Raw genomic sequence first — 50,442 nt, forward strand, 5'->3', positions numbered from 1 at the left:
CATGGGCCGCGCGCATGTGGAGCGCGAGGGCGTGTCGGTGGCGCACGCGGCGTCGTTCCTGCTGGTCGGGACGATGAACCCGGAGGAGGGCGAGCTGCGCCCGCAGCTTCTCGACCGGTTCGGGCTGACCGTGGAGGTGCGCGCGGCCCGCGACGTCGACACCCGCACCGAGGTGATCCGGCGGCGACTGGCGTTCGAGGCCGACCCGGCGGGGTTCGCCGCGGGCTGGGCGGCGGCCGACACCGACCTGGCTGCGCGGATCGCCGCGGCGCGGGCGGCGCTGCCGGGGGTGGCCCTGCCGGACACCGAGCTGCGCCGGATCGCGGCGGTGTGCGCGGCGTTCGACGTGGACGGGATGCGCGCGGACCTGGTGCTCGCCAGGGCCGCGATCGCGCACGCCGCCTGGCGCGGGGCCGACGCGGTGGCCGAGGAGGACGTGGCGGTGGCCGCCCGGCTGGCGCTGCCGCACCGGCGCAGGCGCGACCCGTTCGACGAGCCGGGCATCGAGCAGGACCAGCTCGACCAGGCGCTGCGCGACGCCGCCGAGCAGACCGGCGAACCCGAGCAGACCGACCCGGACACCGACCCCGATCCTGACCCCGGCCCGGACGGCCCCGGCGGCGGTGCGCCCGACCCCGGCGACGGCCCGACCGACTCCTCGGACCGGTCCGACAGCCCGCCCCCCGATGGTCCGGCCCCCGAAGGCCAGGACACCCAGCCGAAGGGCAAGGGCGGCGGCACGCAGGCCCCCACCACCCCGGACCCGGCGTTCACCGCCCGGCTGCTCCAGGTCGACGGCGTCGGAGAGGGCGCTCCCGGGCGCCGGTCCCGCTCCCGGGCGGGCTCCGGGCGGGCGCTGCGCGCGGCCACGTCGCAGGGCAGCGGCATCCACCTGGTCGGCACCATGACCGCGGCGGCGCCGATGCAGCTTGTGCGCGGGCGCAGCGGCCCCGGCCTGGTCGTGCGGCCCGACGACGTGCGGCGGGCGGTGCGCGAGGGGCGCGAGTCGAACCTGGTGCTGTTCGTGGTCGACGCCTCGGGGTCGATGGCGGCGCGCAAGCGGATGTCGGCGGTGACCGGCGCGGTGATCTCCCTGCTGCGCGACGCCTACCAGCGCCGCGACAAGGTGGGCCTGGTGACCTTCCGCGGTCCCGGGGCCGAGGTGGCGCTGCCGCCGACGTCGTCGGTGGAGGCGGCGGTGGCCCGGCTGCGGGCGCTGCGCACGGGCGGGCGGACCCCGCTGGCCGACGGGCTGCTGCGGGCCCGGGAACTGCTGCGGGTGGAGCGGCTGCGCGACCCGCGCCGCCGGGCGCTGCTGGTGGTCGTCACCGACGGGCGGGCGACCGTCGCGGCCCGGCCGGGCGGCGACGCGGTGGCCGACGCCGTGCGGGCTGCCGGGCTGGTGGCCGCCGACGGCGTGGCCAGTGTGGTCGTCGACTGCGAGTCCGGGCCGGTGCGGCTGGGGCTGGCCGGTCGGGTGAGCGCCGCGCTCGGCGGTACCGGGCTGCGCCTGGAGGAACTGTCCGCCGATGCCGTGGCCGGGGTCGTCCGCGCCGCGCGCGCCGCGTAGAGGGGGTCGGACGATGCCGCAGGGCAAGCCGTCGGTGGTGCCGCAGGACGGGCTGACCACGCGCCAGCGCCGCAACCGGCCGCTGGTCGTGGTGCACACCGGGGAGATGAAGGGCAAGTCCACCGCCGCGTTCGGCCTGGCGCTGCGCGGCTGGAACCAGGGCTGGGACATCGGGGTGTTCCAGTTCGTGAAGTCGGCGAAGTGGAAGGTCGGCGAGGAGAACGCGTTCCTGGCGCTGGGGCGGCTGCACGCCGAGACCGGCGAGGGCGGCCCGGTGCAGTGGCACAAGATGGGCGCCGGGTGGTCGTGGTCGCGCAAGCAGGGCGACTCCGACGACCACGCCGCCGCCGCCCGCGAGGGCTGGGCGGAGATCGCCCGGCGGCTGGCCGCGCAGACCCACGACCTGTACGTGCTCGACGAGTTCACCTACCCGCTCAAGTGGGGCTGGATCGACGTGGACGAGGTCGTGGCCACCCTGCGCGACCGGCCGGGGCACCAGCACGTGGTGATCACCGGCCGGGACGCCCCGGAGGCGCTCGTCGAACACGCCGACCTGGTCACGCACATGACGAAGGTCAAGCACCCGATGGACGCGGGCACCAAGGGCCAGCGGGGCATCGAGTGGTAGCCCGCCTGGTCGTGGCCGCCCCCGGGTCCGGCAGCGGCAAGACGACCATCGCGACCGGCCTGGTGGCGGCCCTGCGGCGGCGCGGGCACCGGGTGGCGCCGTTCAAGGTGGGCCCGGACTACATCGACCCCGGCTACCACACCGTCGCCGCCGGTCGCCCCGGCCGCAACCTCGACCCGGTCCTGGTCGGCGAGCACCGGGTGGCCCCGCTGCTGCGGCACGGCGCGGCGGGTGCGGACATCGCGGTCGTCGAGGGCGTGATGGGCCTGTTCGACGGGCGCATCGGCCACCACGTCGAGGCGGGCGGGTTCGGCTCGACCGCGCACGTGGCCGGGCTGGTGTCCGCGCCGGTGCTGCTGGTCGTGGACTGCCGGGGGCAGAGCACGAGCATCGCCGCGCTGCTGCACGGGTTCCGCTCCTACCGGCCGGGCGTGCGGATCGCGGGCGTGGTGCTCAACCAGGTCGGCTCCGACCGGCACGAGGAGGTGCTGCGCGAGGCGTGCCTGGACGTGGGCCTGCCGGTGCTGGGCGCGGTCCGCCGCGCGGGCGAGGTCGACGTCCCGTCCCGGCACCTGGGCCTGGTGCCCGCCGTGGAGCGCGGCGCCGAGGCGGTGCGCGCGGTGGCCGCCATGGGCGACCTGGTGGAGTCCTCGGTGGACCTCGACGCGGTGGTCCGGCTGGCCCGCTCGGCCCCCGACCTCGACGGCCCGGCGTGGGACGCGGCGGCGGAGCTGGCGGAGGTCGCCGGACCGGCCGCGGCGGCGCACCCCCCGGTGATCGCGGTCGCGGGTGGACCGGCGTTCACCTTCGGCTACGCCGAGCACGTGGAGTTGCTGCGCGCGGCGGGCGCCGAGGTCGCCGTGGTCGACCCGCTGCACGACACCGCACTGCCCCCGGGCACCGCCGCGCTGGTGCTGCCCGGCGGTTTCCCCGAGGCGCACGCGGAAGCCCTGTCCGCCAACGAACCCCTGCGCCACGCCGTGGCCGACCTGGCCGCAGGCGGCGCCCCGGTGCACGCCGAGTGCGGCGGCCTGCTCTACCTGGTGTCCAAGCTGGACGGTCACCCGATGTGCGGGGTGCTGCCCGCGGAGGCGGAGATGACCGCGCGGCTGACCCTGGGCTACCGCGAGGCCGTCGCCACCGCCGACACCGCGCTGCACGCGGTCGGCACCCGCGTCACCGGTCACGAGTTCCACCGCACCCGCGTCCTGCCCGCCCACGGCGACCCGCCCACCTGGACCTGGCGCGACGCCACCGGCGCACCGCACCGCGAGGGCCACGCCCGGAAGGGCGTGCACGCGTCCTACCTGCACACCCACCCGGCCGGGAACCCCGGGGCGATCCACCGCTTCGTCACGGCAGCCGGGCGAGCTCCGCGGTGAGCAGCTCCCGGGTGTCCGCTTCGCTGAGCGCCTTGTCGGCCACCTCGTGCCACTCGCGGATGAGCGCGGCCACGTCGGCCTTCTTGGTGATGATCCGCGCGTCGACCGGGGTCTCCTGGTAGCCGAGGTTCGGCCTGCCGTCGCGGAAGCAGAGCACGGTGAAGTCGTTGGGCAGCACCGGGATGTCGGCGTCGAACGCCAGCACCCGCAGGTGCAGGCCGGGGTGGCGGTCCACCAGGTGCACGAGGTGCCGCAACTGCGCCGCCGCGACCGGGGCGGGCTTGGACCGCACCAGCCGCACGAGCGCGCCCTCGCCGAGCAGCACCCGGTGGTGCGGCGCGGGGGTGCGGTCGTAGAGCCCGGCGCGCTCGGCCCGCGCGGCGACCCGCGCGTCGACGTCGCCGAGGCCATCGGTGGCGAACAGGTCGCGCATGTAGGCCTCGGCGTGCAGCAGGCCGGGGAAGCGGTCGCCGGTGACGGCGAGGATCTCGTCCGCCTCCTGCTCCTCGCCGCGCAGCCTGCGGAAGTGGTTCGACTTCTCGTCGGCGAGCCGGGGCCGCCGGTGGTGGGTGGCGTCCAGCTCCTTGGCGAGCGCGATCATCCGATCCGCCTGGGGCCCGTGGGCCTGCAGCAGGTCGACCGCCCGGCTCAGGTCCTCCGGGTTGACCCTGGTCTCCCCGACCTCGAGTTTGTTGATCTTGCTCTGCTTGCAGTTGAGCCGGTCCGCGAGCTGGGTCTGGGTCAGCCCCTCGGACTCGCGGAGAGTCCGGAGATATCGACCGAGTTGCCCCACCGTGTCGTATCCCACTTTTGTGCTCGCTCCATGTCGCTCGAATTGATTAACCGAGGCGAGCGTAGTGACTTCGCGAAGTGAATGCGGCGCCGCGAACCTCGTCCGAGTGAGCGCGATTAGTCGACTTCTTTCCGCCCCAGGTAGGCCACCAGGGCAGGCAGCGCGGAACCGCGCACGACCAGCACCCCGGCGCGGGGCGCCTTGGAATCGCGGAAAGCGACCCCGCCGGGCGCCCGCGGGTTGACCTCGACGCAGTCGAACTGCCGCCCGCAGCGGCGCGACCGCACCCACCCCGACTCGATCGCCGACTCGACCCCTCTGCCCATGACTCCCCCTCAGAAGCCCGACCCGAGCCCCCATCGTGACAGGCGGTTAATCGCCTTCACAACTGTCAGTTAGTGGACATTCACCGATAGTGATCATCTTTACCGCGCGGGGTGGGCGTGTGATCCCATATGGGGACCTGCGGCGCGCGGCTCGGCCGGGAGCCGCGCGCAGACCCGCGAGGAGTGTTCGTGGACCCGCTCGACCGGCTGCGCGAGCTGCTCGGCCCGTGCGTCGCCGTGGACGACGCCACCCGGGCGCTGTACTCGTCGGACGCCTCCAACTACCGGGTGCCGCCCGCCGCCGTGGTGCGGGTGGCCTCCGCCGGGCACGCGGCGGAGGTGCTGGGGCGCTGCCACGAGCTGGGGCTGCCGGTCACCGCGCGCGGGGCGGGCACGTCGGTGGCGGGCAACGCCATCGGCCCCGGGGTGGTGCTCGACCTCACCGCGCTGACCGCGATCACCGACGTCGACCCGGCCGCGCGGACCGCGACCGCGCAGGCGGGGGTGGTGCAGGCGGCGTTGCAGGCCGCGGTGCGCCCGCACGGGCTGCTGTTCGGCCCGGACCCCTCCACCGCCGACCGCTGCACCCTCGGCGGCATGATCGGCAACAACGCCTGCGGCGCGCACGCGGTGGCCTGGGGCAACACCCGTGACAACGTCGTGTCCGCCCGGCTGCTGCGCGCCGACGGCAGCCCGGTCACCGCCGGGCGCACCGGCACCTCCGACCCCGACCTCGACGCCCGGCTGCGCGCGGTCATCGGCGCCGACCTGGCCGTGGTGCGCACCGAGTACGGCCGCTTCCCCCGGCAGGCCTCCGGGTACCCGCTCGACGCGCTGCTGCCGGAGCGGCGCTTCGACGTGGTCGGCTCGCTGGTCGGCTCCGAGGGCACGCTGGCCGTGGTCCTCGACGCCACGGTGGCGCTGGCCGAGGCGCCCGCGGCCCGGGCGCTGGCGGTCCTGGGCTACCCGGACATGCCCGGCGCCGCCGACGCGACGCCCGCGCTGGTCGCGCTGGGCCCGCTGGCGGTGGAGGGCATGGACCGGCGACTGGTCGACGTGGTCACCGCCCGGCGCGGGCGCGCGGGCGTGCCGGACCTGCCGCGCGGCGCGGGGTGGCTGCTGGTGGAGACCGGCGGCGCGACCCCGGCCGAGGCGCGGCACCGGGCGTCGGAGGTCCTGGCGGTGGCGGGCGCGGTGGACGGGCGGGTGCTGACCGGGGCGGGTGAAATTGCCGCGCTGTGGCGCATCCGCTCCGACGGCGTCGGCCTCGCCGGGCGCACCCCGGGCGGGGCGGACGCCTGGCCCGGCTGGGAGGACACCGCCGTGCCGCCCGAGCGGCTGGGCGCCTACCTGCGCGACCTCGACGCCCTGCTGGCGCAGCACCACTACGACGGCCTGCTCTACGGCCACTTCGGCGACGGGTGCGTGCACGGCCGCTTCGACTTCGACCTGCGCTCCCCCGGCGGCGCGGCCCGCACCCGCGCGTTCCTGCTGGACGCCGCCGACCTGGTCGCCGCCCACGGCGGGTCGCTGTCCGGGGAGCACGGCGACGGCCGGGCGCGCGGGGAGCTGCTGTCGCGGGTGTACTCCGCCGAGGCCTTGGCCGTCGCGGCGCGGGTCAAGGCGGTGTGGGACCCCGACGGCGGGCTCAACCCCGGTGTCCTGGTCGACCCGGCCCCGGTCGACGCGGACCTGCGCGTCGGACCGGAGCTGCCGGTGGTGCCCGGGGGCGGTTTCGCCCTCCCGCACGACTCCGGCGACCTCACCCGGGCGGTGCACCGCTGCGTCGGCGTGGGCCGCTGCCGGGCGGACCTGACCGCGACCGGTGGCGCCATGTGCCCGTCGTTCCTGGCCACCGGCGCCGAGCAGCACTCCACCCGGGGCCGCGCCCGCCTGCTGCAGGAGATGGTCCGCGGCGAGCTGGTGCGCGGCTGGGCGGACCCGGCCGTGCACGAGGCGCTGGACCTGTGCCTGTCCTGCAAGGCCTGCGCCCGCGACTGCCCGGCGGGGGTGGACATGGCCACCTACAAGGCCGAGGTCCTGCACCACCGCTACCGGCGCAGGCTGCGCCCGATCACCCACTACACCCTGGGCTGGCTCCCGCGCGCCGCCGCCGTGGCGGGCAGGCTGCCCCGCCTGGCCAACGCCGTCCTGGACAACCCACTGGTCAAGCGCCTCGCCGGGATCGACCGCCGCCGGGGCCTGCCCCGCTTCGCCCGGCACCGGTTCCGCCGCCTCGCCGCCGGTCGCCCCGAGGTGTCGGGTCGGCGCGTGCTGCTGTGGGTCGACACGTTCACCGAGGCGTTCGCCCCGGAGGTCGGCGTCGCCGCGGTCCGGGTGCTGGAGGCGGCCGGGTACGCGGTGGAGCTGACCACCCGCCAGGTCTGCTGCGGCCTCACCTGGATCACCACCGGCCAGCTCGACGGCGCCCGCCGCCAACTCCGCTACACCCTCGACGCCCTGGGGACCGCCATCGCCGACGGCATCCCCATCGTCGGCCTGGAGCCCTCCTGCACCGCCGTCCTGCGCGGTGACGCCGTCGACCTGCTGCCCGACGACCCCCGGGCACACCGGGTCAAGGCCCTCACCACCACCCTCGCCGAGCTGCTGACCGCCACCCCCGGCTGGACCCCACCCGATCTGTCCGATGTGGACATAGTGGCCCAACCCCACTGCCACCACCGGGCCACCCTGGGCTGGGACACCGACGCCGCCCTGCTGCGCCGGGCGGGCGCGGAAGTGGAGGCGGTCGGCGGCTGCTGCGGCCTGGCCGGGAACTTCGGCGTCGAACGCGGCCACTACGAGGTGTCGGTGGCCGTCGCCGAGACCGCCCTCCTGCCCGCCCTGCGCGCCCGCCCCCGCCCGGTCCTCGCCGACGGCTTCTCCTGCCGCACCCAGGTCAGCGACCTGACCGGAGCCCACTCCCGGCACCTGGCGCAACTGCTCGCCGATCACCTCCCGACCCCGGGAGGGGATCGGCGCGGCGGAACTCGCTCGGACTCATGCCCCGGGTCCGCTTGAACGCCGCGCTGAACGCGAACGCGTCGGAGTAGCCCACCGCGCGGGCGACCTCGGCGACGGTCGTCGCCTCGCGCTCGACCAGCAGGTCCGCCGCGAGCGCCATGCGCCAGCGGGTGAGGTAGGTCAGCGGCGGTTCGCCCACCAGGTCGGCGAACCGCTTGGCCAGGGTGGAGCGCGACACCCCGGCCCGGTCGGCCAGTGCCGCGACCGTCCACGGCGCCGCCGGTTCGGCGTGCAGCAGGCGCAGCGCGCCGCCGACCACGGGGTCCCGCTGGGCGGCGTACCAGGCGGGCGGTTCACCGCCGGGGCGGTCGAAGTACTCGCGCACCGAGCAGACCAGCAGCCAGTCCAGCAACCGGTCGAGGACCACCTGCTGGCCCGGGGTGTCGACGGCGACCTCGGCGGCGAGGTGGTCCAGCACGGCGTCGGACCCGCCGCCGGGGGCCACGCGCAGCACGACCGGCAGCGCGTCCAGCAGCCTGCGGCTGATCTCGCCGCGCACCGGGTAGGCGCCGACGATCAGCGTCGTCGCGCCCGCCCCGGGGTCGCCGCCGCTGTCGTCCTTCCAGCCGCGCCGGTACCGGGTCCCGCCCTCCTCGGGCGTCGTGCAGTGCTCGCCGCAGGCGACCGGCTCGGCCGTGGTGCCGACCTCGTCGACGAAGGTGAACGGCGCCGGACCCCGCACGATGACCGTCTCCCCCGCGCCCAACCGCTCGGGCGGGCGGCCCTCCGGCACGATCCAGCCCGCCCCGCCGAGGACGGTGCACAGCGTCAGCGGCGCACCGTCGACGAAGTGCAGCGACCAGGGCGGTGACAGGGTCGTGCAGGCGAACAGCGAGCCCTGGGCCCGCATCCCGCGGAAGAGGTCTCCGAACGCGTCCACCCTCCCGAGGTTAGACGATCACAAAGGCGATTCGGCTTTTCACCCATGGATTCGTCCAAGGGGGTGCCGTTGAATCGCTGTCATGCGCAACGACACCACTCTTGTCCTCGCTGCCACCGGCAAGTCCGGCAGGCGGGTCGCCGCCCGCCTGCGACTGCGCGGCACGCCGGTGCGCGCCGCCTCCCGGTCCAGCTCGACCCGCTTCGACTGGGCCGACCCCGACGGCTGGGACGCGGTGCTGGAGGGCGTTACCGCCGCCTACGTGGTGGCTCCGACGGTGCCCGGGCCGGTGCACGAGTTCGTGGCGCGGGCCGAGGCCGCGGGCGTGCGGCGGCTGGTCCTGCTCTCCGGGCGCGGCGCCGACACCTGGGGCGACTCCGCGTTCGGGCTGGACATGCGCTCGGCCGAGGACGCCGTGCGCGGTTCGGCGCTGGACTGGACCGTGCTGCGGCCGTCGAACTTCGACCAGAACTTCGACGAGGACCTCTTCCACGCCCCGCTGGTGGCGGGCGAGCTGGCGCTCCCGGCCGGTGCGGTCCCCGAGCCGTTCATCGACCTGGAGGACGTCGCCGACGTCGCGGCCACGGTGCTGACCGAGCCCGACGGGCACGCGGGCAAGGTCTACGAGCTGTCCGGGCCGCGCGCGCTGACCTTCGCCGAGGCCACCGAGCTGATCTCCCGGGCGGCCGGGACACCCGTCACCTACAAGCAGGTCTCCCCCGCCGAGTACACCGCGGCGCTGGTCGAGCAGGGCTGGGGCGAGGCCGACGCCCACCACGTCGCCGAGATGTTCGTGCTGATGGAGAGCGGGGTGATCGCCGAGACGGCGGACGGGGTCACCGACGTGCTGGGGCGCGCGCCCCGGACCTTCGAGGACTACGCCGTGCGGGCCGCGGCAGCGGGCGCCTGGCAGCGCTGACCTCCCACCAACCCACCAGCGGTCCGGGCTTTTCACCCCGAGAAGCACTGAACCCCCGTCCTCGCGCCGAGGACGGGGGTTCAGTGGTGCGAACGGTCTAGCGGGCGCGGGTGAGCCCGCGGTGCAGCAGCGCAGCGAAGCCGATCCCGATGCCCGCCCACAGCACCGCCGAGGTGCCCAGCGAGGCGATCCGGAACTCCCACAGCGTGGCGCCGGGGAAGCCGTCGGGGACCTCCTGGAAGTCCGGAAGCAGCTTGGCCGCCACCGTCACCAGCACCAGGTAGCCCAGCCCGGCGACCAGGACCGCGGTCCACCCGCCGAGCCGGTCGGTCAGCCTGCGGCCCACGACCACGGCGACCAGCGCGAGCACCAGCGAGATGCCGACCATGCCGAAGAACAGGGCGGTGCGCTCGCCGATGGTCTCGCCCCGGCCGACCGCGGGCGGGTTCGCCGGGTAGGTCAGGAACGGGACCAGCACGACCGCGGTGTAGCCGATGCCCAGCACCGCCACGGCGGTGCCGCGCGGGCTCGCGGTGCCCAGCCGCCCGTAGGCGAAGGCGAACGCCAGCCCGAACAGGCCGCCGAGGCCCAGCCCGTAGACGACGGTGCCGATGGCGAGGCCGCCGGTGGACTGGAACGACCGGGAGACGACCTCCTCCTCCGCGTCCTCCTCGCCGTGGCTGTGCCCCGCCGCGGCGCCGTCGTCGTGCGAGTGCTCGGCGGCGGCGCCCTGCTCCTCCAGGGAGATGGCGGTGTCCACCGACGGTTCGCCGAACGCCTCGGCGAACCCGAAGGCAAGGACACCGCCGAGCAGGCCCGCGAGCAGGCCCCACACGAGCAGCGAGCGGACGTTCAGCGCGGCCGAGGTGGCCACGGGGTCGGTCCTGGTGTCGCTCAGTGGCACGGGAAGCCCAGCAGGTGGCGGGCGTCGTGGACGAGCTCGTGCACGTAGGTGCCGTCGAACACGGCGAGCGCGCCCTGCTCGGCGCCGACGAAGTAGAGCGCGATCAGCGAGATGATCCCGACGAAGAGCGCGTACGGCAGGATCTGCCGCACCGGGATGCTGACGGGAACGGGGACGGGGGTGGCGACGGCATGCGTCGTCATGGGGTGCCTCCTCAGGCTGCACGCGGCCCGACGGGTCCAGGGGTGTCGACGGCGGAGGGTCTGACTGCGGAGCGGTTGCCCGGTCCATCACAGTGGCGCGGCCGTGCCGGGATCACACCGGCTTCCTCATACCATCTCGGTCAGTCCCGAAACCTATGGGAGCGCCGCTTGCAGTGTCAACGCGCCCGCGTCCGCGGTGGGCAACATCATCCGTCCAGCTCAAGGGGTGTCGGTGGGTAATCGACTGACCCTGGTCAGCCACGGCCCCACCGCGGCCACCCGGGTGGCGGCGTTCCCGGTCGACGAGCCGCTGTCGGACCCGGGGCCGGTGTCCGCCGCCGGGTTGGGCCGGGTGGCGGTGGCGCTGCGTGGGCCGGAGACCCGGTGCGCGCAGACCGCCACCGCGCTCGGGCTGGCGGCCTCGGTGGACGACCGGTTGCGGGACCTGGACTTCGGCGCCTGGCGGGGGCGCACCCTCGACGACGTGGCGGCGGCCGAGCCCGCCGCGGTGACCCGGTGGCTGACCGACCCGGCCGCGGCCCCGCACGGCGGCGAGTCGCTGGCCGACCTGGTGGCCAGGGTGGGCGGTTGGCTCGACGAGCGACCCGCCGACCCGGCGCCGGTGGTGGCGGTGACGCACCCGTCGGTGGTGCGCGCGGCGCTGGTGCACGCCCTCGGCGCCGACCCGGCCGCGTACTGGCGCATCGACGTGGTGCCGCTGTCGCGGACGGTGCTGCGCGGCGGCCCCGGCCGGTGGGCGCTGCGCTGGCTGAGCCCGGCGGGACAACAGCGCGACGAGTGACTTTTTGTGCTTCCTTTCCAGAATTCCGAAAAATACCCACCGAAAGGAGAAGTGGCCCGGCGAATGGCAACCACTCGGCATTGAGGTGACATTCCGCGCCCGATCTTGCGCGGCGGCGGGAAGTCCGCGATCCTCTTCCCACCGATCACGCCCACGACGGGCGTCAACGCGTGCCGCCTGGACCTCCGCGGGCGCTGACCGGGCCGCCACCGCCCGATGCGTACCGGGCGCGGGGGTCGGTTTCGCCGAGACGGGTGGGAGGCCGTGCTGGACACGGGTGTGGGTGACATGGGCGGACCGGGCGCCGAGCCCGGCGCCGCCGCGAACCACGACGCGGCGGACAACGACCCGGGGGCCCACGATCCGCAGCGGCGACCGGCCGACGACTCGGAGGGCGGTTCCCCGGTCGGCGAGCCGGAACCGGAGAGCCCGCACCTGGCCCGCGACGCGCTCTTCCGCGGCCTGGTCGACCGGGCCGTGGCCGCGGAGATGTCGCACGAGCGGATGCGCCACCTGCTCGGCGCGGTGCTGTCGGTGGCCAGCGACCTGTCCTTGCCCGACGTACTGCGCCGCATCGTGGCGGTGGGCTGCGAACTGGTCGGCGCCCGCTACGGCGCGCTCGGCGTGCTCGGGCCCGACGGCGAACTGACCGAGCTGCTGTACTCGGGCGTCCCCGACGACGTGCGCGCCGCCATCGGCACCATGCCCACCGGCCGGGGCGTGCTGGGCGTGGTGAGCAGGCAGACCGGCCCGCTGCGGATCGACGAGCTGCGCGGCCACCCGGCCGCCGTGGGCTTCCCGCCCGGCCACCCGGAGATGCGTTCCTTCCTCGGCGTGCCGATCCGGTTGCGCGAACAGGTCTACGGCAACCTGTACCTGGCCGAGAAGACCGACGGGCGGGCGTTCACCGACGAGGACGAGGACGTGGTGGTCGCGCTGGCCGCCGCGGCGGGCATGGCCGTGACCAACGCCCGGCACTACGAGCTGAGCCAGCGCCGGGAGCGCTGGCTGGTGGCCACCACCGAGGTCACCGCCGTGCTGCGCACCGGCGGGGGCGGCGAGGACGAGGGGCTGGCGCTGCTGGTGCGCCGGGCCAGGGAGATCGCGGCCGCGGCGGTGGCGATCGTGGCCGTGCCGGACGGCCCCGGGCACATGGTGCTGCGCGCGGTGGACGGTCGACTGCGCGAGGAGCTGGCAGGCACCAGGATTGTCACCGTCGACAGCCTCACCGGCGACGTGTTCAGCACCGGCAGGCCGCGGTCGGTCGCCGAGGTCGCCGAGGCGACGCTGAGCCGGTCGGCGGAGACGTTCCGGTCGCTGCCACCGGAGATCAGCGAACTGGGACCGGCGGTACTGGTGCCGCTCACCGGCGGGCGCACCCCGGTCGGGGTGCTGATCGTGGCCCGCGACCGCGGCGCCCCGCCGTTCGACGAGTCCGACCTGGGGATGGTGCTCGACTACGGCACGCACGCCGCGCTGGCGATGGGCTTCGCCGAGGCGCAGCGGGACAAGCAGCGGCTGGCGCTGTTCGAGGAGCGCGACCGGATCGCCCGCGACCTGCACGACCTGGTGATCCAGCGGCTCTTCGCGCTGGGCCTGGGGTTGCAGGGGCTGCGCCGCGACCCGGCCGCGGCCAACACCCCGGAGCAGATCACCGGGTTCATCGCCGAGATCGACCAGACCATCCGCGAACTGCGGCGCAGCATCTTCTCCCTGCAGCAGCCCGCGAACGGCCCGTACAGCCTGCGCTCGGACATCCTGCGGGTGATCTCCGACGCGACCGTGTCGCTGGGCTACGAGCCGACCGTGCGGCTGGAGGGGCCGCTGGACTCGGTGGTGCCCGCGGACATCGCGCTGGACCTGATCGCCACCCTGCGCGAGTCGCTGTCCAATGTGGTCCGGCACGCGGACGCGGCGGCGGTGCAGGTGACGGTGGCGGTGGACCGCCGGGCGACCCGGCTGGAACTGCTGGTGCACGACGACGGCCGCGGGGTGCCCGAGGGGGTCGCGCACCGCAGCGGGCTGGCGAACATGGACCAGCGCGCGCGGCGCTGGTCCGGGTGGTGCGTGGTCGAACCGGCCGACGCCGGGGGGACGAGAGTGGACTGGTCGGTACCGCTGGGGTGGACGTCCACCGCGGCGGCGCGAGGGGCGGAGGGGCACGCATGACGATCTCGGTGTTCGTGCTGGACGACCACGAGGTGGTCCGGCGCGGGTTGCGCCAACTGCTGGAGGTGGAGCCGGACATCGACGTGGTCGGCGAGGCCGCCACCGCCGCGCAAGCGCTGGCGCGCATCCCGGCGGTGCGACCGAGGGTGGCCATCCTGGACGTGCGGCTGCCCGACGGCGAGGGCGTCACGGTGTGCCGGGAGGTCCGGTCCCTGGTGGACCCACCGCCCGCCTGCCTGATGCTGACGTCGTTCTCCGACGACGAGGCGCTGTTCGGCGCGATCATGGCGGGCGCGGCCGGGTACATGCTCAAGCAGGTCAGCGGCAACGACCTGGTCTCCGCTGTGCGCACGCTCGCGGCGGGGGGCTCGCTGCTGGACGCGGGGGTGACGGCGACTGTGCTGGATCGGCTGCGGGGTGGTCGGGTCGAAGACCCCCGGTACACGACGTTGAGCCCGCAGGAGCGGAAGATCCTGGACCTGATCGCCGAGGGGATGACGAACCGGCAGATCGCCGGGGCGCTGTACCTGGCGGAGAAGACTGTGAAGAACTACGTGTCGACGTTGTTGCACAAGTTGGGGTTCGATCGGCGGACTGAGGCGGCTGTTTACGCGACTCGGTTGCAGAACACTCGGCGGGGGCAGGGGTGAGTTGCAGCGTTCGCTGGGGCGCTTGACGTGGCTGTGCGGCAGGCCGTGCCGCGTTTAAAAGCCCGGGATTTTTGTGGGCGTGCCCGGGTGGGTGGATCTGCTCGGGCGGGGCCCCTACAGCGATCATGCGCCCAGTGTGACCGAGTGGGGCGAAAAGATGCCCCACAGCCCAAGCAGGCTTGCACATGATCGCTACCCCCACCCAAGCACATCCACCCACCCGGGCATTGGCGTAGCCGGGCCGGCGGTTGCGAGGGCGGCTGGTTTTCGCTGCGCTCGGTGGGTTCGGCGTGGCTGGCCGCCCGGCCGCCGGTTGGCGGCTGCGCCGGGAGTTCGACGTGGCTGGCCGATAGGCCTGCGGTTGGCGGGGTGGTCGGCGGCTGCGCCCGGCGGGGTTCGGGTGGCTGGCTGCCGGGCTGGCGGTTCGCGGAGGCGGGCCGCTGCGCCGGTGGGTCTGGGGTGGTGGGTGGCTTGGGGGCCTGGGTGGGTGCGGAAGTTTCCGGATGGCGGGCTGGTGGGGGTGCTGGTCACCGATGTGGCCGGGGTGAGTCGATCCGGTGGTTCCGGGGTGGGTTCCTGTCATCGTGCGCGTGGATTCGATCGGGTGACGGGGGTGGCGTTGCGTGGTTCGGGGTGCCACCCGATCAGGTGGGTGTTTCACCGAGAACCCCGCCCCGACCGGCGGTAACGTCGGGTCGGTCGCGCGCTATACCGCTGACGGAGGTCGGTGTGGGCGGAAGGAAGGGGTGCGGTGGTGAACACCCTGGTCCCGTTGCCCGCGCCGTGCCCGCCCGGTCGGGTGCCCGAGGTGTGCCTGGTGGTGGGGGACGCGGGGGCGGCGGTGCGGATCGCGCCGCTCGTGGGGGCCATGGCGGCCGAGGAGCGGGTGCGGCCGGTGGTGCTGGTCTGCGGGGATGGGGCGGGGGCGGCGACGGCGGCGCTGGCGGAGTTCCGGGTGGGGACCGACGTGACCGTGGCGCTGGCCGCCGACGGGCAGCACACCACCCCTGCTGCCGCTCAGTTGCTCGCGGGGCTCGATCGGGCCTTCGCCGACCGGTTGCCGGACGCGGTGGTGGTGCAGGGGGACTCGGCTACGGCGTTCAGCGCGGCGATGGCCGCCTTCTGGCGGCGGGTGCCGGTGGTGCACCTGGATGCGGGGGTGCGGTCGTACGACCTGACCGCGCCGTTCCCGCAGGAGGGGCACCGGCGGTTGATCGCCCAGGTTTCCTCGCTGCACCTGGCGGCGACGCCGGAGGCGACGGCGAACCTGGCGCGGGAGTCGCACACCGGGCCCAAGGTGGTGACCGTGGGCAGCACCGCCGTCGACGCGGCGCTCGACGCCGTCGAGCGGCGGGTGGCGCACGCCGATCCCCGGGTGCGGCAGTTGGCCGACGCGGTGGCCGCCGGGTACAGCCGGTTGGTGCCGGTGGTGCTGGAGGCGGCGAACTGGTCCGCCTCGGCGGTGGACGCGGTGCTGCACGGGATCTGCGACCTGGTGCTGGCCACCCCGGACCTGGAGGTCGTGCTGCCCGCGACCGGTGAGCTGCGGGCGCGCGCGGAGGACGCGCTGGGCAGGCTGGTGCGGGTCACGATCACCGACCCGCTGCCGCAGCCGTGCCTGCTCGGGCTGCTGTCGACGGCCGCCGCCGTGGTGACCGACTCGGCGACCCTGGCCGAGCAGTCGCCCAGCTTCGGGGTGTCGGCGCTGGTGGTGGGCGGGGAGTCCGGCACCTGGACCGAGCCGGACCGCCCCGGCTACCCGTGGGCGGCGGGCGCCGACCGCGCCGTGGTCGCCCGGATCACCGAGAAGCTGGTGCTCAGCCGCCGCCCGGCCATCCCGGAGCAGCGGACGGCGGGCGGCAACCCGTTCGGGGACGGGTTGGCCGCGGCGCGCAGCGCGCAGGCCGTGCAGTGGCTGCTCGGCCTGCGCGAACGACCAGGGGAGTTCGTCCCCACCCGCCCTTGACTGGATTCCCGATGCCGACCCATCCTGATGCGTCCTGCCCCGCCGAGCCGCTGACCGTCCCCACCGGAGGCCGCATGACCGCGAACGCGCGCCCGGACTCCGCGCCCGCCGCCGCACCGGCGCTGCCGCCGCCCAAGCGGTGGACGGCGGCGTTGGCGTTCGCCGCGCTGGCGGTGAACGTCGGGTTCTTCGGGCCGATCCAGATCCTGCTGGCCCGACAGGCCGAACTGGTCTCCGCCGAGTCGAAGGCGTCGGTGCTGGCGCTGGTGGCGGGGGTGGGGGCGCTGTGCTCGATGGTGGCGAACCCGCTGTGGGGGGCGCTGTCGGACCGCACGACCGGGCGCTGGGGCAAGCGGCTGCCGTGGGTGCTCGGCGGGGCGGTCGGCGGGGCGATCGGGCTGGTGCTGCTGGCCACCGCGGAGTCGGTCGGCGGGATGGTCCTCGGTTGGTCGGTCGTGCAGGTGGCGCTGAACGCCGAGTTCGCCGCGCTCGCCGCGGCCATCCCCGACCAGGTGCCGGTGGCCCGGCGGGGCGCGGCGGGCGGCTGGTTCGGGCTGGCGCAGACCACGGGCGTGCTCATCGGCACCGGCCTGGCGGTGAGCGGCGGCGCGGCGACCGGCGGTGTGCTCGGCGGGTACCTGGCGTGCGCGGTGTTCGTGGTGCTGGCGACGGTGCCGTTCGTGCTGCTGCGCCGCGACGTGCGGCTGACGCGGGCCGAGCGGCCCCCGTGGGACGCCGCCGCGTTCGCCCGCGGCTTCTGGCCGCGCGGGTTCGGCGCCGACTTCGGCTGGGCGTGGCTGACCCGGTTCCTGATGAACCTGGGCAACGCCCTGGCCCTGCTCTACCTGCTGTACTACCTCAAGGACGAGGTCGGCCTGGCCGACGCCGAGGGCGGGGTGCTGGTCCTGACCTCGGTGTACGCGGTGGCCCTGCTCTCCACGGTGGTCGTCGGCGGCGTGTGGTCCGACCGCACCGGCAGGCGGCGGATCTTCGTCATGGGCTCCGGGGTGATCATGGCGGTGGCCTCGGCGATGATGGTCGCCTGGCCGACCTGGCCCGGCGCGGTGCTGGCCGCCGGGGTCCTCGGCATCGGCTTCGGCACCTACACCTCGGTCGACTTCGCCCTGGTCACCCAGGTGCTGCCCGCCGCGGCCGACCGGGGCAAGGACCTCGGGGTGATCAACATCGCCAACACCCTGCCGCAGGTGCTCTCCCCGGTGGTGGCCGCGCCGATCGTGGCGCACCTGGGCGGCTACCCGATGCTCTACCTGGTGGCGGCAGCGGTGGGGTTGCTGGGCGCGACCCTGGTCTACAGGATCAGGGGTGTCCGCTAGACCGGCAGGAGGCCATCGATGACCGAGCCGTTCCCCGCGTTCCCGGCCGACTTCCTCTGGGGTGTCGCCTCGGCGGCGTACCAGGTGGAGGGAGCGGTCGACGAGGACGGCCGCGGCCGCTCGGTCTGGGACACCTTCTGCGCCGAACCCGGTCGGGTCGAGGGCGGTGACACCGGCGCGGTCGCGGCCGACCACTACCACCGCTTCCCCGAGGACGTCGCCCTGCTGCGGGACCTCGGGGTGGGCGCGTACCGGTTCTCCATCGCCTGGCCGCGGGTCGTGCCGGACGGCGCGGGCGCGGTCAACCCGGCGGGGCTGGACTTCTACGACCGCCTGGTCGACGAGCTGTGCGCGGCGGGCATCGCCCCGGCGGCCACCCTGTTCCACTGGGACACCCCGCAGGCCCTGGAGGACGCGGGCGGCTGGCTGTCGCGCGACACCGCGGCCCGCTTCGCCGAGTACGCCGCCGTGGTGGGTGAGCGGCTGCACGACCGGGTGCGGATGTGGATGCCGCTGAACGAACCCGTTGTCGTGACCATGTTCGGCTACGCGCTGGGGCAGCACGCGCCGGGTCGGGAGCTGGGTTTCGAGGCACTGCCCGCCGCGCACCACCAGTTGCTCGGCCACGGCCTGGCGGTGCAGGCGCTGCGGGCCGCGGGCTGTTCGAACATCGGCATCGCCAGCAACCACAGCCCGGTGTGGGCGGCCTCGGATGCCGAGGAGGACGTCTCCGCCGCCGACGCCTACAGCACCCTGGTCAACTGGTTGTTCGCCGACCCGGTGCTGCGCGGTCGGTACCCGGCCCCGGAGCTGGCGGCGCTGATGCCGGGTCCGGTGGTCGAAGACCTCGAGGTCATCTCGACGCCGCTGGACTGGTTCGGCATCAACTACTACCAGCCCGCGCTGGTGGGCGCGGCGACCGGCGGCAGCACGCCGGTGGTCGAAGGCGCGATGCTGCCGCCCGGACTGCCGTTCGAACCCCGGCCCGTCGAGGGGTACCCGAGGACCGACTTCGGTTGGCCGGTCGTCCCCGACGGCCTCCGCGAGACGGTCGCGATGTTCACCGACCGCTACGGCGAGGCGCTGCCGCCTCTCTACATCACCGAATCCGGCTGCTCCTACCACGACCCGGACCCGGTCGACGGCCGCGTGCCCGACCCGGACCGCGTCGCCTACCACGACGGGCACCTGCGCGCGCTGGCCCGGGCGATGGCCGACGGCGCGGACGTGCGCGGCTACTTCGCCTGGGCCGCCACCGACAACTTCGAGTGGGCGGCCGGGTACCGCGAGCGCTTCGGACTGGTCCACGTGGACTACGCGACGCAGACCCGCACCCCGAAGGACTCCTACCACTGGTACCGCGACGTGATCGGCCGGGCGCGCTGAACCGCTCAGGCCTCGACCGGCAGCGAGTCGGGGATGCGCACGACCTGGGCGGCGTAGGCCAGGCCCGCGCCGAAGCCGATCAGCAGGGCCAGGCCGCCGGGCTTGACCTCGCCCTCGGCCAGGAGGCGGTCCAGGGCCAGCGGGATGGAGGCGGCGGAGGTGTTGCCCGCGTCCACCACGTCCCTGGCGATCACCGCGTCCGGGGCGTCGATCTTGCGGGCCAGGGCCTCGACGATGCGCAGGTTGGCCTGGTGCGGCACGATCGCGTCGAGGCGTCGGGGGTCGACGCCCGCGAGTTCGCAGGCCCGCAGCGCCACCGGGTGGATGTGGTTGGTGGCCCAGCGGAACACCGCCTGCCCCTGCATCCGCAGGGTCGAGGCGCCCTCCGGGACGTCGATCAGGTCCGACTGGCTGCCGTCGCTGCCCCAGACGACGGGGCCGATGTCCGGGTCGTCGGAGGCGGCGACCACCGCCGCGCCCGCGCCGTCGCCGAAGATGATGGAGGTGCCCAGGTCGGCCTCGTCGACCAGGTCGGTCATCTTCTCCGTGCCGACCACCAGCACCCGCCGCGCCGAGCCCGCGCGGATCGCGCTCGCGGCGACGGCCAGGGCGTAGCAGAAGCCCGCGCAGGCGGCGTTGAGGTCGTACCCGGCGGCCCCGTTCGCGCCGATGCCCTCCGCGACCCCGGCGGCCACCCCGACCAGCGGCGAATCCGCCGAGCAGCTCGCCACCACGACCAGGTCCACCCCCGCTGCGTCCACTTCGGACCGCTCCAGCGCCCGCATGGCCGCGGCGACGGCCATCGATTCCCTGGTCTCGGTGGTGGCGAAGCGGCGGGAGACGATGCCGGTCCGCTCCCGGACCCAGTCGCCGGTGCGGCCGAACCGCTCGGCGATCTCCGCGCTGCCGATCGCGGTCGCGGGCCGGAAGCCGCCGAACCCGAGGATGCGCGCACCGGGTGAGCCGGTCGATTGCAGGAGCTGGCGGGGTGCGGTGAGAGTCACCCCGCCACTGTGCGGAATTACCATTCGGTACGACCAACCGTGAGGCTTAAGACACACCTAAAGTGTCAGCTCCGGAGACCTACTCAAAAGTCGGTTCACAATTCCCTGCCGATCGGGCACCCCCCGAAAGTGGGAATTGAATGATAACCCCGTTCCTTTTCGCATTGGACCACAAGGGCGCACCGGGCGTTGCCGGGAGGTTGCCCCCGGGGGTGCGGTGCGGTGGTCTTCGGTGAACACGGCGGGGGTTCCGCGCCGCGCGTGCTCACCCGGCGCACCGGTCCGGGACGATGTGGGCCGTGGAGAACTCGAGTCCCCGGCGGGGGCGTGCGGTCGGATGGGTCCGGGGGCTGTTCGGGCGCGCGGACGGGCCCGCGGAGCCGGGCGGCCTGGTCCGGCGGCTGGGCCTGGGGGACGCGGTGGTGCTCGGGCTCGGGTCGATGATCGGCGCCGGGGTGTTCAGCGTGTTCGGGCCCGCCGCCGCGGCGGCGGGGCGGTGGCTGGTCCTCGGGCTGCTGCTCGCCGCGCTCGTGGCGTTCTGCAACGCGATGGCCTCCGCGCAGCTCGCCGCCGCCAACCCCACCTCCGGCGGCGCCTACGCGCACGGCCGCCGGTGGCTCGGCCCGGGGTGGGGGTTCGCCGCCGGGTGGGGGTTCGTGGTGGGCAAGACGGCGTCCTGCGCGGCCATGGCGCTGACCTTCGCCACCTACGCCCTCCCCGGGCCGTGGTGGGCGCAGCGCGGGTTGGCGGTGCTCGCGGTCCTCGCGCTGGCGGCGCTCAACCTCCGCGGCATCACCCGCACCGCCGCGCTGACCCGGGTGCTCGTCTGCCTCAGCCTGGCGGCGTTGGCCGTCATCGTGGTCGGGATGCGCATCGGGCCGGGTGTCGAGGCCACCGGCGGCGTCGACACCAGTGCGTACGGAGTTCTCCAATCGGCCGGTTTGCTGTTCTTCGCGTTCGCCGGTTATGCGCGGGTGGCGACATTGGGCGAAGAGGTGGTCGAACCGCAGAAGACCATTCCGCGCGCCATCACCATCGCCCTCGGGATCACCGTGGTGATCTACCTGGTGGTCGGTGTCAGCGCCCTGGCGGCGGTGGGGGCCGAGCGGCTGGCGGGCAGCGGTGCCCCGCTGGCCACCGCGACCGCGGGGGTGGCCGGGCTCGACGTCGTGGTGCGGGTCGGGGCCGCCGTGGCGAGCCTGGGGGCACTGCTCGCCCTGGTGGCCGGGGTGGGGCGCACGACCATGGCGATGGCCAGGGAGCGGGACCTGCCGCCGTGGCTGGCCGCCGTGCACCCGCGCCACCGGGTGCCGCACCACGCGGAGGTCGCCGTCGCCGTGGTGGTGAGCGCGCTGGTCCTGGTCGCGGACCTGCGGCAGGTGATCGGGTTCTCGTCGTTCGGCGTGCTCGTCTACTACGCGATCGCCAACCTGGCCGCGCTGCGCCAACCCGAGGCCGAACGGCGGTGGCCCCGAGCGCTGTTCGTGCTCGGGGCCACCGCGTGCGCCGTGCTGGTCGTCACCCTGCCGGTGGGCGCCGTGCTCACCGGGGTGGGCGTCTACGCCGTCGGGTTCGGGGTCAGACGTTTCGCCGGTACTGGCCGCCGACCTCGAAGAACGCCGTCGTGATCTGACCGAGGGTGCAGACCCTGGCCGCGTCCATCAGCACCTCGAAGACGTTGCCGTCGGTGCCCGCGACCGCGCGCAGCCGGGCCAGCGCCTCCTCCGCCTCCTCGCGGTGCTCGGCCTGGTAGGCGCGGACGCGGTCCACCTGGGACTTCTTCTCCGCCTCCGTGGCGCGGGCCAGCTCGATCTCCACCACCTCGTCCTCCTCCCCCTTGGCGGGCAGGAAGGTGTTGACGCCGACCAAGGGCAGCGAGCCGTCGTGCTTGCGGTGCTCGTAGAGCATCGACTCGTCCTGGATGCGACCGCGCTGGTAGCCGGTCTCCATGGCGCCGAGGACGCCGCCGCGGTCGGAGATGCGGTCGAACTCGGTCAGCACCGCCTCCTCCACCAAGTCGGTCAGCTCGTCGATGACGAAGGAACCCTGCAACGGGTTCTCGTTCATCGACAGGCCCCACTCCTTGTTGATGATGAGCTGGATCGCCATCGCCCGGCGGACCGAGGACTCGGTGGGGGTGGTGATCGCCTCGTCGAAGGCGTTGGTGTGCAGGGAGTTCGCGTTGTCGTAGAGCGCGCACAGCGCTTGCAGCGTGGTGCGGATGTCGTTGAAGTTCATCTCCTGCGCGTGCAGGGAGCGGCCCGAGGTCTGCACGTGGTACTTGAGCTTCTGCGAGCGCTCCGCGGCGCCGTAGCGGTCGCGCAGGGCGATGGCCCAGATGCGGCGGGCGACCCGGCCGATGACCGAGTACTCGGCGTCCATGCCGTTGGAGAAGAAGAACGACAGGTTCGGCGCGAAGTCGTCGATGTCCATGCCGCGGGCCAGGTACGACTCGACGTAGGTGAAGCCGTTGGCCAGGGTGAAGGCGAGCTGGCTGATCGGGTTCGCCCCGGCCTCGGCGATGTGGTAGCCGGAGATGGACACCGAGTAGAAGTTGCGGACCTTGTTGCGGATGAACCACTCCTGGATGTCGGCCATCATCCGGAGGCTGAACTCGGTGGAGAAGATGCAGGTGTTCTGCCCCTGGTCCTCCTTGAGGATGTCGGCCTGCACCGTGCCGCGCACGTTCGCCAGCGCCCACGCGGTGATCTCGCGGCGCTCCTCTTCGGACGGTTCACGGTTGTGCTCGACCACGAACGCGTCCACGCGCTGGTCGATGGCGGTGTTGAGGAAGTAGGCGAGGATGGTCGGGGCCGGGCCGTTGATCGTCATCGACACCGACGTGGTGGGCGAGGTCAGGTCGAAGCCCGCGTAGAGGGCCTTCATGTCGTCCAGGGACGCGATCGACACCCCGGAGGTGCCGATCTTGCCGTAGACGTCCGGCGGGGTGTCGGGGTCGCGGCCGTAGAGGGTCACCGAGTCGAACGCGGTGGACAGGCGGGTCGCCGGGTTGCCCTCGGAGAGCAGCTTGAAGCGGCGGTTGGTGCGGAACGCGTCACCCTCCCCGGCGAACATGCGGGCCGGGTCCTCGCCCTCGCGCTTGAACGGGAAGACGCCCGCGGTGAACGGGAAGGCGCCGGGCAGGTTCTCCTTGCGCAGGAAGCGCACCAGCGTGGCGTCGTCGTCGAACCGGGGCAGGGCGACGCGCGGGACCTTGTTGCCGGACAGCGTCTCCCGCCAGAGCCGGGTGTGCAGCTCCCTGTCGCGGATCTTCACCACCAGTTCCTCCGCGCGGTACTGCTCGACCGTCGCGGGCCACTGGGCCAGCAGGTCCTCGGTGTCGCGGTCGACGCGGCGGGCGGCCTCGGCGGCGAGGCGGTCCACGTCGTCGGTCGGGGCGCCCGCACGGGCCAGGGCCTCGCGGGTGAAGGTCAGCGCGGCGCGCTCGCGGACGGCGTCGACCTGGGCGTCGGTGCGGCGGTGGTAGCCGCGGACGGTCTCGGCGATGTCGGAGAGGTACCGGGCGCGCTGCGGCGGCACGACGGTGGCCGCGGAGGTCGACGTGCGGCCCTCGACGTGCGGGAGCGCGCCCTCGCCGAACGCCACGCCCTTCTCCCCCAGCAGGGTGCGCAGCTCCTGGTAGAGGGCGGTGACGCCGTCGTCGTTGAAGGTGGCGGCGCTGGTGCCGAAGACCGGCATGTCCTCCCAGGACCGGCCGAACGCCTCCCGGTTGCGCACGAGCTGGCGGGCCACGTCGCGGCGGGCGTCCTCGGCGCCGCGGCGCTCGAACTTGTTGATCGCCACCACGTCGGCGAAGTCCAGCATGTCGATCTTCTCGAGCTGCGAGGCCGCGCCGAACTCCGGGGTCATCACGTACAGCGAGGTGTCGACGAACGGCACGATCGCGGCGTCGCCCTGGCCGATGCCGGGGGTCTCCACGATGACCAGGTCGTGACCGGCGGCCTGGCAGGCGGCGATGGTGTCGGCCAGCCCGTCGGGCACCTCCGAGCCCGCGCTGCGGGTGGCCAGCGAGCGGAAGAACACCCGGTCCCCGTCCAGGGAGTTCATCCGGATGCGGTCGCCGAGCAGCGCGCCGCCGCCCTTGCGCCGGGTCGGGTCCACGGCGATGACCGCGACCCGCAGCTTGTCCTGCTGGTCCATGCGCAGGCGGCGGACCAGCTCGTCGGTCAGTGAGGACTTGCCGGAGCCGCCGGTGCCGGTGATGCCCAGGACCGGCACCCGCCGGTGCGGCCGGTCGAGGGCGGCGCGCAGGTCCGCGGGCACGGTGCCCGCCTCGATGGCGCTGATGGTCCTGGCCAGGGCGGCGTGGTCCCCGGCGAGCAGGGCGTCCGGCGCGGGGGTGGCCAGGGTGGCCGGGTCGGTGTCGCAGGCGGCGATCATCGAGTTGATCATCCCGGGCAGGCCGAGGGTCTGACCGTCCTCCGGGGAGAAGATGCGGGCCACCCCGCGCGAGTGCAGCAGCCTGATCTCCTCGGGCACGATGACGCCGCCACCGCCGCCGAAGACCTTGACGTGGCCCGCGCCGTTCTCGGCGAGCAGCTCGACGAGGTAGCTGAAGTACTCGACGTGCCCGCCCTGGTAGGCGCTGATGGCCACGCCGTGCGCGTCCTCCTGGATGGCGGCGGTCACCACCTCGCGCACCGACCGGTTGTGCCCGAGGTGGACCACCTCGGCCCCCTGCGACTGCAGGATCCGGCGCATGATGTTGATCGCCGCGTCGTGCCCGTCGAACAGGCTGGCCGCGGTGACGAACCGCACCGGGTGGGCCGGGCGGTGCAGGTCGGCGGGCATGGAGACCTCCGGGTTGGCACTCGTGGACCGACGACGTCGACGGACCGGTATTAGTTTGACGTCCTACTATCGGACGGGCAAGTACTCGGGAACCTGGCGCCCGGCGTACCGATCGGTAGGATGACCACTTCCCGACCGTAGCGAGGTGGGCGATGACCCCGGAATCGGTGTCCCGGATAACGGTCGGCGAACAGACCGCCACTGACCTGCGACCACCCCTGCCCGCCGCGGGGCGGGCACCCGAGGAGGCGGCGATGACCGTGACCGACGCCATGGTCGACGGGACACCGCGGTGAGCGCCCCGGACGACTGGCTCCGCCAGGCGGTGGCCCTCGCCGAGCGCAACGTCGCCGACGGCGGCGGCCCGTTCGGCGCCCTGGTGGTCCGCCCCGGCGAGGGCGGCGAGGTCGTCGCGACCGGCGTCAACCGCGTCACCGCCGACCTCGACCCCACCGCGCACGCCGAGGTGGTGGCGATCCGGGCCGCCTGCCGCGCCGTTGGCGACTTCAAGCTGACCGGCTGCGTCCTGGTCAGCTCCTGCGAGCCCTGCCCGCTGTGCCTGTCGGCCGCCCTCTGGGCCCGGGTGGACGCGGTCCTCTACGCCGCCGACCGCCACGACGCCGAACGGGCGGGCTTCGACGACCGCGTGTTCTACGACGTGTTCGCCCTGCCCCGGTCCGAGTGGCCGTTGCGGGTCACCCACGTGCGCACCGGTACCGAGCAGGCCCCGTTCACCGCCTGGGACACCAAGGCGGACCGCACGGACTACTGAGTCGGGCGGTCACCGCACCAGCAGGAACACCGCGCCGCCGAAGACCGGGCCGAGCAGGGAGCCCACGACCACCTGCGCCACCGTGTGCTCCCCCAGCACCACCCTGGCCCAGCAGACCGCCACCAGCGGCACCAGCAGCAGCAGCGACCACCACCCGTACAGCAGCGTGATCATCGCCACCGCTCCCCCGGCCACCGCCGCGTGCAGCGAGACCTTCCAGCGGCGGGTGATGGCGATGCACACCACCAGCGTGCCCAGCATCGACAGCGACAGCGCGAGCACCTCGCGCGGCGCACCGCCGAGGACCAGGATCGCCAGGCCGACCAGGGTGGACACCAGGCCGACCATGAGCGGCAGGAAGCGGTGCTCGCGGTCGCGGACGTGGTGGGTGTCCCAGCGGCCCCGGCGGGCGCCGCGGATGATGAAGGCCATCGGGATGACGCTGGAGAACAGGGCCACCTCCAACCCCCACACCAGCGTCCACCAGGGGTCGAAGCCGGTGGCCGACCAGGCCACGGCCAGCGGGAGGAGCACGACGACGACGGCGGGGGCGAAGACCTCGCTCACCGCGTGGGCCAACCGCCGTTCGGGGGTCACCACCTGGGTCATCCGGTGATGATCGCACCGCGCCCGCCAATCCCGCGAGACGGCGGTCCCGAACCCCCTGCGGTGGCGCCCCCACCAGACCTCACAGCCCACCGGACGAACGGAGGCCCCGCGGTGGCCGGATCCACACCAGTAGCGACCACCCTGGCCCGGGTCGTCGAGCGCGTGCTCGGCGCACCGCTGCCCATCCGGCTGCGCGCCTGGGACGGCAGCGAGGCCGGGCCGCGGGGCGGGCCGGTCGGCGTGGTGCGCAGCAGGCGGGCGCTGCGCAGGCTGCTCTGGGACCCGGACGAGCTGGGTCTGGCGCGGGCGTACGTGACCGGGGACCTCGACGTCGAGGGCGACCTGTACGAGGCGCTGTCGCTGTTCTGGGCGTTGCAGCGGGAGAGCAGGATCGCCCCGCCCCGGTTGACCCTGCGGGAGAAGGTGGGGCTGTTCGGCACCGGCGTGCGGCTCGGCGTGGTCGGTCCCCGCCCGCCCGCGCCCGCCGAGGAGGCGCGGCTCAGCGGCACCGAGCACACCAGGGCCCGCGACCGCGCCGCCATCGCCCACCACTACGACCTGTCGAACGAGTTCTACCGCCGCGTCCTGGACCCGCAGATGGCGTACTCCTGCGCGTACTGGACCTCGCGCGAGCCCGGTTACACCGTGGAGGACGCGCAGCGCGACAAGCTCGACCTGGTGTGCACCAAGCTGGGGCTGCGCCCGGGGATGCGGCTGCTCGACGTCGGCTGCGGCTGGGGTTCGCTGTCGGTGCACGCGGCGAAGCACTACGGCGTCGAGGTCCTGGGCATCACCCTGTCGAGCGAGCAGCGGCAGTTCATCCTCGACCGCCTGGAGCGCGAGGGGCTCACCGACCGGGTCGAGGTGCGGTTGCAGGACTACCGGGAGCTGAGCGAGGCGCACGACGGCCTGTTCGACGCCATCGGCACCCTGGAGATGGGCGAGCACGTCGGGGCGGGCAACTACCCGGTCTACGCCGCCACCCTGTTCCGGATGCTCAAGCCTGAGGGCAGGCTGCTGTTGCAGCAGATGTCGCGCGGCGCCACGGCGCAGGGCGGCGGCGCGTTCATCGAGTCCTACGTGGCCCCGGACATGAACATGCGCCCGGTCGGGCAGACCGTCGACCTCCTGGAGGGCGCGGGCCTGGAGGTCCGCGACGTGGAGTCGATCCGCGAGCACTACGTGTGGACGGTGCGGGCGTGGGCGGAGACGCTGGAGGAGAAGTGGGACGAGCTGGTCGCCATCGTCGGTGAGCAGCAGGCCCGCGTGTGGCGCCTCTACCTGGCCGGGGGCGGGCTGGCGTTCGCCGAGAACCGGATGGGCGTGGACCAGGTCCTCGCCGTGCGGCCCACCGCGGTCGGCTCGTCGGGCCTGCCGCGCACCCGCGCGGAACTGCTGGCCCACCGCGCGGGGGTCGCCCGGCCGCAGGAGAAGGTCTCGCCGTGACCCTGCTGTCGAACGCGCTGATCAGCCTCGGTGTGGTGCTGGTGGTGATGGTCGCCGCGTTCGGCGTCAGCCTCGCCCGGGGCAGGTACGACACGGTGGACACCGCGTGGGGGCTGGGCTTCGCTGCCGTCGCCGTGGTCACCTGCGCTCTGTCGACCGGCGACCTCGCGCTGCGGCTGGTGACGACCGCGCTGACCGTGGTGTGGGGTGCGCGGCTCGCCGTGCACCTGCACGTCCGCAACCACGGCAAACCGGAGGACCGCCGCTACGTGGAGATCGCCCGGCGGGCGAAGGGCGATCCCCGGCGGCACGTGTTCGTCCGGGTGTTCCTGGTGCAGGCCGCGGTGATGGGGTTCGTGTCCCTGCCGGTGCAGGCCGCCCAGTACGGCGACTCGTTCGGCGTACTGGCCTGGGTCGGGGTGGCGGTGTGGCTGGTCGGGTTCACCTTCGAGACCGTCGGCGACCGCCAGCTCAGCGCGTTCGCCAATGACCCGTCCACGAAGGGGAAGGTGCTCGACACCGGCCTGTGGCGCTACACCCGCCACCCGAACTACTTCGGCGACGCCGCCGTGTGGTGGGGTCTGTACCTGCTCGCCTGCGCCTCCTGGCCGGGAGCGGCGACGGTCCTGTCCCCCATCGCCATGACGTTCACCCTCGCCAGGGGCACCGGCAAGCCGATGACGGAGAAGCACCTGTCGTCGAGCAGGCCCGGGTACGCCGACTACGTTGCCCGCACCAGCGGGTTCTTCCCACTGCCACCGAAGGAACGAGGAGCGCTCCGATGAAACCCGGGGACAAGGTCACCGACTTCACCCTCAAGGACGACAAGGGGGCCGATCGCTCGCTGAGCGGGTTCCTGGCCACCGGCCCGGTCGTGCTGTTCTTCTACCCGGCCGCGATGACCGGCGGCTGCACCGCGGAGAGCTGCCACTTCCGCGACCTGGCCGCCGAGTTCGCCGAGGTGGGCGCGCACCGGGTCGGCATCAGCCCGGACCCGGTGGACAAGCAGGCCCGGTTCGCCACCGTCAACTCGTTCGACTACCCGCTGCTGTCCGACCCGGACGGTGTCGTGGCCACCCGGTTCGGGGTACGCCGCAAGTTCGGCCCGCTGCTGACCAAGCGCAAGACCTTCGTCATCGACACGGACTTCACGGTCTTGGACGCCATCAAGAGCGAGCTGCGCTTCGCGGTGCACGCGGACAAGGCGCTGGAGGTGCTGCGCGGGCGCACGAGCGCCGCGTGAGGCGGGGGTGTCCGGCCCACGTCGGGGGTGGGCCGGACACCTACCACTTTAGACGATGCGTTCGAGGTAACCGTTACCCAGCAACCACATCACGTTCACCTGACCGGGTGCACCCGGGATGAGCGCGCCGTTGAGCTGGTACTGGAGCCCTCCGCCGAGCTGGTAGAACCACGGCGCGATCGGGCCTGCGTTCACGTCGAACGGCCGCAGCACCTTGTAGATGTGGTAGTTGCACCCGGCCGCCGGGTTCCCGACCAGGTTGGACGGCGGGATGGAGCGAGTCGTGTACGGGAGCCCCTCGGGGGCCAGGAAGCCGCCGAACTCACTGCCGTAGCGGTCGATGCGCTGGCCCCGGAACAGGGTCTGCTCCCACTTGACGGGCGTGCCGTCTCCCCTGAGGACGTAACCGTCCTGCGGCGGGTAGCGCCAACTGTTGGCGGCGTCGTCGTAGTACCTGCCGAGGAAGTCCTCGGTCGAGCGCAGGCCGGTCCGGCTGTAGAGCGCGGTCTGGAAGCCCACCGACCCCAGCTTGGGCAGCGTCTGCGGCCCGAGCCTGCGGTCCCCCTGGTACAGCTCGGCCGAACACTCCCTGAGCGACAGCGGCGCCGCCGCCTCCGCCTGCGCAACGGGCGCGATCACCGTCAGGGCGACCACCCACCCCGCGACGACCGCTCCGACCCGCTGTGTCCACTTCATCTGCTGCGCCTCCGGCACGAAGTCCCCGCTGCCCGGGATCGGGCAGGCCAGACGCTAGCGAGACAACCCCGCACAGAAACACGAATGTGCCCGGTTCACCCATTCGATCTTGGACACTCACGCCCCGCTTACGCGAACTGGTCCGAACAGGTCGTTTCACCGACTCGTCGGGGTCTGAGTGCCCCGACGTTCACTCAATGTGCTGGTTCGCGGCGCCGATGGTCTTCGACGCTCCGCGGACGCCTGCGGCTCGCCAGGTCCCGGCCGGGGTGCCCGGCCGGGACCGGCGGGGTCACCAGCGGAAGCCGGTGATCCTGGCCTTGGCGATGGTGGTGGTGGCCGCGGGCGTGCCGTCGACCGGGGCGGGGTCCCCTGCGGTGGGGACGATGCCCGCGGCGGCGACCCGGTCCAGGGTGGTCAGGCCGGGGGCGTCGACGGTGCCGAAGACCGTGTAGTTGGCGCGCAGGGCGGAATCGCCGTACACCAGGAAGAACTGGCTGCCGTTGGTGTCGGGGCCCGCGTTGGCCATGGCGAGGACACCGCGGGCGTAGAGCTTGCGGTAGCCGGTGGTGTCGCCCGGGTACGGGGGGAGGTCCGTGGGCAGTTCGTCCCGGTACCGGTAACCGGGGCCGCCTTCGCCGGTGCCGCTCGGGTCGCCGCACTGGAGGACCTTGAGGGTGGGGTAGGCGGTGAGGCGGTGGCAGGTGGTGGCGTCGTAGAAGCGGTGCAGGGTGAGGTGCAGGAAGCTCAGGGCCGTGCAGGGGGCCTTGGCCAGGTCCAGGGTGACCGTGATGGGGCCCTGGGAAGTGGACAGCTTCACCTCGACCTTGCCGCGGTCGGGGGTGTGCCGGGGGTCCGGGGGCAGCGGGACCGGGCGGACGGCGGGGTCGTCCGGGGTGGCGGTGAACTGGCAGGGGCCGTGGGTGACCGCGGGTGGGCGGGGAGCCGGGGTCGCGGTGGCCGGGGTTGCCAGGGTGAGGCCCGCGGCGGTGAGAGCTGCCGCGGTCATGGCCTGGGACAGACGGGTGCGCAGGGTGGTCACGCGTGTCCTCCTTCGCTGCACGCCGGGGCGGGTGCAGCGAGCGAGTGTACGGGCGCGCGGTGTCACCGCGACAGCGCCGGACAGACCACTCCGAGCGGCGGGAAGACCCCCAGCACGCCGGACACGCGACTGCCCGCCCACTCGGCGAGCAGGCGGGCAGTCGCGTGCCGGGCTAGGCGGGTGGGCCGACGATGACGTCGGCCGGGACCTCGGCGTCGGTGCGCAGGGCCTCGAAGAGGGCCAGGGCCTTGGGCTTGTCCCACAGGATGACGTCCTGGCCGCCGACCTTCTTGCTGCCGCTGAACGGGACCGTGGTGGTGACCAGCTCGCCGTTGGCCATGGCCAGGGCCAGGCCAGGGAGGTTGTGCAGGTGGTCGCCCTCGTCGACGGTGACGGCGTCGGGGGCGGCGGCGAGGAGGGGGAAGAGGCGGAACGGGTTGATGAGGGTGCCGACGCTGGTGGCCTTGTCAGTCAGGGCGGAGATGAACTCGCGCTGGCGGATGACCCGGTCGAGGTCGGCGCGGGGGCCCACCCGGGTGCGGACGTAACCCAGGGCGTTGGCGCCGTCGAGTTCCTGGCAGCCCGCGGGCAGGTCGATGCCCGCGAGCGGGTCCTTGAGGGGTTCCGGCGGGCACATCTCGATGCCGCCGACCGCGTCGACCACGTCGGCGAAGCCGCCGAGGCCGATTTCGATGTAGTGGTCGATGCGCAGGTCGGTGACGCGTTCGACGGTCTGCGCGAGCAGGGCGGGACCGCCGAAGGAGTAGGCGGCGTTGAGCTTGTTGCTGCCCTTGCCCGGGATCGGCACGTACGAATCGCGCAGCAGCGACACCAGGGTGGGCTTGGTGCCGTTGTCCGGGATGTGCATCAGCATGATGGTGTCGGTGCGGCGGCCCTCGGGGGCGCCGGTGTTCAGCCTGCCCTGGTCCTCGGCGGAGAGGCCCTCGCGGCTGTCGGAGCCGACGACGAGCCAGTTGGTGCCCGCGCCCGCGGCGGGCCTGCCCTCGTAGTCGGCGAGGGCGGCCTCGCGGTTGAGCGAGGTCTCCAGGTAGATCCAGGTGCCCGCGAACAGGGCGACGATCAGCAGCAGGGCCGTCAGGACCACCTTGCGCCAGCGGCGCTTGCGGCGCGGTGGGGCGGGCGGGGGGCCGTAGCCGCCGCGCCCACCGCGATCACCGGGGCCAGCCGGGCCGCCGGGACCGCCGTAGCCGGGTGCGGGGCGGCCCGGCGGGCGGAAGCGCGGGTCGCGTGCCGGGCGTCCCGGTGCGGGCTGCTGCCACCCCGGCTGCCGCTGTCCGTGTCCGTAGCTCATCGAGACCCAGCTCTCCTGGAGGCCATGTCGCGGGACTGTCCCACTCATCCTGCAAGACGCCCGACCGGGCCGCAGGTTGCCAGCAGACGATACGGGCCGGGCGACCGGTCAAGATCACCCGACCCGCGGGGCCCCGGTCAGCGGCCGATCGACAACTGCCGGACGTCGAGGTAGCCGGAGCGGAAACCGGCCTCGCAGTAGGCGAGGTAGAACTCCCACATCCGCCGGAACGTCTCGTCGAAGCCCAGGGCGGCGACCCGGGCCCACTGGTCGGTGAACCGGTGGCGCCACTGCCGCAGCGTCTCGGCGTAGTCGTGGCCGAAGTCGCGGAAGGCGTGCACGCGCATCCCGGTGTGCCGGGCCAGGGTGCGGTCGATCGACTCCGCGGAGGGGATGATCCCGCCGGGGAAGATGTACTTGTGGATCCAGGTGTAGGAGTCCTTGGTCGCCAGCATCCGGTCGTCGGGCATGGTGATCGACTGGAGGCCGAAGCGCCCGCCCGGCTTGAGGAGGCGGTCGACCGAGGCGAAGTAGGTCGGCCAGTACCGCTCCCCCACCGCCTCGATCATCTCCACGCTGACCACGGCGTCGTAGCTGCCCTGGGCCTCGCGGTAGTCGCGCAGCAGCACCTGCACCCGGTCGGCGACGCCCGCCTCCTGCACGCGCTGCTCGGCGAGGCGCTTCTGCTCGGTGGAGATGGTCAGCGAGGTGACCCGGGCACCGCGCCGGGCCGCCCGGATGGCCAGGGCGCCCCAGCCGGTGCCGATCTCCAGCACGTGCGAGCCCGGCACGACCCCGGCGTGGTCGAGCACGCCGTCGATCTTGCGGAGCTGGCCCTGGTGCAGGTCGGTGGAACCGGGGGCGAACCACGCCGAGGAGTAGGTCATGGTCGGGTCGAGGAAGGTCTCGAACAGCTCGTTCGACAGGTCGTAGTGCCGGTGGATGTTGTCCCTGGACCCCTCGACGGTGTTCTCCTCGTCGCCGGGCCGGCGGGGGTCGACCCAGCGGCGGAACGCCTGCAACTTCGGCGGGATGAGGGTGCTCATCCTGGCGGAGAACTCGGTCAGCAGCTCGGCCAGGGAGTTGCTGGTCCAGTCGCCGACCATGTACGCCTCGCCGAAGCCGATCTTGGCGTCGGCGCCGAGCCGGTGGAAGAACGCCGTGGGCCGGGGGATCCGCATGACCGGGGAGTCGGGTCCGCCCGCGCCGATCCGCCGCCCGCCGGGGAAGACCACCCGGACCGGCAGCGTGCGCACGGCGTTGTGGAACAGGCCCCGCGCGATGCGGGCCCGGAAGGGGCTGACCGGCGGGGTGAACAGCCCGTCCCAGTCGTGGGGGCGCGGTTGCGCGGGACTGGCGGATGACGTCTCGCCGCGCCGGAGCGGGGTCTCGGTCACTGGACTCCTCCTTGCGGGACGTGCCGCGGGCGGCGCGCGATCGGGACGCGACGCGCCCACAGGGCGATGCCGTGGCGGCGGATGAGGGCGCTGACCCGCTGCGTCATGAGCGGTCGCCGCAGCACCATCCTCAGCACCTCCGCGGGTGTCGCGGGTGTCCGGACGCCGGACAGGGTGGCCGTGAACGGCGTCGAGCCGTTCTGCCGGAGGGCCACCGTCAGTGCGAGCCTGGCACCTGGCCGGGGCAGGCGCATCAGGTAGTGGCCGCCCATCGCCAGGAACGGTGACACGTAGAACTCCTTGGTGGTGGCGGCGCGACCGTCCTCATCGGTCCGCAGCAGGTAGCAGTGCCGCTCGCCGTAGGTGTTGTGCACCTCGGCGACCACGCACAGCAGCGCACCGGACGCGTCGTGCGCCCAGTAGACCGTCAGCGGGTTGAACACGTACCCGAGTACCCGCGCGTTGGCCAGCATCAACACCCGACCGGTCACTTCCACGCCCTGGCCCGCCAACCAGGCGACCAGGTTGTCCTTGATGGACCGGTTCGGGTCACCGAGGTGGTCGCGGGCCTCGAACCGGGCGAACGGTCGCAACCAGACCGGGAGCCGCGGCAGCCGGTCGAGGTCGACCAGCCAGGTGTAGACCCGGTGGGAGAAGTCGTCGGCGATCCGCTCGCGCCGCACGTGGCTGACCGTGGCGTCGTAGAGCGCGGGCACCACCACCGGTTCGACCGCCGCGGTGCGCCTGGCAGACCCACTGGACGATCCGGTCACTTCACCCACCGGGAGCCCAGCGCCTCGGCGGCCCGGACACCGGAGGCGCAACCGTCCTCGTGGAAGCCCCAGCCGTGGTAGGCGCCCGCGTAGGCCAGCCGGTCGCCGGTCAGCTCGGGCAGGCGGCGCTGCGCGGCCAGCGACTCCGGGGTGTAGATCGGGTGCTCGTAGTCCATCCGGCGCAGCACCCGCTCCGGGTCGACCTCCTCGGGGGCGTTGAGGGTGACGACGTAGTCCTCCGGTTCGGACAGCCCCATGAGGCGGTTCATGTGGTAGCTGACCTTGACCGGGCCGCTGTCGGAGGAGCAGGCGGGCTTGAGGTGGTTCCACGAGGCGCGGGCGGCGGGCGCGGCGGGCAGGATCGTGGCGTCGGTGTGCAGCAGCGTCTCGTTGCGGGAGTACTCGAACGCGCCGAGCACCTCCCGCTCGGCCGCGGTCGGGTCGACCAGCAGGCGCAACGCCTGGTCGGGGTGGGTGGCCAGGACGACCTTGGCGAACCGGTGCGCCACGTCGGCGTCGTCGCGGACCTCCAGGTGGTCGGCGTGGCGGACCAGGGCCCGCACCGGGGTGGACACCTCCACGGCGGTCAGCCCCTTCACCGCGCGCTCCACGTAGGTCCGGGAACCGCCGACGACGGTCTTCCACTGCGGGGACCCGGTGACCGCGAGCATCCCGTGGTGGTGCAGGAACTCGAACAGGTAGCGCGCCGGGTAGCGCATGGACAGCTCCGCGCCCGCCGACCACACCGCCGAGACCAGCGGGATCAGGAAGTGGTCGACGAAGTAGCGGGAGTACCCGCCGACGACGACGAAGGCGCGCAGGGTGATCTCGCCGGGGTCCTCCCGCAGCACCCGGCGGGCGTGCCCGTGGAACCGCTTGACCTCGGCGAGCATCCGCAGGTAGCGCCCGTTCGCCAGGTTCCTGGGCTGGGCGAACAGGCCGCCGACCCCGAGGGCGCCCGCGTACTCCAGGCCGCAGCCGCGGCAGCGCACGCTCATCGACATCTCGGAGTCGCGGGTGGCCACCCCCAGCTCGCCGAACAGGCGCAGCAGGTTGGGGTAGGTCCGCTCGTTGTGCACGATGAACCCGCTGTCCACCTGGGCCAGCCCACCGTCGCGGGTGGGCAGGTCGTGGGTGTGGGCGTGCCCGCCGAGGCGGTGGTCGGCCTCGAACAGGGTCACGTCGTGACGACGCTGGAGCAGGTACGCGGCGGTCAGACCCGACACCCCGCTCCCGACGACCGCAACGCGCTGCCTCTCGACCGTCACTGCTACCTCCTAGAGCGGAACGCGGAGCCCCTCCACCGAGGGCGTTCGCCAGGCATTCGTTATGACCGGGTCGATCGGTTGGGTGTCGAGGGCACCCAACGCGAAACCGGTCACCAGCCGGGTCCACTTCCCCGCCTTGCGCAGCATCGCGTGCCCCTCGCCCGGCACGTCGAAGCGCACCACCCGGTCGGTCACGGCGCGGGCCCGGCGGGCGAAGTCGTAGGACAGGCGCGGGTCGGTCATCCGGTCCAGCACGCCGTGCGCGATGAGCACGGCCCGGCCCGCGAGCTGCTCCACCGGCTCCCCCGGCTTGCACCAGGGCGCCAGCCCGACCACCGCGACCACCGACGGGTCACCGCCCACGCGCAGCGCGACCCGCCCGCCCATGGAGTGCCCGACCAGCACGACCGGCACGTCGCCGTGGGCGGCGCGGACCTGCTCCAGTGCCCACTCGGCGTCGCGGACCGCGTCCAGGTCGGGGGCGTTCCAGCCGCGGTAGCGGTTCTTCAGCAGCCAGACGGCGACACCCGCGTCGGCGCCGCGCCGGTGGAGGTCGCGGGCAAACGGGACCATGCGCAGGTAGGCGAGCTGGTGGCGGGTGACCGGGGCGTGGCTGCGCTCGCGGCCGCCGTGCAGCACCAGCACCACGGCGCGGACGCCACGACCGGGTGCCGGGTCGAACACCCTCAGGTGCGGTCGGGGTTGCGGGGCGTTGTTCACGGTGCAATCTTCGCCGCGGCCCACCCGCCCGGCCTGGCGTGGCATCCGCGACCCACGTCACAGGGGCTGTCGGTGGGTGCCGATAACCTCCCCGGGTGAGCGAGTACGGCCAGATCGAGACGACGAACGGGACCTTCGACAGCATCTCCGCCGGGGGTCCCGGCGACCCGCCGGTGCTGCTGCTGCACGGGTTCCCGCAGGCCGCCCAGGAGTGGGCGCACCAGGTGGCGGTGCTGGGCCACGCGGGCAGGCAGGCGGTGGCGTTCGACCAGCGCGGCTACTCCCCCGGCGTCCGCCCCGACGACGTCCTCGACTACCGGATGGAGGAACTGGTCACCGACGTGCTGGCGGTGACCGACGCGCTGGGCTGGCCGGAGTTCGACCTGGTCGGCCACGACTGGGGGGCGGCGGTGGCGTGGAACGTGGCCGCGTCGTTCCCCGAGCGGGTGCGCACGCTGACCGCGGTGTCCGTCCCGCACCCCGGCGCCCTGCACGCCGCGCTGCGCGAGGACGAGGACCAGCACCAGCGCTCGCAGTACATGTCGGTCTTCCGCGAGCGCTCCGCCGAGCGCAAGCTGCTGGCCGACGATGCGGCGCTGCTGCGGCGCATCTTCGACTGGAAGATCCCACCGTCGGCGGTGGACGAGTACGTGGGCCGGATGAGCGAGCCGGGGGCGCTCACGGCCGCGCTGAACTGGTACCGGGCGATGCACCACAACCCGATCCCGGACCGGGTGGCGGTGCCGACGATGTACGTGTGGAGCACGGAGGACACGGCGATCGGGTCGACGGCGGCGCTGGGGTGCGAGAAGTGGGTGAGCGGGCCTTACCGGTTCGAGATGGTGGAGGACGTGTCGCACTGGGTGCCCGAGGAGGCTCCGGACTTGATGACCGGCTTGATCATCGACCACATTCGATAGCGCGGGGTGGTCGGGCTTCTAAAGCGCCGGTCTTTGGTGGTGGTGCCCGGGTGGGTGGATCTGCTCGGGCGGGGCCCCTACGCCGATCATGCGCCCAGTGTGACCGAGTGGGGCTGAAGAGATGCCCCACAGCCCAAGCAGGCTTGCACATGATCGGCACCCCCACCCAAGCACATCCACCCACCCGGGCATTTCCGTAGCCGGGCCTGCGGTTGCGGGGGTGGTCGGCGGCTGCGCACAGCGGGTTCCGCGTGGCTGGTTGATGGGCCGGCGGTTGGTGGGGTGGGCGGCGGCTGCGCACCTGATGTTTCGCGTGGCTGGCCGCCAGACCTGCGATTGGTTGGGTGATCGGCGGCTGCGCCGGGCTGGCGAGGGTCGGCTTGGCCGACCGCTGGGCCGGTGGGGTGTGGGTGGGCGGCGGCTGCGGTGGTGGGTGGTCCTGGAAATGAACCCGGCCCCGGGCACCCTGTGGGGTGCTCGGGGCCGGGTGGCGGGAGGGCGCGGTCAGACCGCGCGGACCGCGGTGGCCTCGGGGCCCTTGCGGCCCTCGCCCACCTCGAACTCGACGGCCTGGGAGTCCGGCAGGCCCGCCGGGTCGTAGGCGTGGACCGCGGAGTGGTGGAAGAACAGGTCGGCGCCGCCGCCCGCGGGGGTGATGAAGCCGAACCCCTTCGCGCCGCTGAACCACTTGACGGTTCCCTGGGTCATCGTGTTGCTCCTGACAGGTTGGACGGGCACGCGGGCGCGTGTCCGTGCCGGGTGGGTTTCTGGGGGGGGTCAGCGCAGGTAGCGGCTGAGGCGCTCGACGAGGGCCGAGCGGTCCAGCGGCGTGCTCGGTTGCGCCGGGGGTGGGCCGTCGGGGTGCAGGGCGTGGGCGACCAGGCCCGCCACCGCCAGCGGTGGGGGTACGGGGTCGCCGCCGAGTCGGGCGAGGACGACGCCGGGTTCGACCGGGCGGGTCTCCACGGAGACCACCCAGCCCTGGCTCTCGGTCCACAGCAGCATCAGGTCGCGGCCGGGGTGTTCGGGGACGCGGCGGCTGAGCGCGAGGTAGGCGGTGGCGGTGTCGGTGACCTCGCAGGTGACGCCCTCCGGCGGTACCCCGATGGTCGTGGCCACCGCGCGGACGTAGGCCTCCAGCGCGGCGGACAGGGCGTGGGCGTCGTAGGCCGGGACCGTGCCGGGTTCGGCGTCCGCCTCCGCGTCGGATTCGGCGTCCGGGTCCGGGAGGTCGAGCATGGACAGCAGGTCGCGGCGGTCGCCGCTGTCGCGGGCGAAGCTGGCGACCGTGCGGCCCGCGCGGACGCGTTCGACGCCCTCGGCGCGGACGGCCTCTGCTCGGCCCCGGGCGAACGAGCCAGAGTCGTGGCTGGGTCTTCCCGGTGCGGGGTGGATCACGGGACCTCCGTCTTCGCCGTCCGGTCGGGCCGGTGCGGGGCCGCGCGGTGGTCGCGGGCGACGAGGGAGCGGAGCGGCGCGGCGGACCTCGGAGCGCGGGTGGTCGCGGACGGTGATGACGAACCGCGACAGCCGTGAGGTGGCAGAGCGAGCGGAGGGCCGAACAGGCCGGTGCTCCCGTCCCCGACCGGCAGAACCGGATCGGACTGGTGGGGGATCGCGCCCGCCGAGTGCGGGCGGCTGGTGATCCCGACCGAAGCCGACACTACCCCACAAACGGCCGCGAGGTCGGACGTTCACCCCCCACGGCCCCCGGGAGACCACCGTCACGGCCGAGCGGTCGACCGCGTGCGCACACCCGACGGGCACCCGCCCGACGTGCTGTTCCCGGTCCGGCGTCGGCGTCGTGGCCACGTCGAGGACGTGCCCGGTACCGTGGTCGGGGAACGTTCCCACCGGGCGACCGGGCACCGTGTCGTGCTCGCCTCAGCCCGCGCCGGGTGCAGGCGGGAACTGGTGTGTCGACGGCAACCGTTGGCGGACAACCCTTGCGCGTCGGAGCCCCGGGGAGGCGATCGTCGAAGGCGTTGACATGTCGCGCGGTGCGCGTCTGACCGCTTACGGTGCCGTTTCCACGGCGCTGGCCCTGTGCAGTGATCGCGAACTGCGCGACCTCGTGGAGGGCGCCGAGCCGGTGGGCTCCGGCATCGGCGGGACGACGGCGCTGCTGGACGTCGACGGGACCCCGGTCTTCGTCAAACGGGTGCCGCTGACCGAGCTGGAACTGCGACCGGAGAACGCCCGGTCCACGGCGAACCTGTTCGGGCTGCCCGCCTTCTGCCACTACGGCGTCGGGCTCATCGGCGGGCCGGGCTTCGGGGCCTGGCGGGAACTGGCCGTGCACACCACGACGACGAACTGGGTGCTCGCGCAGGACCACGAGGGCTTCCCGCTGACGTACCACTGGCGGGTGCTGCCGCACCCGGGGCAGGCGCTCCCCGAGGAACTGGCCGACGTGGACGAGGCCGTCGCCCACTGGGGAGGCGGGTCGGCGGTGCGCCGCCGCATCGAGGGGCTGCGGGATTCCCCGGCGAGCATCGCGCTGTTCCTGGAGTACGTCCCGCAGAACCTGCACGATTGGCTGGGCGCCCAGGTCGAAGCAGGCGGTGGGGCCGCCGAGCGGGCCTGCGCCATGGTCGAGGGGGAACTGCGGGCCGGGACCTCGTTCATGAACGCCCGTGGCCTCCTGCACTTCGACGCCCACTTCCAGAACGTCCTGACCGACGGCGAGCGGCTGTACTTCGCGGACTACGGCCTGGCGATCTCCTCCCGGTTCGCCCTGTCCGAGGAGGAGTCCGCCTTCTTCGCCGGGCACCGGACCTACGACCGCTGCTACACCGCCGCACACCTGGTCAGCTGGCTCGTCACCGCCCTGTACGGGTACAAAGGGGACGATCGCGCCGCGTTCGTCCGCGCGTGCGCCCGGGGGGAACACCCGACGGGGATTCCGCCGCGGGTCGCGGCGATCCTCACTCGCCACGCCCCGGTCGCCGAGGTGATGGCGGACTTCTACCGCCGGTTCCAGCGGGAGAGCAGGCAGACCCCGTACCCGGCGGAGGAGATCGACCGGATCGGGTGATCCGTCCGCCCGGTGGACCGGGCACCGGGACCGGCTCCGCTGACTTGATCAACCCCTGCTGGTCCGCCGGAGCCGACCACTAAGCTCGCGCCATGCCCGCGAACGCCTCCGGCTCACCCCGCAGCCGGGTGACCGTCGAGCAGCGCGGGGACCGGGTGCCGCACACCGGGGCCGGGCTGCCTGCCGACGAGCGGGTGCCCGCCGACCGCGCCTCCCGGCAGGACCGGGGCGCCGGTGCCCCTGGGGCGGCTCCGGTGGTGGCCATCGCCGCGGGCCGATCGCCGACCCGCGACCTGGGTGTGCGGGCGCTGTTCCGGCTCACCGGGTTGCCCGGGTGAGCCGGGTCGCCGGGCTGCTGCTCGCCGCGGGTGGGGGTCGCCGGTTCGGGATGCCCAAGGCGCTGGTGCCCTTCGGTGGTGGCCTGCTGGTCGAGCACGCGCTGGTGGCGCTGGGCGGGTGCGACCCGGTGGTCGTGGTGCTCGGCGCCGGTGCGGACGAGGTGCCGCCGCTGGAGGCGACCGTCGTGCGGAACCCGGACTGGGCCACCGGTATGGGGTCGTCACTGCGGGTCGGCCTGGCCGCGCTGCCCGCCGACGCGGACGCGGTGGTGGTGCTGACGGTCGACACCCCCGGGGTCACCCGCGCGGCGGTGGACCGCCTCGCCGCGCTCGCCCACCCCGACGCGCTGGCCAGGGCCTCCTACGCGGGTGTTCCCGGCCACCCGGTCCTGCTCGGCCGCGCCCACTGGCCCGGTGTGGCCGCCGCGGCCCACGGGGACACCGGGGCCCGCCCGTACCTGCGCGCCCACCCGGTGCTCGACGTCCCGTGCGCCGACGTCGCCGACGGCACCGACGCCGACCACCCCCACGACCTGCCCGGAAACCGAGGAGAGCACAACTGATGGCCGATGACGTCTACGGCGACCTGGTGTCCCGGCACCTGACCGCGGTCGGTGAGCGCAACGACGAGGCGCTGCGGGAGGTGGCCGAGCTGATGCTCGCGGGCATCCGGGCGGGCGGGCTGGTGCTCACCGCGGGGGCGGGCCACTCGCTGGCCGCGGTCGCGGAGACCTTCTTCCGCGCGGGCGGCCTGGCCTGCGTCCGCCCGCTGTTCACCGACCGCCTCCAGGTCTTCGGCGGTGCCCGCCAGGCCACGGCGGCCGAGCGCGAACCCGGTCTCGCGGCGGGTGTCTTCGCCGAGGTCCCGCTCTCCGGCCACGACCTGCTGTTCGTGTTCTCCAACTCCGGCATCAACCACTACCCGGTCGAACTGGCCGCCACGGCGCGGGAAGCGGGGGTCCCGGTCGTCGCCGTCACCTCGGTGACCACGTCGGTGGCCTCCCCGGTGCGCGCGGGTTCCCGCCTGCTCGACCACGCCACGGTCACCCTCGACACCCTCACCGGCCCCGGTGACGTCGCCTACCCCACGGCCGCCCCGGTGACGGCGTCGCTGTCGACGCTGAGCAACGCCTACCTGTGGAACCAGCTCCTCGCCCGCCTGCACGACCTGGCCACCGCCGAGTCGGTCACCCTCCCCCTGTGGCGCAGCTCCAACGCCGAGGGCGGCGACGCCGCCAACGCCCAGTACCTCGACATCTACGGCAGCCGCGTACCGCACCTGGGCACCCAGCTCCCCTGACGCACCGGCACACGAAGCGTTCCCAGCGCACGACCGCGCCGCGTGCCTGTTCCAGAGCGAACAGGCACGCGGCGCGGTCGGTGGCGGAGCTGCCCGGAAGCGCTACCCGATGGTCGGGAGCGGAACCCCGGCGGAAGTCGGGGCCGGGGTCTCGGCGGCGCACCTGAGGTCGTGCGCCGGGCGCTGCCCGCCGAGCAGGTACGCGGTCACCTCGTCGTTGGCGCACTTGTTCCTGCCCAGGGCGTAGGCGCCGTGCCCGCCCTGGTCGATGGTCAGCATCGCCGCCCGGTCCCCGAAAGCGCGGCGCGTCGTCCGCGCCCCCGCCAGCGGCGTGGCGGGGTCGCGTTCGTTCTGCACCATGAGCACGTTGCGCGGTCCACGGTCGGAGATCCGCACCGGCTGCTCCACGGGGTCCGGCCAGAAGGCGCACGGGTAGATGTTGGCCGCCGCCGCCCCGAACATCGGGTGGCGGACCCGGTCGACGGCGACGTTGCGCTCGTAGGTCCGCACCGACGTGGGCCAGCGGGAGTCACCGCACACCACGTAGTGGCGGCCCGCGATCAGGTTTTCGAGCCCCGGGGGCACGGGCGTGTTGTCCGACGGCGGTGGCGTGTTCGTGTCCAACGCCTTCCACTCCTCGGCCATCCTGGTGAACGCCGCGTCACCGGTGGCGTAGAGGCGCCCGAAGGTGAGCATGCGGAACTGCGGGCCGGTCAAGCCCTGCATCGGTGCCTTGTCCAGGCGGGCGGCGAGCTGGAAGTACTTCGCGCGCACCTGCTCGGGCGTGCTGCCCAGGCCGAACTCGGGGTGGGCCGCCGCCCACTCGGCGAAGTCCGGGAACGTGTCTTCCACGCCGCGGCCGTACATGCGGCCGCCCTCGACGTCCCACCCGCCCGCACCGAGGTTGCTGTCGATCACGACGCGGTCGGTGGTCCGGGGGAACAGCGTGGTGTAGACCGCGCCCAGGTACGTGCCGTAGGAGTAGCCGAGGAAGGACGCCTTCCGCTCCCCCAGCGCGGCGCGGACCCGGTCCAGGTCGCGGGCGATGTTCGCGGTCGTGTTGTGCGGCAACAGGTACGCCGTCGACGACGCGGCGCACTTGCGCGCGACCTCCCGCACCTCGACGGCCCGCTTGCGCACGTCGGCGGGCGTCACGGCGTACGGCGGGACGCTGCCCGCGAACTGCTCCTCCTCCGTCAGGTCGCACGTCGCGGGCGTGCTGTGCCCGATGCCGCGCGGGTCGACGCCGATCACGTCGTAGGCGTCCAACACGCTCTGCGGCAGACCGAAGCTCTTGAGGTCGGCCGGGAACGTCAGGCCCGGGCTCGGCCCACCGGGGTTGGTCAGCAGGATGCCCCGGCGCTTCTCCGGGTTCGCGCTGGCCAGCCGGGAGATCATCACCTCGATCTTGCGCCCCGCGGGCTCCCGGTAGTCCAGCGGCACCTGGAGCGTCCCGCACTCCAGGCCCCGACCCGCGACGTCCGCCGGGCACTGGACCCACGTCACGGTTGTGGCGGGTGCGGGCGCCGCCGACGACACCCCCGGTGTCACCAACGCCGCCGCGGCGGTCAAGACCGCGGTCACGGACAACGACCTTCGCATGTGCGATTACCTCCCCCTCGGCGCACCCGCGGTGCGCCGCACTCGAAACCCGGCCGTGCAGCCGGATCAGAACGCCGATCGGGGCCCAGTTGAAACCATGCCGCTACGGCATGGTCAAGCGCGGGGGGAAACTTTCCGACCGAGGTGCGCTGTCGACGCAGGACGGGGTCAAGCGGGCGGGATCAGGCGGCGGTGGTGGATTTGGCGTACTGGGTGCGGTAGAGGGTGGCGTAGCGGCCGTTCGCGGACAGCAGGGCGTCGTGGGTGCCCTGTTCGACCACGTGGCCGTCCTCCACCACCAGGATGCGGTCGGCGGCGCGGATGGTGCTGAGGCGGTGGGCGATCACCAGGGCGGTGCGGCCGCGCAGGGCGTGGGTCAGCGCTTCCTGGACCGCGACCTCGGATTCGGAGTCGAGGTGGGCCGTGGCCTCGTCGAGGATGACGACCTGGGGGTGGGCCAGCAGGAGGCGGGCGATGGTGAGGCGTTGGCGTTCCCCGCCGGAGAGGCGGTAGCCGCGTTCGCCCACGACGGTGTCCAGGCCGTCGGGGAGGGTGTCGAGCAGGGAGGCCAGGCGGGCGCCGCGGAGGGCTTCGCGGATGTCGTCGTCCGTCGCCTCCGGGCGGGCGTAGGAGAGGTTGGCCCGGATGGTGTCGTGGAAGAGGTGGCCGTCCTGGGTCACCACGCCGACGGTGTCCCGGAGGGTGTCGAAGGACAGGTCTCGGACATCCACTCCGGACAGGCGGACCGAGCCGCTGTCCACGTCGTAGAGGCGGGGCAGCAGGGAGGCGATGGTGGACTTGCCCGCGCCGGAGGAGCCGACGAGGGCGATCATCTGACCCGGTTCGGCCCGGAACGAGACGCCGTGCAGGACCTCGCGGGCTTCGCGCCGGTCGAGCACGGCCACCTCCTCCAGCGAGGCCAGGGAGACCTCCTCCGCCGCGGGGTAGCCGAAGCGCACGTCGGCGAACTCGACCGAAACCGGTCCCGGGGGCAGCGGGGTGGTCCGGCTCCGCTCGGTGATCATCGGGGGCAGGTCGAGGACCTCGAAGACGCGCTCGAACGACACCAGCGCCGTCATGACGTCGACGCGGACGTTGGCCAGGGCGGTCAGCGGGCTGTAGAGGCGGGTCAGCAGCAGGGCCAGGGAGACCACGGTGCCCGCGGCGAGCTGCCCGGTGAGCGCGAGGTAGCCGCCGAGGCCGTAGACCAGGGCCTGGGCGAGGGCGGAGACCAACTGGAGCGCGGTCATGAACCAGCGGGTGGCCATGGCCGTGCGGATGCCGATGTCGCGGACCCGGCCCGCGCGCTCGCCGAACTCCTCGGCCTCGGCGGTGGGGCGGCCGAAGAGCTTGACCAGGGTGGCGCCGGGGGCGGAGAAGCGCTCGGTCATCTGCGTGGTCATCGACGCGTTGAGGGTGGCGGACTCGCGTTGCAGGTCGGCCATGCGCCTGCCCATGCGGCGGGCGGGCAGGACGAACACCGGCAGCATGACCAGCGCCAGCAGGGTCACCTGCCAGGACAGGGTCAGCATCACCGCCAGCGACAGCACCAGCTGGATCACGTTGGTGACCAGCCCGGACAGGGTTGTCGTGAACGCCCGCTGCGCGCCCATGACGTCGTTGTTGAGCCGGGAGACCAGCGCCCCGGTGCGGGTGCGGGTGAAGAACGCGACCGGCATCCGCTGGATGTGCTCGAACACCGCGCGCCGCAGGTCGTAGATCAGGCCCTCACCGACCCGGCTGGACTGCCACCGCGCCGCCACCCCCAACCCGGCGTCCAGCACGGCCAGGCCCGCGATCGCCACCGCCAGCCACACCACCGTCGACACCGTGCCCCGGCCGACGATCTCGTCGACCACCCGGCCCGCCAGCAGCGGCGAGCTGACCGCCAGCACCGCCGACACCACGGTCAGCAGCAGGAACACCAGCAGCCTGGCCCGGTGGCGTCCGCTGAAGGCGAACACCCGGCGCACGGTGCCCTTCCGCAGGCCCTTGGGCGCGTCGGCGGCGCGGACCGCCCCGGCCATCAGACGTCGTGGACTCTCCACGGTGCCCCCTCTCCCTCAGCCCCGGTACAACACCGTTGCGCCGCCACAACTTCCCACACCCCGCCGACAAGTGCGGGCGGTTGTCCACAGGGGGCGGGGGGCTGGGTAGCCTGACCGACGGAATCGGGAGGGGACACGGATGCCGCTGAGCCGGGCCCTGCGGCCGGACCTCGCCTTCTACGGGGTCAGCGCGGCCTTCGCCCTCGCCACGGCGTTCGCCTCGGAGTTCTACGGCTACCGCGTGTGGGGCAACTCCGCCTCGGTGGGCTACCTGGCCGCGCTGGTGCTGACGCTGTGGATCGCGCTCACCGGCGGGGCGGGGCGAGGGCTGCGCTCGCGCTGGGCGCCCGCGGTCGTCGCCTGGGTGCCCGCGACGCTCGTGCCGATCGGCGTGCTGGTGGTCAAGCGGTCCCCGGCGTTCGTCTGGGGCCAGTGGCCGTGGGCCTTCCCGGCGCAGCCGGAAGTCTGGGTGATCGAGCGATCGGCGCGCGCCCTGTTCGCCGACGGAACGCCCTACCTGGACCTGGACACGCTCAACCGGGCCCCGCACCCCGACGACTACACGCCCTACGGGCCGTCCATGACCGTGTTCGGCATGCCCCGGGCGCTCTTCGGCGACCACCCGCTCACCGACGCGCGGATCGCCTTCCTGGTGGTCACCCTCGCCGCGCTCGCGCTCACCTGGCGGGTCCTGGACAGGCCCGGGGTCCCGGTGGGTGCGGCGCAACTGCTCCTGGTCAGCCCGCTGACCGCCCTCACCCTGGCGGTCGCGGGCGATGACGTCGCCGTCGTCGCGCTCGTCGTGCTGGGCGGCGCGCTGGCCTACCGCGCCCACCCCGGCTGGGCCGGGCTGCTGTGCGCGGTGCTGATCACGATGAAGCTCACCGCCCTGCCCGCCGCCGCCGTGCTGGCGGTGGGCGTGGCGGCGCACCGGGGCGGCCGCGGGCTCGCGGCGTTCCTCGGCTGGCTCGCGGGCGGCGCCGCGGCCATCGTGCTGCCGGTCCTGCTGGTCGACCCGGCGTCGTTCGTCGAGCACGTGATCAAGTTCCCGGTGGGCCTGGGCCGGGCCGGTTCCCCGGCGTCGAGCCCGCTGCCCGGTCACCTGATCGCGGCCACCGGCCCGGTCGGGCACGTGCTCGCCCTGGTGCTGCTGGTGGCCGCGGCGGTCGCCGTCACCGCCTGGTTGCTGCTGCGCCCGCCGCACACGGCGGCCGACGCCATGCTGCGCACCGCGTCCGGCCTGGGGGCGGCGATCCTGCTCGCCCCGGCGACCCGTTGGGGTTACCTGGTCTACCCGGTGGTGCTGCTCGGTGCCGTGGTGGCGTTCGCCGCGGCGGGCGACCCCCGGGACCGGGCGGGGACCAGGGTGCGACCCGGCTCGGTGGAACCGGACTCCGCACCGACGACACCGATCCCGCCCCGCTGAATCGAACCGGCCGGGGCCGGGGCGGGAAACGGTGTTACGGCTTCTTCTTCGTCCGGGTGGCCCCGCCGCGGCCGCGCAGGGTCACGCCCGACTCCGACAGGACTCTGTGGACGAAGCCGTACGAACGCCCCGTGCTTTCCGCCAAGGCGCGGATGCTCGCACCCTTCTCGTACTTCTTCTTCAGGTCGGTGGCAAGTTTGTCGCGCGTGGCACCGGTGATCCGCGCGCCTTTCTTGAGGTCAGCCACGTTGTCCGCCTTCCATCGCGAAGTGGTGGGGTCACGTGAGACCCCTACCGCCGCAATGATCGAACACGAAACGCAGGAATGCCAGACGAGATGACGAACTGTCAACAAAAGGCGGCGTCACAGCAGATGCAGGAACGGGGACGCTGCGTGATCCCCGATTACAAGATCCCTGGAAAACGGCCAGTTTTCAGGCTAGCTGCACCAGTTCGAGGTAGTCGGCGGACCAGTGGTCCTCGGTGCCGTCTGGGAGAAGGATCACCCGCTCGGGTTCCAGCGCCTCCACCGCACCAGGGTCGTGCGTGACCAGGACGACGGCCCCGGTGTAGCGGCGCAGCGCGTCGAGGACCTGCTCGCGGCTGGCCGGGTCGAGGTTGTTCGTGGGCTCGTCGAGCAGCAGCACGTTGGCCGCGCTGGAGACCAGCCCGGCCAGTGCCAACCGGGTCTTCTCACCGCCGGACAGCGTGCCCGCGGGCTGGTCCAACTGCTCACCGGTGAACAGGAACGTGCCCAGCAGCGACCGCAACTGCTGCTCCTGCGTGTCCGGCGCCGCGCGCCGCACGTTGCTCCACACGCTCGCGGCGTGGTCGAGCGTCTCGTGCTCCTGCGCGTAGTAGCCCAACCGCAGCCCGTGCCCGGCCACCACCCGACCGGAGTCCGGGGTCTCCATCGCCCCCAGCAGCCGCAGCAGCGTGGTCTTGCCCGCACCGTTGAGGCCGAGGATGACCACCCGGGACCCCTTGTCGATGGCCAGGTCGACCCCGCTGAAGATCTCCAGCGAGCCGTAGGACTTGCTCAGCCCCTCGGCGGTCAGCGGCGTCCTGCCGCAGGCAGCGGGCTCGGGGAAGCGGATCTTGGCCACCTTGTCGGCCTGGCGCACCTCGTCCAGACCGGACACCAGCTTCTCCGCGCGCTTGATCATGTTCTGCGCGGCGACCGCCTTGGTGGCCTTGGCCCGCATCTTGTCGGCCTGCGCCATCAGGACGCCCGCCTTCTTCTCGGCGTTGGCCCGCTCGCGCCTGCGCCGCTTCTCGTCGGCGGCGCGCGCGTCGAGGTAGCGCTTCCAGCCCATGTTGTAGATGTCGACCTCGCCGCGGGTGGCGTCGAGGAACCACACCTTGTTCACCACGTCGGCCAGCAGGTCGACGTCGTGGCTGATCACGATGAGGCCGCCGCTGTGGCCCTTGAGGAAGCCGCGCAGCCAGTTGATCGAGTCGGCGTCGAGGTGGTTGGTCGGCTCGTCGAGCAGCAGAAGCGTGCCCGCCCCGCCGCCCGCGCCGGACTCCGAGGCGGCGAACAGGATCCGGGCCAGCTCGACCCGGCGGCGCTGACCACCGGAGAGCGTGCCCACCGGCTGGGCCAGGATGCGGTCGGCCAGGCCCAGGTTCGAGCAGATCCGCGCCGCCTCGCTCTCCGCGGCGTACCCGCCGAGCCCGGCGAAGCGCTCCTCCAGCCTGCCGTAGCGGGCGACCGCGCGGTCGCGCACCGCCTCGTCGGCGTGCTCGGCCATGGCGGTCTGCGCCTTCTCCATCTCGCGCAGCAACTCGTCCAGACCGCGCGCGGAGAGCACCCGGTCCTTCGCGGTGACCTCCAGGTCGCCCTCGCGCGGGTCCTGCGGGAGGTACCCCATCTCACCGGACCGGGTGAGCTTGCCGCCGTAGGGTTCGCCCTCCCCGGCCAGCACGCGCAGGGTGGTGGTCTTGCCCGCGCCGTTGCGGCCCACCAGGCCGACGCGGTCACCCGCCTGCACCCGGAGGGTGGCGTCGGCGAGCAGGACGCGCGAACCCGCGCGCAATTCGAGATCAGTGGCGGTGATCAAGGAAAGGCTCCGTCGATAGCGTGGCGATGGGCAGGGGTCATCCGCCCGCGAACCGGAACTCGCGGGCCCTCCTGCACGTCAGTCGGTGGAGACCACGCGACCAGTCTACGCGCCGCCCGCAACCGACTTGTGGGCAGACTCGAAACTAAGCGTGCGCTTAGCTACAGTGCCCGCATGACTTCAGCCGAGTTCACCGGGAAGACCGCCCTGATCACCGGCGCCAGCCGCGGCATCGGCCTGGCCGTGGCCACCCACCTGGCCCGCGGCGGCGCCGCGGTCACCATCTCCGCCCGCAAGCAGGACGCCCTCGACGCCGCCGCCGAGGAGATCCGCGCCGCCGTCCCCGGCGCCCGCGTCCTCGCCGCCACCGCCAACACCGGCAGCGACGACGACCGGGCCGCGGTGGTCGCGCGCACCGTCGAGGAGTTCGGCTCACTGGACGTGCTGGTCAACAACACCGGCATCAACCCGGTCTACGGCTCCCTGATGGAGGCCGACCTCGCCGCGGTCCGCAAGATCTACGACACCAACGTCGTCGCCGCCCTGGGCTACGTGCAGCTCGCGTTCAAGGCCTGGATGGCCGAACACGGCGGCAGCGTCATCAACGTCGCCTCCGTCGCGGGCATCCGCTCCACCGGCGTCATCGCCGCCTACGGCACCAGCAAGGCGGCCCTGATCCGGCTCACGGAGGAATTGGCCTGGCAGCTCGGGCCCAAGATCCGGGTCAACGCGGTGGCACCGGGCGTGGTGAAGACCAAGTTCGCCGAAGCGCTGTACGCCGACGGCGAGGAGCAGACTGCGGCGGCCTACCCGATGAAGCGCCTGGGCACGCCGGAGGACGTGGCGGAGCTGATCGCGTTCCTGGCGTCGGAGCGGGCGGCGTGGATCACCGGGGAGACGGTGCGGGTGGACGGCGGGCTGCTGGCCACGGGCACGCTCGGCTGAGCCGGGGCCCTCGTGGCGGTGGGGTGGACTGCCGCCACGGGGTCTTGCTGCGGTGTCGGGGCAGCGCTGGGCCGTGTCCTTGAAGCCGGGGGTGTGGTGGGTGTGCCCGGCTGGGTGGATGTGCTTGGCCGTGCCGCGCTCAAGCCCGGTCTTGTGGGTGTGCCCGGCTGGGTGGATGTGCTTGGCCGGGGCCCCTACGGCGATCATGCGGCCCAGCGTGACAGGGTGGGGCTGAAGGGATGCCCCACCGCCCAGGCAGGCTTGCACATGATCGCCACCCCCGGCCAAACACATCCACCCACCCGGGCAGGGGCGTAGCCGGGCCTGCGGTTGCGAGGGTGGTCACCGCCAAGCGCATCCGCCTACCCGGGCATTCGCGTAGCCGGGCCGACGGTTCATGGGGGTGGCTGGTTGGCCGCCAAGCGCATCCGCCCACCCGGGCCTCTGCGTAGCCGGGCCAGCGGTTCGCGGGGATGGTCGGCTGCTGCGCTTGGTGGGGTTCGGGGTGGCCGGTTGTCGCTGCGCCGGTGGGGTTCGCGGTGGTTGGAAGCGGGGCCGCCGGTTTGTGGGGGTGGTTGGTTGTTGCTGCGCCGGTGGGGTTCGGGCGGCTGGAAGCCGGGCCAGCAGTTGGTGGGGTGGTCGGCGGCTGCACCCAGTGGGGGCGGTTTGGCCAGCAGCCGGACTGGCGGTTGGTGGGGTGGTCGGCAGGCGTTGCGGGCGGGGTGTGGCGGGG

General features: G+C 73.5%; 44 protein-coding genes, 1 pseudogene and 1 riboswitch. Of the genes and pseudogenes, 24 read left to right on the forward strand and 21 right to left on the reverse strand.

What is annotated here, in order from left to right:
* The 3 genes from L6E12_RS24120 to L6E12_RS24130 all read left to right on the forward strand — a co-directional run.
* Positions 1-1,570, forward strand: a 1,570-nt coding sequence (locus L6E12_RS24120) for a VWA domain-containing protein (protein ID WP_236230209.1), incomplete at its 5' end; no start/stop codon positions are given.
* A 13-nt stretch (positions 1,571-1,583) separates the two neighbouring features.
* Positions 1,584-2,198: a cob(I)yrinic acid a,c-diamide adenosyltransferase gene (cobO, locus tag L6E12_RS24125; RefSeq protein WP_236230210.1), complete on the forward strand. Its 615-nt coding sequence runs from the start codon at positions 1,584-1,586 to the stop codon at positions 2,196-2,198.
* Entirely contained in the window at positions 2,192-3,580 is a 1,389-nt protein-coding gene (locus L6E12_RS24130; protein WP_236230211.1) for a cobyrinate a,c-diamide synthase, read from the forward strand. Before cobO ends, L6E12_RS24130 begins: the two co-directional genes overlap by 7 nt.
* Here the strand turns inward: L6E12_RS24130 and L6E12_RS24135 are convergent.
* Complete coding sequence (locus L6E12_RS24135; RefSeq protein ID WP_236230212.1) at positions 3,552-4,388, reverse strand: helix-turn-helix transcriptional regulator; 837 nt, start codon at positions 4,386-4,388, stop codon at positions 3,552-3,554. The genes L6E12_RS24130 and L6E12_RS24135 overlap by 29 nt on opposite strands.
* A 101-nt stretch (positions 4,389-4,489) precedes the next feature.
* Entirely contained in the window at positions 4,490-4,699 is a 210-nt protein-coding gene (locus L6E12_RS24140) for a DUF397 domain-containing protein (protein WP_236230213.1), read from the reverse strand.
* Positions 4,700-4,828: 129 nt separating this feature from the next.
* Here L6E12_RS24140 and L6E12_RS35515 point away from each other — a divergent pair.
* Positions 4,829-7,213, forward strand: a pseudogene (locus L6E12_RS35515) (FAD-binding and (Fe-S)-binding domain-containing protein); the annotation flags it as partial.
* Positions 7,214-7,598: 385 nt separating this feature from the next.
* Here L6E12_RS35515 and L6E12_RS24150 read toward each other — a convergent pair.
* Positions 7,599-8,603, reverse strand: a complete 1,005-nt coding sequence (locus tag L6E12_RS24150; RefSeq protein ID WP_236230214.1) for an AraC family transcriptional regulator — start codon at positions 8,601-8,603, stop codon at positions 7,599-7,601.
* Between the two features lie 82 nt (positions 8,604-8,685).
* Here L6E12_RS24150 and L6E12_RS24155 point away from each other — a divergent pair, with 82 nt between their 5' ends.
* Positions 8,686-9,522: an NAD(P)H-binding protein gene (locus L6E12_RS24155; protein ID WP_236230215.1), complete on the forward strand. Its 837-nt coding sequence runs from the start codon at positions 8,686-8,688 to the stop codon at positions 9,520-9,522.
* A 97-nt stretch (positions 9,523-9,619) separates the two neighbouring features.
* On the opposite strand, the gene L6E12_RS24160 is transcribed toward L6E12_RS24155, so the two are convergent.
* A complete protein-coding gene (locus tag L6E12_RS24160; RefSeq protein WP_236230216.1) occupies positions 9,620-10,396 on the reverse strand; it encodes a CbtA family protein in 777 nt (258 codons plus the stop codon).
* Between the two features lie 20 nt (positions 10,397-10,416).
* On the reverse strand, positions 10,417-10,629 hold the full coding sequence (locus L6E12_RS24165) for a CbtB-domain containing protein (RefSeq protein ID WP_035278397.1): 213 nt from the start codon (positions 10,627-10,629) through the stop codon (positions 10,417-10,419).
* 37 nt (positions 10,630-10,666) lie between these two features.
* Positions 10,667-10,802, reverse strand: a riboswitch (cobalamin riboswitch).
* A gap of 59 nt (positions 10,803-10,861) precedes the next feature.
* Between L6E12_RS24165 and L6E12_RS24170 the strand changes: the two genes are divergently transcribed.
* From L6E12_RS24170 to L6E12_RS24195, 6 genes are all read left to right on the forward strand, one after another.
* Positions 10,862-11,431, forward strand: a complete 570-nt coding sequence (locus tag L6E12_RS24170) for a histidine phosphatase family protein (RefSeq protein ID WP_236230217.1) — start codon at positions 10,862-10,864, stop codon at positions 11,429-11,431.
* A gap of 264 nt (positions 11,432-11,695) precedes the next feature.
* The gene (locus tag L6E12_RS24175) at positions 11,696-13,600 is read left to right on the forward strand and encodes a GAF domain-containing protein (RefSeq protein WP_236230218.1); all 1,905 of its coding nucleotides are present in this window, start codon (positions 11,696-11,698) and stop codon (positions 13,598-13,600) included.
* Entirely contained in the window at positions 13,597-14,250 is a 654-nt protein-coding gene (locus L6E12_RS24180; protein ID WP_236230219.1) for a response regulator transcription factor, read from the forward strand. The genes L6E12_RS24175 and L6E12_RS24180 overlap by 4 nt, the downstream gene beginning before the upstream one ends.
* A gap of 754 nt (positions 14,251-15,004) precedes the next feature.
* Positions 15,005-16,216: a UDP-N-acetylglucosamine 2-epimerase gene (locus tag L6E12_RS24185; protein ID WP_308075190.1), complete on the forward strand. Its 1,212-nt coding sequence runs from the start codon at positions 15,005-15,007 to the stop codon at positions 16,214-16,216.
* 74 nt (positions 16,217-16,290) lie between these two features.
* On the forward strand, positions 16,291-17,550 hold the full coding sequence (locus tag L6E12_RS24190; protein ID WP_236230220.1) for an MFS transporter: 1,260 nt from the start codon (positions 16,291-16,293) through the stop codon (positions 17,548-17,550).
* An 18-nt stretch (positions 17,551-17,568) separates the two neighbouring features.
* Positions 17,569-18,936, forward strand: coding sequence for a GH1 family beta-glucosidase (locus tag L6E12_RS24195; protein WP_236230221.1), 1,368 nt, complete (start codon positions 17,569-17,571; stop codon positions 18,934-18,936).
* Positions 18,937-18,941: 5 nt separating this feature from the next.
* Here L6E12_RS24195 and L6E12_RS24200 read toward each other — a convergent pair whose 3' ends face one another.
* The gene (locus L6E12_RS24200) at positions 18,942-19,940 is read right to left on the reverse strand and encodes a beta-ketoacyl-ACP synthase 3 (protein ID WP_236230222.1); all 999 of its coding nucleotides are present in this window, start codon (positions 19,938-19,940) and stop codon (positions 18,942-18,944) included.
* 350 nt (positions 19,941-20,290) lie between these two features.
* Between L6E12_RS24200 and L6E12_RS24205 the strand changes: the two genes are divergently transcribed.
* Complete coding sequence (locus L6E12_RS24205) at positions 20,291-21,568, forward strand: APC family permease (protein WP_374201939.1); 1,278 nt, start codon at positions 20,291-20,293, stop codon at positions 21,566-21,568.
* Here L6E12_RS24205 and icmF read toward each other — a convergent pair.
* The gene (icmF, locus tag L6E12_RS24210; RefSeq protein ID WP_236230223.1) at positions 21,519-24,752 is read right to left on the reverse strand and encodes a fused isobutyryl-CoA mutase/GTPase IcmF; all 3,234 of its coding nucleotides are present in this window, start codon (positions 24,750-24,752) and stop codon (positions 21,519-21,521) included. The two genes, L6E12_RS24205 and icmF, sit on opposite strands and share 50 nt — an antisense overlap.
* A 152-nt stretch (positions 24,753-24,904) precedes the next feature.
* On the opposite strand from icmF, the gene L6E12_RS24215 reads away from it, so the two are divergent.
* Both L6E12_RS24215 and L6E12_RS24220 read left to right on the forward strand, forming a co-directional pair.
* Positions 24,905-25,048, forward strand: coding sequence for a hypothetical protein (locus L6E12_RS24215; RefSeq protein WP_236230224.1), 144 nt, complete (start codon positions 24,905-24,907; stop codon positions 25,046-25,048).
* Positions 25,045-25,524 carry a nucleoside deaminase gene (locus L6E12_RS24220; RefSeq protein WP_236230225.1) on the forward strand — a complete coding sequence of 160 codons (480 nt, stop codon included), beginning with the start codon at positions 25,045-25,047 and terminating at the stop codon, positions 25,522-25,524. The genes L6E12_RS24215 and L6E12_RS24220 overlap by 4 nt, the downstream gene beginning before the upstream one ends.
* Positions 25,525-25,533: 9 nt before the next feature.
* Here L6E12_RS24220 and L6E12_RS24225 read toward each other — a convergent pair whose 3' ends face one another.
* Positions 25,534-26,133 (reverse strand): hypothetical protein, encoded by a 600-nt coding sequence (locus L6E12_RS24225; RefSeq protein ID WP_236230226.1) that lies wholly within the window; start codon positions 26,131-26,133, stop codon positions 25,534-25,536.
* A gap of 111 nt (positions 26,134-26,244) precedes the next feature.
* Here L6E12_RS24225 and L6E12_RS24230 point away from each other — a divergent pair, with 111 nt between their 5' ends.
* Genes L6E12_RS24230 through L6E12_RS24240 form a run of 3 tightly spaced genes read left to right on the forward strand, consistent with a single transcriptional unit; the run spans position 26,245 to position 28,822 of the window.
* Positions 26,245-27,579 carry a cyclopropane-fatty-acyl-phospholipid synthase family protein gene (locus L6E12_RS24230; RefSeq protein ID WP_236230227.1) on the forward strand — a complete coding sequence of 445 codons (1,335 nt, stop codon included), beginning with the start codon at positions 26,245-26,247 and terminating at the stop codon, positions 27,577-27,579.
* Between the two features lie 47 nt (positions 27,580-27,626).
* On the forward strand, positions 27,627-28,364 hold the full coding sequence (locus L6E12_RS24235) for a DUF1295 domain-containing protein (protein WP_236230246.1): 738 nt from the start codon (positions 27,627-27,629) through the stop codon (positions 28,362-28,364).
* Positions 28,361-28,822, forward strand: a complete 462-nt coding sequence (locus L6E12_RS24240) for a peroxiredoxin (protein WP_236230228.1) — start codon at positions 28,361-28,363, stop codon at positions 28,820-28,822. Before L6E12_RS24235 ends, L6E12_RS24240 begins: the two co-directional genes overlap by 4 nt.
* 48 nt (positions 28,823-28,870) lie before the next feature.
* Here the strand turns inward: L6E12_RS24240 and L6E12_RS24245 are convergent, their stop codons facing one another.
* From L6E12_RS24245 to L6E12_RS24275, 7 genes are all read right to left on the reverse strand, one after another.
* Complete coding sequence (locus L6E12_RS24245; protein ID WP_236230229.1) at positions 28,871-29,518, reverse strand: TNT domain-containing protein; 648 nt, start codon at positions 29,516-29,518, stop codon at positions 28,871-28,873.
* A gap of 292 nt (positions 29,519-29,810) precedes the next feature.
* Positions 29,811-30,527 (reverse strand): peptidylprolyl isomerase, encoded by a 717-nt coding sequence (locus L6E12_RS24250; protein ID WP_236230247.1) that lies wholly within the window; start codon positions 30,525-30,527, stop codon positions 29,811-29,813.
* A 205-nt stretch (positions 30,528-30,732) separates the two neighbouring features.
* Positions 30,733-31,872 carry an LCP family protein gene (locus L6E12_RS24255; RefSeq protein ID WP_236230230.1) on the reverse strand — a complete coding sequence of 380 codons (1,140 nt, stop codon included), beginning with the start codon at positions 31,870-31,872 and terminating at the stop codon, positions 30,733-30,735.
* Positions 31,873-32,009: 137 nt separating this feature from the next.
* Positions 32,010-33,269: a class I SAM-dependent methyltransferase gene (locus tag L6E12_RS24260; protein WP_374201938.1), complete on the reverse strand. Its 1,260-nt coding sequence runs from the start codon at positions 33,267-33,269 to the stop codon at positions 32,010-32,012.
* Entirely contained in the window at positions 33,266-33,991 is a 726-nt protein-coding gene (locus L6E12_RS24265) for a DUF1365 domain-containing protein (RefSeq protein ID WP_236230249.1), read from the reverse strand. The genes L6E12_RS24260 and L6E12_RS24265 overlap by 4 nt, the downstream gene beginning before the upstream one ends.
* A 47-nt stretch (positions 33,992-34,038) precedes the next feature.
* Positions 34,039-35,310, reverse strand: coding sequence for an FAD-dependent oxidoreductase (locus tag L6E12_RS24270; protein WP_236230231.1), 1,272 nt, complete (start codon positions 35,308-35,310; stop codon positions 34,039-34,041).
* Positions 35,311-35,319: 9 nt separating this feature from the next.
* Positions 35,320-36,030: an alpha/beta hydrolase gene (locus L6E12_RS24275; RefSeq protein WP_236230232.1), complete on the reverse strand. Its 711-nt coding sequence runs from the start codon at positions 36,028-36,030 to the stop codon at positions 35,320-35,322.
* Positions 36,031-36,125: 95 nt separating this feature from the next.
* Between L6E12_RS24275 and L6E12_RS24280 the strand changes: the two genes are divergently transcribed.
* Positions 36,126-36,950 carry an alpha/beta fold hydrolase gene (locus L6E12_RS24280; RefSeq protein ID WP_236230233.1) on the forward strand — a complete coding sequence of 275 codons (825 nt, stop codon included), beginning with the start codon at positions 36,126-36,128 and terminating at the stop codon, positions 36,948-36,950.
* A 504-nt stretch (positions 36,951-37,454) separates the two neighbouring features.
* Here L6E12_RS24280 and L6E12_RS24285 read toward each other — a convergent pair.
* A complete protein-coding gene (locus L6E12_RS24285; RefSeq protein ID WP_236230234.1) occupies positions 37,455-37,658 on the reverse strand; it encodes a cold-shock protein in 204 nt (67 codons plus the stop codon).
* A 69-nt stretch (positions 37,659-37,727) separates the two neighbouring features.
* Positions 37,728-38,348: a DUF6292 family protein gene (locus L6E12_RS24290; protein WP_236230235.1), complete on the reverse strand. Its 621-nt coding sequence runs from the start codon at positions 38,346-38,348 to the stop codon at positions 37,728-37,730.
* A 592-nt stretch (positions 38,349-38,940) separates the two neighbouring features.
* Here L6E12_RS24290 and L6E12_RS24295 point away from each other — a divergent pair.
* The 4 genes from L6E12_RS24295 to L6E12_RS24310 all read left to right on the forward strand — a co-directional run bounded on the left by L6E12_RS24295 (position 38,941) and on the right by L6E12_RS24310 (position 41,625).
* The gene (locus tag L6E12_RS24295; RefSeq protein ID WP_236230236.1) at positions 38,941-39,987 is read left to right on the forward strand and encodes a hypothetical protein; all 1,047 of its coding nucleotides are present in this window, start codon (positions 38,941-38,943) and stop codon (positions 39,985-39,987) included.
* Positions 39,988-40,079: 92 nt separating this feature from the next.
* A complete protein-coding gene (locus L6E12_RS24300; protein ID WP_236230237.1) occupies positions 40,080-40,325 on the forward strand; it encodes a hypothetical protein in 246 nt (81 codons plus the stop codon).
* Complete coding sequence (locus L6E12_RS24305; RefSeq protein WP_308075197.1) at positions 40,322-40,888, forward strand: nucleotidyltransferase family protein; 567 nt, start codon at positions 40,322-40,324, stop codon at positions 40,886-40,888. The genes L6E12_RS24300 and L6E12_RS24305 overlap by 4 nt, the downstream gene beginning before the upstream one ends.
* Positions 40,888-41,625, forward strand: a complete 738-nt coding sequence (locus L6E12_RS24310; protein ID WP_236230238.1) for a sugar isomerase domain-containing protein — start codon at positions 40,888-40,890, stop codon at positions 41,623-41,625. Before L6E12_RS24305 ends, L6E12_RS24310 begins: the two co-directional genes overlap by 1 nt.
* 102 nt (positions 41,626-41,727) lie before the next feature.
* On the opposite strand, the gene L6E12_RS24315 is transcribed toward L6E12_RS24310, so the two are convergent.
* Entirely contained in the window at positions 41,728-43,227 is a 1,500-nt protein-coding gene (locus L6E12_RS24315; RefSeq protein WP_236230239.1) for an alpha/beta hydrolase, read from the reverse strand.
* A gap of 182 nt (positions 43,228-43,409) precedes the next feature.
* Entirely contained in the window at positions 43,410-45,254 is a 1,845-nt protein-coding gene (locus L6E12_RS24320; protein WP_240013539.1) for an ABC transporter ATP-binding protein, read from the reverse strand.
* A gap of 160 nt (positions 45,255-45,414) precedes the next feature.
* On the opposite strand from L6E12_RS24320, the gene L6E12_RS24325 reads away from it, so the two are divergent.
* Positions 45,415-46,701: a glycosyltransferase 87 family protein gene (locus L6E12_RS24325; protein ID WP_236230241.1), complete on the forward strand. Its 1,287-nt coding sequence runs from the start codon at positions 45,415-45,417 to the stop codon at positions 46,699-46,701.
* Between the two features lie 34 nt (positions 46,702-46,735).
* Here the strand turns inward: L6E12_RS24325 and L6E12_RS24330 are convergent, their stop codons facing one another.
* The gene (locus tag L6E12_RS24330) at positions 46,736-46,948 is read right to left on the reverse strand and encodes a helix-turn-helix domain-containing protein (RefSeq protein ID WP_035284057.1); all 213 of its coding nucleotides are present in this window, start codon (positions 46,946-46,948) and stop codon (positions 46,736-46,738) included.
* A gap of 187 nt (positions 46,949-47,135) precedes the next feature.
* The gene (locus L6E12_RS24335) at positions 47,136-48,764 is read right to left on the reverse strand and encodes an ABC-F family ATP-binding cassette domain-containing protein (protein ID WP_236230242.1); all 1,629 of its coding nucleotides are present in this window, start codon (positions 48,762-48,764) and stop codon (positions 47,136-47,138) included.
* A 174-nt stretch (positions 48,765-48,938) separates the two neighbouring features.
* On the opposite strand from L6E12_RS24335, the gene L6E12_RS24340 reads away from it, so the two are divergent.
* Positions 48,939-49,709 carry an SDR family oxidoreductase gene (locus tag L6E12_RS24340; protein ID WP_236230243.1) on the forward strand — a complete coding sequence of 257 codons (771 nt, stop codon included), beginning with the start codon at positions 48,939-48,941 and terminating at the stop codon, positions 49,707-49,709.
* Positions 49,710-50,442: the final 733 nt, after the last annotated feature.

It is taken from the genome of Actinokineospora sp. PR83 (assembly GCF_021056305.1).
GTDB classification, from domain to species: Bacteria; Actinomycetota; Actinomycetes; order Mycobacteriales; family Pseudonocardiaceae; genus Actinokineospora; species Actinokineospora spheciospongiae.

Coding starts and splice junctions, on each gene's coding strand:
- L6E12_RS24320 (WP_240013539.1), bottom strand. CDS start 45,254: ATGGCCGGGGCGGTCCGCGCCGCCGACGCGCCCAAGGGCCTGCGGAAG.
- L6E12_RS24225 (WP_236230226.1), bottom strand. CDS start 26,133: ATGACCCAGGTGGTGACCCCCGAACGGCGGTTGGCCCACGCGGTGAGC.
- L6E12_RS24250 (WP_236230247.1), bottom strand. CDS start 30,527: ATGACCGCGGCAGCTCTCACCGCCGCGGGCCTCACCCTGGCAACCCCG.
- cobO (WP_236230210.1), top strand. CDS start 1,584: ATGCCGCAGGGCAAGCCGTCGGTGGTGCCGCAGGACGGGCTGACCACG.
- L6E12_RS24285 (WP_236230234.1), bottom strand. CDS start 37,658: ATGACCCAGGGAACCGTCAAGTGGTTCAGCGGCGCGAAGGGGTTCGGC.
- L6E12_RS24195 (WP_236230221.1), top strand. CDS start 17,569: ATGACCGAGCCGTTCCCCGCGTTCCCGGCCGACTTCCTCTGGGGTGTC.
- L6E12_RS24300 (WP_236230237.1), top strand. CDS start 40,080: ATGCCCGCGAACGCCTCCGGCTCACCCCGCAGCCGGGTGACCGTCGAG.
- L6E12_RS24325 (WP_236230241.1), top strand. CDS start 45,415: ATGCCGCTGAGCCGGGCCCTGCGGCCGGACCTCGCCTTCTACGGGGTC.
- L6E12_RS24315 (WP_236230239.1), bottom strand. CDS start 43,227: ATGCGAAGGTCGTTGTCCGTGACCGCGGTCTTGACCGCCGCGGCGGCG.
- L6E12_RS24215 (WP_236230224.1), top strand. CDS start 24,905: ATGACCCCGGAATCGGTGTCCCGGATAACGGTCGGCGAACAGACCGCC.
- L6E12_RS24165 (WP_035278397.1), bottom strand. CDS start 10,629: ATGACGACGCATGCCGTCGCCACCCCCGTCCCCGTTCCCGTCAGCATC.
- L6E12_RS24235 (WP_236230246.1), top strand. CDS start 27,627: ATGGTCGCCGCGTTCGGCGTCAGCCTCGCCCGGGGCAGGTACGACACG.
- L6E12_RS24310 (WP_236230238.1), top strand. CDS start 40,888: ATGGCCGATGACGTCTACGGCGACCTGGTGTCCCGGCACCTGACCGCG.
- L6E12_RS24155 (WP_236230215.1), top strand. CDS start 8,686: ATGCGCAACGACACCACTCTTGTCCTCGCTGCCACCGGCAAGTCCGGC.
- icmF (WP_236230223.1), bottom strand. CDS start 24,752: ATGCCCGCCGACCTGCACCGCCCGGCCCACCCGGTGCGGTTCGTCACC.
- L6E12_RS24240 (WP_236230228.1), top strand. CDS start 28,361: ATGAAACCCGGGGACAAGGTCACCGACTTCACCCTCAAGGACGACAAG.
- L6E12_RS24140 (WP_236230213.1), bottom strand. CDS start 4,699: ATGGGCAGAGGGGTCGAGTCGGCGATCGAGTCGGGGTGGGTGCGGTCG.
- L6E12_RS24245 (WP_236230229.1), bottom strand. CDS start 29,518: ATGAAGTGGACACAGCGGGTCGGAGCGGTCGTCGCGGGGTGGGTGGTC.
- L6E12_RS24255 (WP_236230230.1), bottom strand. CDS start 31,872: ATGAGCTACGGACACGGACAGCGGCAGCCGGGGTGGCAGCAGCCCGCA.
- L6E12_RS24295 (WP_236230236.1), top strand. CDS start 38,941: ATGTCGCGCGGTGCGCGTCTGACCGCTTACGGTGCCGTTTCCACGGCG.
- L6E12_RS24180 (WP_236230219.1), top strand. CDS start 13,597: ATGACGATCTCGGTGTTCGTGCTGGACGACCACGAGGTGGTCCGGCGC.
- L6E12_RS24190 (WP_236230220.1), top strand. CDS start 16,291: ATGACCGCGAACGCGCGCCCGGACTCCGCGCCCGCCGCCGCACCGGCG.
- L6E12_RS24340 (WP_236230243.1), top strand. CDS start 48,939: ATGACTTCAGCCGAGTTCACCGGGAAGACCGCCCTGATCACCGGCGCC.